Raw genomic sequence first — 57,671 nt, 5'->3', positions numbered from 1 at the left:
ATGCATTACAAGAAGCCAAGCTTGCTGCTGAATATCAAGACAATTTGGGTGATCCTCAACGATATGCTGAGGATCAGATGATTTTGCGTTCCAATAATACCGACTTACAACAACAACCGATTGTACCCTTCGATTTAAATGATGAAATTACTTCTAAATACCAACATCTAGTGCTGCAAGTTGAGCAGAAAAACATTCAATTCCAATTACGTGAAGCACTCTTTGAATTAAAGCAAATGATTGAGCAACTCAATGATGCCGCACAACAGCACATGCAGCTCGAACGAATTCAACGCTTATTAGATACGCAAGATTTAGAGGATTTTTTTTTCTTACTGGCACCTCATGCAATACCGGATACCCTTCAAAATTTAACCTCTCATCGCTGTACCCAATTGGGATGTGATGTGAATGCAACAACGCATTGCTTTAATCAGACTTTAGATGAACTGAGTCAAGCCCTGTGGAATCAAAAAATCGATGATGATGTTTATCATCAATTTCAATTGCTGCTCACTCAACGTGATCAGTTCAATATTAGTGAACAAATTACAATTAAAGATCAACTCCTTGCACCATTGGCTGAAATTGATGCTGAGATTGCTAATCCTCAGTTTCAACGTTTCCTAGCACTATGGGAATCCTGCTACCCAGAGGATCAACAAAATTATAGTGAAGATTATTATCCTCAGCGCTTACAAAGTAAACTTATTGAGTATCACCTCTATCAATCGATCTGGTCTACGTCCTTAGACGTGGATCCCAAGCATTTAGAATCATTTATAGATCCACAAGACTTTAGCCCTGTTAAAATGTTTGAGCTGCAACAACAACTTAGCCACTCTGCTGATCAAACTGCATTTGAACAGCACAATCCTTTGTCAGCTCAGCATTCTAGCCCTGACTCAAATGACTTATTTTTAACAGACTTGCATTTCTGGAAAAGTCTTCTATGGGTGAGTATGATCTTGCTAGTCAGTAGCTATTTTTTATATAAAAATTTTGAATTTCTTAATTAAATTATTTTCGATGCCATTTGGCATGACTATTCTTTTGGGTCACTTTCTATTTAGTATGATTCTAGTCGGATAATCTGCTTATTGGGTTGGTTTCTGCAGAAAATACAGTTTGTTTATTTACTTTCTAAGCTGATCAAATTTATAAAATTGGCCAACATAAAATCAATTGGAGCTAAAGTGATATATAAAGACACTCTATTGTACTTCGCACTTTAGCTTTCCGATAAAAATAATCAATGATTGAATTTGCAAATAAAAAAATGATGATGATTAATAATCATCAAAAACCTGTAGTTTTTCAATATCCTTTATAAAGTCTTCAAAATACTGCCTAACCTCAATAATATTACGCTCATTTTGCTGCTCAAGTATCTGATAGAAATGTTGGGTACGCTCCCCAATTTGTACACGGATATCTCCAGTATGTTCGCTATAAAGCCGTTCAGCACGCAGTAATAAACTTTTATTGATCAAATTATCCCGAGGATGTAATTTCAATTGTTGTAATTGCTCACGTGAAATTTGAATTTGCTCAGGTGTCATGGTGCTTTGATTATTCATTAGCACTTTTTGTAGTTTTTCCCCTGTTGCAGGAATCTCAACATCGACATCTAAAATACCATTCGGATTATATGAAAAACGAATATCAATACTTAAATACTCGTTATTTACAGGGAGTTTCACCTCCAAATCTCCAAGAAAGACATTTTCCTTGCACATACGGTGCTCGCCTTGAAAAACTTTGACACTAATCTGGCGCTGTCCTTTTTGGGTCGCACTATAGCGGCTCACTCGACTGGCTGGAATTACAATATTTCGCTCCAAAATTGGCGAAAATAGCTCTTCCTCTTCGACAGCAATGCCTAAGCTAAATGGGCAAACATCTGTCAGCACCACTTCCTTTAACGCCTGATCTTTGGCTTTAAGTCCCGCTTGCACACAGGCGCCACGGACAATCGCCTCATCTGGTTGGATACTGGTTGACGGAAAACGGCCAAATAACTTGGTCACCAACTTTCGTACAACGGGCATTCGCGTCGCACCACCAACCATAATCACTTGGTCGATCTGTTCTGGTCGAATACGCGCATCTCTGAGTGCTCGTTCTAAAGGACGACGTAGTCGCTGTAACAACGGTTCTGCCCACTGGATCAAATCAGCTTGTGTGAGACTAAAATGAGCTTCAACCCCTTCCCAGATAAATTTTAATTCTGTTGCTGGATTGCGACTCAACTGGTGCAACGCAATCTGGGCCTTTTCTCTGAGTGCAATTTCAATTTCATCTGGCCAAATATTTTCTTCATAGTGAAAAAGCTTTGCGTTTTGTTTCCAAAAATTTTTCATAATGAGTTGTACAAAATCATCACCACCGAGATAGTTATCCCCCGCACTGGCGCGCACCTCAATCACTCCATCAAAAATCTCAACAATCGAGACATCAAAGGTCCCACCGCCTAAATCAAAAATCAAAAAACAACTGTCTTCCGTTTGACCGAGGCCGTAAGCCAAAGCCGCAGCAGTCGGTTCATTAATTAAACGACTGACGTTTAAACCTGCCAATTCAGCTGCAGAAACCGTGGCCTGCCGCTGAATATCATTAAAATAGGCAGGCACTGTAATAATCGCCTGTTCAATATCTTGACCTAACGATTGTTCAGCATCTTGTTTTAATGACTTAATAATCAAAGAAGAAAGCTCAATGGCAGTCAGGTTTTTTTGCCCCAACCTGAGCGTTTTTGCTGTCCCCATCAAACGTTTAAAACTACTTAAAACAGGCTGTCCTAAATAGCGCAGTTCAAGTGCAGCTTGACCAATTAAAATATGACCCTTTTCATCGAGAGCAATTGCAGAGGGAGTCAGTAAGGTGCCATAAGCATTGTGGATGAGTCGAACTTGACCATTTTCAAATACACCTACAAGTGAGTTACTTGTTCCTAAGTCTATGGCAATTAAAGGTTTTAGTTCTTGCATTTTTATTCAATTCCACAATCAGTGTAGGTATGAAAAGTCTTATATTACTGGATTATTCATGTTTTTTCTATATATAATGAAGGCTTAGCAGCATCCGAATGAACACAAGTATAGCTGATTAAAATCGAGAAGATATAATAAGACCTTGCACAAGGTTTGACATCACCCACCAAAGAATTAAAATAGCCCTTTTGAAATTGTATATTGACCCACCTTATGTCGAACGATCTACTTGAAGCGCAGCCAGTCGAATTAGAGCATTTAGCTGAACAGCGCGAAATCGTCACTTTTATGCGTCGATCTGCCCCGTTGAACACCTCTCAACGGACTGCGCTTGAACAACATGCACATTTTATTTTGCAATACCCTGTTGCTGATCTAAGACAACATTTTCCACATCCAGAACGCCCACTGACCGTAGAAATTGGATTTGGAATGGGTCGCTCCTTTGTGCTCATGGCCAAAGCCAATCCTGAACGCAATTTTGTTGGCATCGAAGTCCATGTGCCTGGTATCGCTCAATGTGTTTATGAAGCGGGTATGGCTGAACTAGATAACTTACGCGTACTTGATGCTGATGCCATTCAAGTACTCAAAGAAATGCCAGACAATAGCATTGATACCGTACAACTTTATTTCCCAGATCCTTGGCAGAAAAAACGTCATTTCAAACGTCGCTTTGTCAGTCATGACCGCATGCCTTTGGTTGAGCAAAAGTTAAAACTCGGTGGCACTTTTCATGCCGCAACCGACTGGGTACCTTATGCGGAGTGGATGTTAGATGTATTAGACAACCGCCCCGCTCTTGAAAACATGGCAGGCAAAGGCAACAGTTATCCTCGTCCTGACTGGCGTCCACAGACCAAATTTGAACGCCGTGGTATCGAATCAGGCCATGAAATTAATGATTTTCTTTTTAAGAAAATTCACTAATCTATTACGATCTTTTCCCACTTTTTTGCTCAAGTTAAAGCGCCTCAGGATGATGGCGCTTTAAAATTTCTTCGCTCATTCGTTTATAGACCGCTTCTAAATCAGGACGCTGTGCCTGTTCAAGCATCTGTTGATGCATCGCCAAAATATGTTGATCCTGACGCACGGCTGGTCCAGTTTGCATTTGCTCAGGCGAGTTTTGCGTGGCTTTTTTGGCAGTTTCTAAAATCAGTGGATGTAATAAACTAAAATCAACCTGTTCAGCCGTGGTAATTTGTGCTGCCATGTCATAACAGTAATTACTAAAATTACATGCAAATACCGCGGCCAAGTGCAAACTTAAGCGTTGTGCTGAGTTGTATTGATAAATCCGTTGACTCAAGCCATCTGCAATACCTTTTAACATCGCGAGATCTTCAGGCCGTGCTGTCTCAATAAAAAGTGGCGTCTGCGCCCAATCAATTTCACAGTCTAAGCTAAAGGTCTGAAGTGGATAAAATACCCCTGCACGCGCATAGTGCTCGGTCAATATATCCAAATGGGTACTGCCCGAAGTGTGTACGATCAAAGTCTGATTAAACTGCTGCGCCAATTGTTGAATACAGGTTGAAATTGCTCGGTCACTCACCGCAATCATCAGCAAATCGACCGTGCAATCTAAATCTTCAATTCGTGCAACAGCACTAGCCTGAACTTGCTTGGCCAATTGCTGTGCATGTAGCAGCGTTGGGCTAAAAATCTGCACCATCTGATGTTGTGAGGATAAAATTTTAGCCAAATGTGTTGCCACACGCCCTGCTCCAACAATACTGATTCGCATAGCTTCTTCTACATTTTAAAGACCCGTCGATGATGCCAATAATTGATGAGATGTGCAATTTTCACTGCAATTAAAGTGATCCTCTATAGCCAATAAAAAACAGCCGATTGATGGCTCAATCGGCTGTTTTTTATTAGTACGACGTATCGTACAAATCGTATCGAGACTAAAGTGTTGTTAAATAAGCACTGCGCTCTTCGGTACGTTGATTAAAACATTTGTTATATTGCATCTGTTGATTCTGCGCACGCATCGCATCATCCCAATAACTATAATGCTTTTGATAGGTTTCTCTTTCACCATCCGCAAGGCTGTAGACGTCTTTTTGCGCAAGTACTTTACAGTCGATATCACGCTTTTCAAACCATTCCGCCTGCGCTTGTTTGAGCTCAGCACGCTGTTCTACACTGAGGTCATCCCAAGCTTGATTGAGTTGTTCAACCTGCTTGGTTTTTTCAGCCAGCAATTCTTTATGACGAATATTCATGGCTTTTTGGGCAAGCTGTTGTTGCTGTGCATTGGCTTGATCATTTTTGCGATAAGCTTCTTGGTTCTCTTTATTTTCCTTGGCATAAGAAGCATATTGCACGGCAGTTTCGACTACTGTCGCTAGCCCTTCAATCACGGCGTTATGATTTTGTACATTTACAATTACGCCATCTTTATCTGTTTTGCTAATCTCATAGTTAAATGAACCTGTGAGCTGATTATCGCTCAAACGTACATCACTCTCCGATTCAATATAGTCTCTGAGCGTACCATTTTCACATTCTTCACAGTCTTTACGCTGTTCAACAAATGCATTTTCAGCACGTTGCAATAAACCCTTCGGAAACACCACCAACAATTGGCTTTCACACTGTAATTGGGTTGCAGTGGCTGGATCTTGGGTCGTGGTTCGAATATTTTTAATTTCAAATTTCAAACTGTTGTTAATGGTCGTCAGCAAGGCTTGGTCGGCAACATAATAGCTATTTTCACGTAAACGACGATCCAGCAGTTTCACATAATCAGCCTTCACTATTTTTTGTAGTTGATCCAGATTGGCTTGATCACTACAGCTCCAGCTCGTTACTTCTTCAACGACGGGTTCTGGTTTTTTTTGTTTAAAAAAATCACAACCCGAAAGTAGCAGTGTTGATGAAATTAGCGCAACGCTGATCCATTGTTTTTCCATGTATTACAACCAACTTATCTTCATTTTGAGATATATTTAATCAAATTATTTTTTGAATTACGAGTCATATTGTTAAATAAGTAATAAAAAGTCAGTCCAAAAGTGCTTTTCAATATATCCAATAAATAAGGCTCAAGCAGATTCATCTGCTTGAGCCTTAGGCATCATCGACTAAAAGATACGTTAAATCGGCTTCATTGGAAACTTAGCCAATAAAAGTACGCAATACCTTACCTTGCATCTGCTGGTTAATCAGCGGAGTATTTTTACCATGCGACAAGATCGTATTTTTGTCTAACGACCAAGTTAACTCAGGATCAATTAATACCCAGCCAAGTTCATCTTCCCAACGCTGTTGGATCTGTGCCACGCGTGCAGGTGCAAGGGTAACTTTTTCGACCCATGCCAAAGGTTCTAATAAACCTTCACGAATCAATTGCATACCAAGTGGCACATAGCTATCAAACGCAGTAATGCCTGACTCTGTTTCCTCAAAAGGTGCCAGCTTTGCAGAAGCACTCAAGGGTTCATGATGGGTACAAATTGCATCAATCACCCCAGTTTTTACCGCCTCACGCAACACCTGTTTGTCTTGCGCTGAACGTAAGGGTGGACGAACATGTGCCAATGAATTAAAGCCATCAATTAAGCTGTCGGTCAAATGCAATTGGTGCATCGCCACATCACAGGTAACAGGAAGGCCTTTGTCTTTGGCTGCCTGAATGAGTGCAACCGATGCACCACAAGACAATAGACTAAAATGCGCACGCACCTGAGCCGCTTCAATCATGAGTAAATATTTAGCAATCGCGATGGTTTCGGCCAATACTGGAATGCTTGGTAAACCTTGGCGTGATGCAATAAAGCCTTCATGCACACAACCATCTTTGGCAATTTGTGCTTCTTCGGCATAAAACACCACGGTTAAGCCCAAACCAGCTGCATATTCCAGTGTGCGTAACACCACATCATCATTTTCAAACGGTGCATTGGCATTGGTGACTGCATTACAACCGCCCTTTCTCAAGCCAGCCATATTTGAGGGTTGTTTACCATTTAAGCCTTGGGTTTGCGCGCCAATCACTTGTAAATAAATACCACCGTCCAACATGGCTTTTTCAACCAAGCCCTGCACCAAAGCGCCATTGTCTTGCACAATTGGCTTGGAGTCTGGTGGGGTAAATACGTGTAAAATCCCATTTTCACGGGCAGCTCGACCTTCTGTTTTTAGTGTACCGTGTTGTTGCTGTCCCGGCTCACGCATTCTGGCGCATAGATCGACCATGGTTGGCATCAGCCATTTGCCTTGTCCATCAATGCTTTCCGTCACATCGTCACACGCTGCAATCCATTTGCCATTTTCAAGATAAACACTTTGAATTTGATCAATCTGTTGAATCGGATCTAATACACGCACATTTTCGATTTTTACAATAGTCATGACGATCCCTTATATGCTCACGGCTTCAATTAAACCCTGCTCTTGCAACTGCCCCTGCATCGACAGTGCCAACACCGCCATACGTACTGCAATCCCATTGGTCACTTGCTGTAAAATGACTGCACGATCGCCATCGGCAATACTAGAATCAATCTCGACCCCACGGTTCATCGGCCCCGGATGCATCACGATACAATCCGGTTTTGCCAATGCCAAGCGTTGTTGGTTTAAGCCATAAAGTTTATAAAACTCAGCTTGTGAAGACAGTGCTGGTGAATCGATCCGCTCATTTTGAATGCGTAACGTCATAATCACATCACAGTCTTGAATACCTTGTTCCATATTATTGAACAAGCGTACCCCAGCCCCATATTCCTCAAAGCCATACGGCAACAAAGTATTCGGTGCAATCACGCGAATGTCGGTACAACCTAAGGTTTGTAATGCGGCGACATCGGAACGTGCCACACGTGAATGCTTGATATCGCCAATAATCGCGACACTTAAAGCTTCAAATGGCTTTTTGGTTTCGCGGCGAATGGTCAGCATGTCGAGCATGGCTTGCGTTGGATGCGCATGACGGCCATCCCCAGCATTAATAATCGCCACATCTGGGCACACGGTTTGTGCAATAAAATGTGCTGCACCCGAAGATGAATGACGTACCACAAAAATATCAGCCGCCATCGCCTCAAGATTCCACAAAGTATCGCGTAAAGTTTCCCCTTTTGAGGTACTTGAACGCGCAATATCAATGTTAATCACGTTGGCAGATAAGCGTTTTGCCGCTGCTTCAAAGGTGGTACGGGTACGGGTTGAGTTTTCAAAAAACAAATTCATGACTGTCCGACCCTCTAATAAGGAGTTGGTTATCAGTTGATTTTGATCATTGAAAAAGGAATTGGCTGTATCTAGAATTTTGGTGAGGGTCTGTTTGGAAAGCCCTTCGATGGTCAAGAAGTGTTTAAGATGACCTTGTTGGTTGAGCTGAATCTGACTCGGAGTATGCAATGCCGCCAAGTGCATGAGAGATTCCTGATCTGTTAAGTTGAACTATTATACAGAAACCTAGGTCGTTGGTCAGCTTAAGTTTTCAACATTCGAGCAGCCAATCTACCACATTGAGTAAAATAGGTTTTTTTGATGTTAATCCTCTGCTTCAACTATGCTGCGGTGGAATGCCGCAGCTAAAATATTTCATTGCGGGCATACCATATGCAGCAGCGGATAAGGATTGCCTTGCCCATCTAATTCAGACCGACCCACCACCTCAAACCCAGATTTTTTATAAAAATTGACGGCTTGAGTGTTTTGCTCATTTACATCAACTTTATGAATGCCCAGTTGTTTAACCGCAAAATCAAGCAAACTTGAGCCAACGCCAGTGCGCCTAAAATCCGGATCGATAAACAACATTTCAATATTATCTTCACTGCTGCCAAGAAAACCTAAAATCTGATTATCCCGCACCACAACATGAAGGCATACCTGTGCAAAGTACTCATTTAAAATCAGCGGCTTTAATTGAGCGATTTCAGTTTCTGGCAGAAAATCATGGGTTGCACGTACCGACCTTTCCCAAAGATCAATCAAGGTTAAATAATCGGCTTGAGTGGCTTGAACAATCATAGAACAACCTTGTTTATACATCATTTATGAAGTTCATTAGCATACAAGAATTTTACTCAGCGGCAAGATTAACGGCACAACGCCTCAATCTGCGTTTCGAATGTTGGATAAGCTATTTGAGCAGCCTGAATCATTTCAAAAGCAGGACGATATGCAGAAGTCGCATGCTGTTCAGCAAAATCTAAAAATACGGCATTACTTGATCGATTTGAATGAGATTCTTCAACCGCTTCATAGGGACCAAAATTCTGAGCCAACAGCCACAAATAATCATTAAAGTTTTTTGCTACCACTCCGATTTCGCCTTCTGAACCGAAAAATACAATCGGTTGTTCTAAAATATCGAGCGACGCCTCAATTAACCAAAAAGCGGCATACCCCCCTGTCCCATCTTGACCAAATACCAAGAAAGGACTGTGGTCAATTTCAGAATTCCCTGTCCATAGCCTTAACCACTCAAGGGTATCTGTTGTCGATATAAAATTTTGAAATGGCTCAAAATCAATTCCCTCACCATCGGCATAATCAAATTCCAATTGGTGAAGCTGACTCAGTAAAGTAGGAAAGTTCGACATCATATTCTCGATAATTTAAATGCAGTAAATCATTAATTTTTATTCCCAGATTCTATCTAATTGAGTGAGATTAAAATTTTAAAGTATTTAATTGAGTAGCGACTGTTCCATCCACTCTTTGGTGGAAGGCCGCACGCACTGCCTGCATGATTTTCACTTCTAACGCTGCTGGGTACTGTTGTCTCACATCTATCGTGACTATTGGCATCTGCTTGCTCTTATTTATTTTAGACAAAGAATATAGCAACGGCTTTAACCCATAGGAAGATTTATTGAATGTAAAACCTGCGTTGTTAAATTTTGGCTTAGTCTTATTTCCAATATGAACGGTATCGACTATCTACAACCACCAAATTCATAGAAGATATAAGACGATGTTTTATGTATCCATTAACCCTGCAATAACACGTACCTCCGCAACAGCAGTTGGACCATGATATAGGGTCAAAACATCACCTAAACTCATACTCGTCGCCTGATCCCCCATTAAAAAATGCAACTGAGCCAGATCCATTTGATTTTGATCAACGTTAAGTACCACACTCCAATGCTGGCATTTGGGATGATCCACAAGGTGAGTAATAAAATACATCGGTCGATTGGCTTGAATCATTGGCATATATTGAGTGGCCGGTAAATGCCAATTCAGCACGGCTTTATAAACAGTCATCGTTCTACATACTCCTGCTTAGGCTAAATACAATCCATCAGACACATCAAATATTTAACCGAGCAATCGACTCATACCAATATCCACAGCAATCAACATTAAGGCAATACCCATGACTCGATTCATGATTTTCACCCGATGACTTTGCTTTAAAAACACCGCCATTTTTTCGCCTAAAATCGCCCAGCACAATAATGACAAATAGCAAACCACAAAATAAATCGCAATAAATAATATAAGATCTGAGTTTTTTTGACGTACTGAAAATGCCGCAGCCCCTGCAAATGCCGCAATCCATGCTTTAGGATTTAGCCATTGCATCAAGACCCCTTGCATAAAGTTTGGCGCTTTGGCGACCGCTTGGATGTTGACCTGTTCGGGTTGTGCCGCAAAGATTTTCCATCCCATCCAAAGCAATAGTAGTGAACCGGCTGCGGTAATCAGATCAAGAAGGATAGGATAGCTATTAAACAGTTGCGCCAAGCCAAAACATACCGCTGCGAGTAATAAACTGAATCCAATGGTGGCACCCGACACAAAAGCAAAGGTGTTTTTAAAGCCATAATTCATGGCACTGCTCAGTGTCGTAAAGTTCACTGGCCCCGGTGAAATCGACATCGATAATGCAAAACTAAACATGGAAATAATAAGGGTCATCATCCGACTGCATCCGTTGCTTTTTTATGATTTAGTTTTAATTGGGTAAACAATTTAATTTACAAGCCATGTTATTACCCTAAGATTGAGTTATTCCGCATAAAAAATACACTAGCCCGAATCAGCAGCAGTGAATGGCTAAGTTTTCTATGCAAAAATACGCTAAAATAGCCGATTGCGAAGCAGCTTTGGAACATTACATGAACTCAAAACCACGTTTATCGACCTATTGGGTCACTTGTGCAGACGGATTAGAAGCACTGCTTGTAGAAGAATTAAACGGTTTGGGTGTTGAAAATATTGAACGTTTCCCAGGCCGCTTGGTTTTTAAAGGCACATTAGAAAACGCCTATCGTATCTGTATGTGGTCGCGTTTGGCTTCACGTGTATTGATGCCAATCCATAGCCACCCAATCGAATTTACCCACGATGCACGTGATGTTGCAGAAGAACTGTATGAAGGCGCCAATGCCTTTGATTGGTCTTTAATTTTTGCACCACAAAGCACCTTTGCGATTCGCCTACATGTGGAACGTGATATCAAAGTAAATACCCAATTTGCCACACTTAGAGCAAAAGATGGTGTAGTGGATGCATTTATGGATGCGGTTGGTCGTCGTCCCAATATCGACACCAAACAACCAGAAATCACCATGTATATTTTGGCAGGTAAAACCGAACATACTTTCTGTCTCGATTTATCTGGTGATTCTCTGCATAAGCGCGGCTATCGCCGTTTTATGACCGATGCCCCTATTAAAGAAAACTTGGCTGCAGCAATTTTACAACGTGCAGAATTACTCAAACGTCAGCCTGAGCTTATCCTCGATCCAATGTGCGGTTCTGGAACATTCATTATTGAATCATTAATGATGCTGACCGATCGTGCACCAGGTTTAGTGCGTAATTTTGGTTTCAATGGTTGGAATGGTCACGACCATGAGTTGTGGATGTCGATTAAAGCTGAAGCGCTCGATCGTCATGAAAAAGCCTTAGAAAACCCACTTCCTGATTTTTATGCCTATGATGCTGACTGGGAAGCGGTTAAAGCCACCAAGCAAAACATTATTGCCGCTGGGTTTGAGTCGGTACTCGATCAAATTAAAATCGAAGAACGTACCCTTGCCGATTGGCCTGCGTTTGAAAATGAAAATAAATCTGCATTCATTGTCACCAACCCACCTTATGGTGAACGTCTAGGTGAAAAAGCCTCAAATCGTGCATTTTACTTAGGCTTGTCTGGGCAACTACAACAGCATTTCCCACAACAATTTGCAGCGATTATTGCATCACAAATTGAGCAAGCCGATGTATTGGCCATTCATGACCCGCAAACACTGCGTTTGATGAATGGTAAATTGCCAATCTATATTCGTTCGGGTGTAATCAAAACTCCTGCATCAACTGCACCATGGTTAGCCACTTGGCAACCGCAACAGTTTGAAGCAATTGAAGGCGCTGAAGATTTTACCAACCGTTTCCAAAAAAATATTCAAGCTTTGAAAAAGTGGGCGGTTAAAGACGGTGTACATTGCCTACGTTTATATGATGCGGACTTACCAGACTTTAATGTCGCGGTCGATTTATATGGCGAACGTTTGCATGTGCAAGAATATGCACCACCAAAAATTATTGATCCTGAAAAAGCCAAAAAACGCTTTAACTTAGCGCTTGCTGCGATTCGTGCTGTGACAGGTTTAGGTCGTGATGCGATCTTTATTAAAACTCGTGCACGTCAAGAAGGCAAAAGCCAGTACACCAAACAAAGTACCGTTTCTAAACGCTTTATTGTGCGTGAAGGCAAAGCGCGGATCTTGGTGAATCTGACCGATTATCTCGATACTGGTTTGTTCCTTGATCACCGTCAAATGCGTTTGCGTATTGCCAATGAAGCCAAAGGCAAGCACGTACTGAATTTATATAGCTACACCTCAACGGCAAGTTTACATGCCGCACTGGGTGGCGCAGCCAGTACCACCAGTGTCGATTTATCCAATACTTATTTGAATTGGTCTAAAGAGAACTTTGCATTGAATGGCTTAACTGTTGATCACCCAGATGAACAACATCAGTTCTTTGCTGCGGATTGTTTTGAGTGGCTTAAAGAAGGTCATGAGCAATATGACCTGATCTTTATTGATCCACCAACCTTCTCGAACTCGAAGAAATTCCACGGTACCTTCGATATTCAACGTGATCACTTGTCATTATTAAAACGTGCGATGAACCGTCTCACCTCTGAAGGAACGTTATATTTCTCAAATAACTTCCGTGGTTTTGAAATGGAACCAGAAATCGAAGCCATGTATGATACAGAAGAAATTAGTGCTGACACCATTGGCCCCGATTTTAAACGTAATACCAAGATTCACCGTGCATGGAAAATTAAACACTTCGCTGTTTAAGCATAATGGGTGCTAAAGCCCTTTTTCCGTATATTAAAAAGCCCAGTTCAATTTGACTGGGCTTTTTAATATGACTTGGCTTTTTAATATAAATTAGTATGCAAAAAAAAAACCACCTCACCCAAAACATATATAGCATCATATTTAATAAAATAAAATTGAGCAGCATCCTATATTTAAATCACAATATGAATTATTTAAATAAAATTAAAATATACAGCTAGCACCTTACATTAATATCCAAGATATCATTCAAGTTTCCCCACAATCAAAATAAATTAAGAACAAACACTGCATACAATAATATAAGTTACTGTATTTAAATAAATAACTCTTAGATAAGTCAATTCACAAGCTTGTATTTTTGATTAATGATCATTTTCTATAATACATCCTATTGATTTATACTCGCCCAAATTAGTATGATTACAAGGTGTTTTCTTGTCATATAAAACCCATGTAATTGAGTTGATCATATAATGAAAATCATAAAAACATCATTTATGGAGTATTTTGGAATATCAAATTTTAGTTTGGCAATCATAAGTTATCTTATAGATTATCCACTCATGATAGATACTGCTTTTTTTATATGTCTTGTGATCTCCAGCGTATTAACAATCTCTGTGCTCTATATTAAATATAAAGGTGAAATTAGACAGACAATTAAAATATTTAAAAAATAATACCAGTCAGCTCTCCTTTTTCAAAGCATCGTTATTCCTCATTGGTCTGAGACTTTTGTTCTAAGATGAGGGCGAGTGATCAAATACTTTGCTTTTCATTACAATACGCTGACTAAATACAATACTGATGACTGAGGCAACCGCCAAAAGCAGATAGAAATGACCATATCCCAGTGACTGCGCCAGAAAGCCTGAAACCGTGCCACCGATGAAATAAATCAACAATTCAAAGCAGACCAATAAGGTGAAATCTGTACCCGCTTGTTGTTTTGAGCAACACTGCATAAAAAAGGCATACAGCGAGGTCATTGCGATATAGCGAATGGCCAACATCGCCACCACATACATACCGAGCAACAGCTGCCCTTGATTGAACCAGCCCAGTACAATTGAAACGCCAATCAAAGCATAGAGCAGTGTTCGACACCAGCCGGTCCAAATCAGTAACTGGGTGGCCTGTATTTTCTTCAATAGCAATGTGGTGGTGACCGCAGCCAACAATCCAACGCCAGCTCCCACCACCGACATCAATACACCAATCTGCGCCAGTGACCATTGCTGATCAATCAACATAGGATTTAACATCGCCATCGCAGGTGCTTCGACCAAGCGATAACATAAAATAAGCGTCAATGCCGATAAAATTTCAGGCCGTTTAAAAGCTTGTCTCAGGCTGGGCGGCTGCGTGGCAATCGCTTTATCTGCAAATGGCTCATGAATAAAAAACACCGCCATCATCGTCAAAAAAGTCATTGCAGCTAAACCGATCAAGGCAAATTGCCAAGCATAATATTGATATAACCAGAGAATGGCAGCACCGCCCAGCATGCTGCCTAAAGCAATCCCAATGCTTTGTGCCATACTGCCTAGCCGATATTCAGACTCAGCAAAAGCTTCGACGGTATAACCATCAATCGCAATATCCTGCGTTGCGGCAAAGCTGGAAATCCATAGGCCAATCACCACAAAAACCACGATGCCATAAGAAAATTGAGTCAATGCCAATGCAAGTATGCCAATCACCAACGCAACTTGAGTGAACAACAGCCAAGTCTTACGTTTACCCAGCTTTTTGACATAGTAACGATCAATCAATGGTGCCCAAAAGAACTTAAACACCCACGGGATATAAAGCAAAGAGAGCATACCAATCCAGCGCAGATCGACACCTTGATGGCGTAAAATAGCTGGCAAGGCCACATTGTAAAAATACAGCGGTAAGGCATGCGCCAAATACAACGCAATCACCACACTCAAGCCCAGAGCGGTGATTTTTGGTTTGGTATTCGGGCTGGGTGTTCCTCCTACTGATCTGTTTATATTCGGCATATCCACCTCTGCACCGCCCATTGCAGTGCATTGGTATATGCTAAGGTGACGTACGCATGTAAAGCAGCAGCGATATTTAGACGATACCTTCCGAGCAAACTGTCATCGAAGAGTGGAATCAATAATTTTGCCTGAATGGCATCGAGTGAAATGGATAATAGCGTTAAGCCTTGGCTAAACCTGAGTTGAGATAAATTCTGTTGCTGTTTTTCCAGCAAAACACCGTTACTGGTTTCATGTGCATATGCATTGACAAGGTGCTGCATCGCTAGGCGATTAGCAAGCGCTTTCATCTGACCATATCCTCTGTTTTAAAGCGTATTTACACGCTTTAATCTGTTTATCTTTCTTTTTAAACGGGATTCATATTGAGTGCGTTGGCCAACGCAAAAAGCGTATTCATGATAAGAATTACTATTTATTATTACAATTGATTTACCGCATCTATCCGATGAAGTGATCATGGGCAGTATCTTTTAATACTAGAATGCATGCAGACAACATCTCAACCTCATATTGAATAACCAAATCGCTGAATCTGGTGCGACTCACTGAAGCAGAACGAACAGAAAGTCAGGACTGCTATAATCGCGGTTTAGATCTTTTCTGGCATTATAAAAAATTTAACTTGATTGGGCTGTTAACTCTAATCTCGAAATCAAAAACTTACTTTCCCTATAAAATATTCATAATAAAGCATTTAAAATTCAGACCACGCTATTGTTTATTATAAATTTCAGACCACCAGTCAGTATAATTATTAAAATACAGACCACCACCAAGATTATTATAAAAATCATTCCGCTATTATAAGCGAGTTGGACTTACCTCAAGATTCGAAACCTGATCCCACAATGATCCCAGTCCATTTTTGGCAACAAAAAAGCATGGACTTATTCCATGCTTTTTTGTTTTCAATAAACTTAAACGATTGAAATATAATACGTTTATAAAAGATATTGAATAACGAAATAACTTAATCCAGCGCCAATGATTGAATATAAAACGAGTATAAAAAAAACAAAACTCGCTTTATTTTTCTTTTTCATAGAATCCATCATGTCTGTATACCAAATTCGCTCTAAGTAATATGATCTTATATCATTTATTTAAAATAAATATCAGATATCTCGCTTATTTTAAGAACATTTAGCATTTTAAGTCATTTAACTACTTTATTAAGTACGCGAGTAAAAATGATGAGATTCAAACTGGTCTGCAAATTTGTAACATAAATAAAAACAGTTTCAGCACTTCATCTCATATTCCTGCGAAGGATCCATTAAGCACTTCTCTCTGCACTGCCCGAAGTAACGTTGCTGCTCTGACTTGGGTGAAGCATCCTTCTGTCTTTTACCGACAAAGACCTTTGCGGTGATGTACTTACATATAGAGTCCCTGCCTGCTTTTTCATCCTTTACCTATCAATTGCACAGAATGGATAAAGACACGGAATAAATGGATAGTGCACTTTCTTCATTCACGGTTAAATCAAATCATAACTCCCCCATTGCTTATAGGATGACCCAATGGCCTCACGTAGCATTACTGAATGGCAAAATTTCGTTGAAGGATGCACCGACTTTCGCCCGCAAGATGGTGTCTTTCGAATTGCACGAGACATGTTCACAGCACCAGAGCTGTTTGAACTTGAAATGGAACTTATTTTTGAAAAAACTTGGATTTATGCGTGTCACGAAAGTGAAGTCGCAAATAACAATGACTTTTTGACGGTACAAATTGGCCGTCAACCAATGATTATTAGCCGAGATGGCAAAGGCGAATTACACGCCATGGTCAATGCTTGCGAACATCGCGGTGCCACCTTGACCCGTGTTGCCAAAGGTAACCAGTCTACCTTCACCTGCCCGTTCCATGCGTGGTGCTATAAATCAGATGGTCGCTTGGTTAAAGTCAAAGCCCCAGATGAATATTGTGAAGATTTTGATAAATCAAGCCGTGGCCTAAAACAAGGCCGTATTGCCAGCTACCGTGGCTTTGTATTTGTTAGCTTAGACACGCAAGCGACCAACAGCCTTGAAGATTTCCTTGGCGATGCCAAAGTCTTTATCGACCTGATGGTTGAGCAATCACCAACGGGTGAGCTTGAAGTATTACAAGGTAAGTCTGCCTATACCTTTGCAGGCAACTGGAAGCTACAAAACGAAAATGGCTTAGATGGCTATCATGTCAGTACCGTGCATTATAACTATGTATCGACTGTGCAACATCGCCAACAAGTGAATGCATCAAAAGGTGAAGAGCAAGATACCCTCGATTACAGTAAATTAGGCGCGGGTGACTCGACCACAGATGATGGCTGGTTCAGCTTTAAAAATGGTCACAGTGTTTTATTCAGTGACATGCCAAACCCAACCGTACGTCCTGGCTATGAAACGGTTATGCCATATTTGGTTGAAAAATATGGCCCTAAACGCGCTGAATGGGCAATGCATCGTTTACGAAACTTAAACTTGTATCCAAGCTTGTTCTTTATGGATCAGATCAGTTCACAGCTGCGTATTATCCGCCCTGTGGCTTGGAACAAAACTGAAGTCATTAGCCAATGTATTGGTGTTAAAGGTGAATCTAAAGAAGCACGCCGTAATCGTATTCGTCAGTTCGAAGACTTCTTTAACGTTTCAGGACTCGGTACACCGGACGATTTGGTCGAATTCCGTGAGCAACAAAAAGGCTTCCAAGCACGCTTAGAACGCTGGAGTGATATTTCACGCGGACATCAAAACTGGTGCTATGAAGCGACTCAAAACTCAAAAGACTTGGGTATTGAACCGGTTATCACTGGTCGTGAACTCACGCACGAAGGACTCTATGTCAATCAACATGGACATTGGCAACGTTTACTGCTGGATGGCCTAAATAAAAAAGCTTTAAAAATGCATGATCTCAGTCAAGAACCTGCGACAGCAGCGGACTGCCCTGCCAACCAAACGGATGAGGTATAAACATGAGCGCAGAACTTCACTTTGCAGTTTCCCAGTTCCTCATTCAAAAGGCTGAACTTTGCGATGCCTTCGATTGGGATGCTTATATCAACTTATATGACGAAGACAGTGAATATCATATTCCGCAGTGGATTGATGATCATAACTATGTTCAAGATCCAAATCAGGGCTTGTCTTATGTTTATTATGAAGACCGCACTGGCTTAGAAGACCGTGTCTTCCGTATTCGTACAGGAAAAGCAGCCTCTGCAACCCCTTTGCCACGGACTTTACATTGTGTCAGCAACATCCGTGTCAAAACTTTGGAAGATGGCAACATCGAAGCCAAAGCGGCTTGGCAAACCCTCTATAACCGCCAAGGTTTGGAAGGTTGTTTCTATGGCCATGTAACCTATTTATTGCGTCAAACAGCAGATGGTTTCCGTATCCGTCGTCAGCACACCATTTTATTAAATGACAAAATTGATTCAGTCCTCGACTTTTATCATGTTTAAGGGGAGATAAAATGGGACATTCTGTTGCACTCAATTTTGCCGATGGTAAAACCTTTTTTATCTCGGTAAACAATGATGAATTGCTGCTGAATGCTGCAATTCGTCAAGGGATCACACTGCCACTCGACTGCCGTGAAGGGGTGTGTGGCACCTGCCAAGGGCAATGTGAAACCGGCATTTATGAACAAGAATATGTCGATGAAGATGCTTTAAGCGAACGTGATCTGGCTGAACGTAAAATGTTGGCTTGCCAAACACGGGTGAAATCGGATGCGGCATTCTATTTTGATCATCACTCTGATATTTGTAATGCAGGTGAATCACTCAAAATTGCAACCACAGTCACCAAAGTTGAATTGGTTTCTGAAACCACTGCCATTTTGCATGTTGATGCCAGTCAGCATCCTCAGCAGTTGCAATATTTACCTGGCCAATATGCGCGTTTGCATATTCCAGGTACCGATGAATGGCGTTCGTATTCTTTTGCCAATCGTCCCAATGCTGAAAATCAATTGCAGTTCCTAATTCGCTTATTGCCTGATGGCGTGATGAGCAATTATTTAAGAGATCGCTGTGACGTTGGCCAAACCATCATGATGGAAGCCCCACTTGGTAGTTTCTATTTACGTGAAGTCGAACGCCCACTGGTCTTTGTTGCAGGCGGTACGGGTTTATCTGCATTCTTGGGAATGCTAGACACCATTGCTGAGCAAGACAATGCCCCAGCGATTCATTTGTATTATGGCGTGAACACCGAAGCAGACTTATGTGAACAACAGCGTTTACAGGCTTATGCTGAACGCATTCCACAATTTAGCTACCATCCGATTGTTGGTCGTGGTACGGATACATGGACAGGTAAAACTGGATTTATTCAACAACATCTGGATAAAGACCAGCTTGCTGAAAATGCCTTTGATATGTATCTCTGTGGTCCACCCCCGATGATTGAAGCGGTTAAAACCTGGTTAGATGATCAAGCCCTTAGTAATTATCGTATTTATAGCGAGAAGTTCTTGCAGAGTAATACCGCTAAAGTTTAACAACAACCGCTATATTCGGATTGCGTTATTTAAATAACGCAATCCCATCGTTCGGATAAAACCTGTTTCGCAAAACGGCAAAACAGGTTTTTGCTATTTTAGCGATCTGGTTTTATAAAGTCTTCAAGCGCTCCAATCCACTGTTAGATTTATTCCCCCAATGTAACTAAAACCCAAATGCTCAGTTTAGATTTGATTGAGATGATTAAAAATCAGCATATGATAAAAAATCCATCATTTAATCAAACTATTTCTCTTGATCCAGTTCAAATAAATAATAATCTTATGCACCCAAGGTATCGCGTTATTTAAATAAATCAGAGTGCCGCTATAATCATATTTCATAAAAAATAGAGCCTCGTGAGGAAAACCAATAAAGCACAATAATTTTAACAACAGAAAATAGTAAAATTAAATAATTTATTAAATTTCATATGGTTATAAAATAAATACATTTAAAAATAAAATTGACCAATCTACTCGGATTTGTTATAAATCAATGTAAATCTTAAGGAATAAGATGAATAGAGTGATCACAATCGTATTTTAAAGCGCGTATATTTTTTACACCACGCTGGTTTTTATACTCAATTGAACGGATTATGAATGAACGTCACGTCAGCTATTTTTTAATACAAATCGTCACGATCTAAATCATTTTTTAGTCACTCTATTTTTAATCAATAATACCAACAACTGGGAACTGCATTCAAATACTCAATACTCGTATTACAATACGTATTATGCGAATACTGAACTGAATACAGGTGTAGTGAGCCAAAAGGGACGATTATGAACCGAGCCAACTCCCCTGAACTAAGTGGTCGACATTTTCATAATGAATCGATCTTTAGCCCAAACAACTTAGTATTTGACTATCATGATTTAAATGAGACCTGCAAAGGTGTCGGTCAGATTTTAAAACCCCATCGCCTGACGATTCTAAAACAGAAAGCTGATTTTTCGGCCAATATGCATTGTGTCAAAACACAGGGCAATCTCTCAATCTGTCGTCTAGAATATAGTGAGGAAGTTCAAATTGAACCCGACTTTCTAGAGCAGTTTTATTTAATCCAAATTCCAACGCAAGGCTACGCAGAAATTGAATTTGCCAATCAGAAATTTATTTCCTATGCTCAAGTCGCTTCAATAATCTCACCGGAGCAAGCGCTTAAAATGCGCTGGCATGCAGCCTCACCACAACTGATTTTAAAAATTGCCAAACAAGACTTACAGCAACATTGTCGGCAGCATATTCCCGACTACAATTTAAAAGCCCCCCACTTTGACCCTAAACTGGATTTCTCTACGACCAATGGTGGTTATTTTCTACAATTATTTCGCAGCTTAGTTGATGCACTCAGCAGTGAACAACATCCTTTACACCACCCTTTGGCACTAAAACAGTTTGAGTCGAATTTATTTAATGCGCTTATTTATGGCCAACCCAACACTGCGCTTACTCAAATGGAAAAAATAAAAACCCATGCACTGGCACCGTTTTTTATTAAACGCACCGAAGCCTATATTCGTGAAAATTTACATGAGCCGCTCAATGTTGAAAAAATGGCGGAACATGCCGATGTAAGTGTTCGTACTTTATTTAATGGCTTCAAAAGCTTTTTAAATACCACCCCGATGGCCTACTTAAAAAATCTGCGTTTTGAACAAGCACATTTAGAACTACAGCAAAATGAAAACTTATCGATTACCGATGTGGCATTTAAATGGGGCTTTACCCATCTCGGACGCTTTTCGCAGGAATATAAACAACGCTATGGCGAATTACCCTCATCTACACGACGCTTTAGCCAAAGTTCAGGGCTGGTTTAAATTCAAAGCACCGTATAAGGCTCATCTTTGAAAAGACGGGGTTAGGAGTAATGCCAGTCAGTTAAGACAAATCCTGTCATTTTTGATTGATGAAACTATGTCTGAAAGCACCTTCGCCCGTTGGAATGAGGGCATTCGGGTTGGGAGGGATTGCTTGCCTAAATGCTTACGAGCTCACATTCTGAAACTTTCGTAGTTTATGATCGAGTGTGAGTAGCAATCCAGCATTTATCCCACCGTTTCAAAACAAACAATCTGTTTAGCGCTTTTATTGGCTTAATATCTCAGTTTTTTAACTACTTTCCTCAATACTGGTTATTTACTTGAAAATGAGTTGAATATATAGCATCCTCCAATTTTCAAAATACTTGAAGTGACTTAAAATGGCTCAATACCTTGTAGTTAGAAATACACTTACTGAAAATGTAGCGTTCGACAAAGACCATAAGTGCCATAAAGTTAGAAAATCTTCAGGCAAAATTTCATATAAAATCACAAATGATTCAAACGGTTTACGTTTAAGCATTACCGATATTTCTCCAACTCAAGCTTTGAGCGCGAATAAAGAAGCAGCTGACTCTTTGGAAAATAGCTTCGATTTAGATAGCATCTTAAAAGCATTAAATGTGAATAGCGTTGCTGGTTCTGCGAGTAAATTACTTCCACTGATTACTGGCAATGTTAATGCTAAACATATTACTGCAGTACTGCTTGATTTAGGTCTTGTGAGAATAAAATAATTAAAGACCCTGTAGCAGACTCATCTAGCATTCCAGTCGCTTCGCTGCTCGAGCGAAGCTCTGGAATGCGGCCCAATAATAAGCACAAGCTGATCAACTAAAATATCAAAACAAAAAAAACCACGCGCATGGCTGAACGTGGTCAAACTTGACACTAAAACGGTGTTAATCCACGCCTGCAATAAAATTAACTTCAGTACTCAATCTAACTTTGCTTAGGCTATTTTATTGCGACGTATGATTCTTTAAGCGGTCTGCAATACATCTGGATGTTCCGAAGCAATACGGTATTTACCCGCATGGAACACCAAAGGCTCACCAGCACGTTGCTGATATTGCTCAATTTGACCAATAAAGATCAAATGATCACCGCCTTCATATTGATTAACATTACGGCATAACAAGGTCGCTAGTGCACCCTCTAACAATGGTGTCCCTGCTGCACATTGTTGATGGGCAATGCCTGCAAACTTATCTTCAGCGGGTCGTGCAAAGTGACCCGATAACTGATGATGCTCTTGCGCCAACATGTGAATGGCAAAGTATTCTGCTGAAGTGAAATCACTTAAGCTCGGTGCAGTTTTGGCCAAACTCCATAAAATCAGCGGTGGATCCAAAGACAGCGACGAAAACGAATTTGCCGTCATACCGACTTTACGACCATCTTTGCCACGCGTGGTAATGACGGTCACACCTGTTGCGAATTGTCCGAGTAGGTTACGAATTTCTCTTGGGTTTTCAATATCAATTGCGGTTAGACCCAAATCATTGCTCAATTGCTGCATGGCATCTCTCCCTGTATTAAGCGACGTTCGGCATATTTTTGCTGCTGATATAATCTGCTGCCTGTTCTGCCTCAAACCACCACGGTGCAAACTGACGTGGATCATCAAAGTTATTCGCGATATCCGATGCAATCTGTTGATTTTGACTGGCAGCCGCTAAGATATCGACCATATGTGCCGTCGGTGGTGCCAATAGGCTATTGGTCCATGCCACCACAGTTTCAGCGTAATCCCAATAACGTTCAAAGGTTTGCTGCATCCATGCTGCAGAAAATTCTTGATTGTCATTGGCTAAAATCGCATCGAAATACACCTTGCTACATTTAGCTGCATTGTTCGAACCTTGACCGGTAATTGGATCGTTGACCACTAACGCATCAGCCATACCAAAAACACGATGACCCGATGGTAAAGTCAAAATTGGTTTACGCACAGTCGGTGGGAATCGACCCGCCAAATAACCACCCGCATCGGTTAATTCAACATTTTGGCAACGCGCTGCTTCCCAAGGAAGTAAGGTGTTGAGCAGTTCTAAGCTTTTTTCCAAATGTTGCTCAGGGGTTTTCACATCCTGCCAGCAATCCATTGGTCCACCCGGAATACCTTCAAATACCATGATGTCACAAGGACCGGTCACGGTAAGTGCCGGGAAGCAGAAGTACTCACCTACCCCTGGCATAATATTGAAGTTTACCCGTGAGTACGGAGAAATCGGCTGCATACCCGTGACATAGGTCAGCGCTAAAGCACGTTGTGGTTTATCAAATACGCTACGCGCTTCATCGCGTTCAAACTGCTTAACCACTTCGCCTTTACCCGCTGCCAGCAGTACCAACTCATAATCCACTGCCAATTGCTCTAATTCAGCAATACCAACATCTTGAATAATCAATTTACCGCCACGGCGCTCAAACTCTTCGATCCAAAATGGCATTTTCACACGTTGGTCGACCGATTGTGCATAACGCTCTAAACGTGCGCTCCAGCCAAAGGCTTTTTCGCCAGTTTCAGGATCCACCAAGTTGAGGCCAATGCCTTCAACTGCTGGACATTGTTCTTCCCAAAAATTTAAACCAAGATCACGTTCAGTTTGCAATGCCGTATGAAACATACATTGGCTCGACATGACTTTGCCATAACGAATTTCATCTGCGGTACGATTGGTCAACACGGTGACATCATAACCTTTATCTAATAAGCCCAATGCCAGTTGTAAACCTGACTGCCCTGCTCCAACGATTGCGATACGACGCATAAAATTCTCCTTAATTTTAAATTGATTGTGACGCTCAATCTTTGCAAGCAGCTTGGCTATAAACGCAAGCCACTTGCAGGTCGTGTATTTATCCGGCTAAACGAGGAATAGCAGGCTTGTTTTGCTCTGGACCCATTGCTGAATAACCACCATCTACGGCATAGTCTGCACCTGTCACAAAACTGGCAGCAGCGGATAATAAGAAGGTCACCACATTGGCCACTTCATCTGGATTACCTAAGCGGCCCAATAAGTGATAATCAGCAGCGACTTGATCGGCTTTGGCTCGGTTATCACCACTCACTTCAGCAATCACACGAGACCAGGTCCAACCTGGCGAAACTGAGTTGACACGAATGCCATCTACTGCAAAATCCATTGCCATACTTTGGGTCAATTGACGCATCGCCGCTTTTGACACGGGATAGAGCCAACGTCCTGTTTGCGCACATTTTGAAGAAATAGAGGTAAAGTTAACGATTGCACCTTTGTTTTCTTTTAAATCTTCATAGAGTCCACGAGTCAATTCCACCGCAGACAATAAGTTGATATCTAAAGCTTTCATCCAATCTTGACGCGATGAAGCAAAACCATCATCCAAATAGCTACAGGCCAAATTCACCACACTATGTACTGTGCCAAGATGTTGATGAATATGTGCAATCGCCTGTGTAATCGCAGCATCATTGCTTAAATCGGTTTGAATAAAGGTCACTTCGCTAGCATAGCTTGCTGCAATTGCAGCGCCCGCAGCATCGATATCTAAAATCACCACTTGCATGCCTTCTTCAACCAAGGCTTTGACCACACCTTGTCCGATTAAAGTTGCACCACCGCTGACCACCGCCAATTTTCCACTGAGTTCAAGTTTCATGGTCGTCCCCTTACCCGATGGCTTTTTCAGCGCTGCTTGGCCAAGATGGCATCAGCGTATTTGAAGGCATATCTTCATCTAATAATTTCAGTGCGGTTTCAACACCTGCAACTGGCAGTCCTGCTGGATTGAGCAAACCGATCTGCACCAAGACTGAAGCTTGATCCCAATAAATATGCTCATGGCAAAGCTTGTCACCACGGAATTGGATCACGCCTAGCATCGGAATTTGTACGTATTTACCGGTTGGTTTCACCCCAGGCAACAACCAATCAATTTCGGTGTCGTGGGTAAAACTCATAATAAATTCGTCCACAACCTGCGTTGAACCTGCAGTACGAGAGATTGAAGTGATCTTCATATCTTGTGGGTTTTGATGAACAAAGTGATGGCTATAAAAACGTGCCAGTTGACTGTAGCCGACGCCCCCAGTCATGGTTGGAATGTGATTTACATAGGGTTGCGCGACCATGGTCGCCATGGTTGCAGGCACATCACGGGTGTCAAATTCGTGTCGAATATGCTCTTCCCATAACGCCACCAAATCAAAATGTGGACCAATCGTGCTATGCAATGCTGTCACGCTACGCTCATGGGCAAAACGCGCAGAGGGTTTGTGATAATGTTCACTGGCTGGACGCGCAAAGGCATGGTCTACGCCATCATAGACATAGCACTGTACATTGGCTTGCTGTGCGCAGGCTTGCATAATCTGTTGTCTGGCTTCTGGCGGAGTGAAGGCATCAAGTTCGGCAAGATGGAGTACCAAACGGCCTTTTACATTCGGCAGTTCATCTAAGGCTTTTTCGATCCCTACGCCATAATAGCCAACAGCACATGCCACTTCTGGGAGACGGCACGCCGCTAAATAGGCCAACTTCCCACCAAGGCAGTAACCCACAACACCGAGTCCGCTACTGTCATCACATTCAGGCAAAGTTTTTAAAAAGCTTAGGCTATTTTGAATATCTTCAACACCGATGTCTTCATCAAATTCTTGATATAACGCAAAGGCTTTTTGAAAGTCGTCTGGGGTGTATTCTAATTCAGTGTTTGGGGCAATACGCCAATATAAATCGGGTACCAATACGGTATAACCTTCTTCCGCTAAAAAATCAGCCTTAGCGCGCATTGCGGTATTAATACCAAAAATTTCTTGGCAAAGTACGATGCCTGGACCTTTGCCTTGTGAAGGTGTTGCAAGATAAGCACTAAAGCGTTGTCCTTGTGCCGTATTTACTTCGATCATTTGACCCGTCATTGTTGTTACTCCTGATTTCCCTATCCGCTTATCTTTACCCTGAACAGCTCGCTTGACTGTCCAAAATCTGCAAGCACTATCCAATCTGTGCCGAATTGTGAAATTCCTGTATTTAGCCTTATAGGTCGATTAGTTAGCGCATTTATTGCCATGTATTATGTGAGAAACTCCAATCATTGCTGTCAAATTACCGCGGAACACTCGCCTTAAATCTGAAGCTGATGAAAGATAAAAAGCCATGCTTAGCCTGACCGTGCTGAAACGTCAAAAGCAATGTAAGTTTTTATGGAAAATTCGGATAATCTCGACCACAAAATGGATAGCGATAAGCTGCAAATTAAGCTTCAATAAAGGGCTGATTGGACCACACGGGATACTGGTTCAAAATAAACACTTTAAAATGAAAGGAATCTAGATGAAAACAATAGATGCAAATACGATTATTGACCGCGAGAAACTATCCCCTTTACAGTGGCTGGTTTTTATTCTCGGTTTTTTAGTCTTCTTCAGTGATGGTCTTGACACCGGTATTATTGGCTTTATCGCACCAGCATTATTGGATGATTGGGGAATCACCAAACCACAGCTGGCACCGGTACTCAGTGCAGCCCTCGTTGGCATGTCAATTGGTGCAATTTTATCTGGACCAATGGCGGATCGCTTTGGACGTAAAGGGGTCATTGTGATGACCACTTTATTGTTTGCCAGTTTCACCATCCTCTGTGGTTATGCAACCTCTACGCAAGAACTGATTATTTATCGCTTTATTACCGGTCTTGGACTCGGTGCTGCGATGCCCAATATCAGTACCATTGTCTCTGAATATATGCCGCTCAAACGCAAAGCATTTCTCACTGGCCTCGCTGGTTGTGGTTTTATGCTGGGAATTTCATGTGGCGGCTTACTCTCTGCAAGCCTGCTCGACAGTCTTGGTTGGGCCAATGTTGTGATTATTGGCGGTCTCATTCCACTGGTTTTAGTTTTGATTTTACTGCTTAAACTGCCTGAGTCGACCCAGTATTTAATCAAACGCGAACAATATGCCAAAGCCCAAATTATTTTAGAAAAAATACACGGCTCATCCTTAGGACTCGATGTTAAATTTCAGCAAGCGAAGGGCGCTGCACAACCAGAAAACCCAGTAAAAATGGTACTCGGTCGCTATCGCTTTGGTTCAGTCATGCTATGGATGTGCTGTTTCACCAGTTTGTTGGTATTTTATTTATTGACCAGCTGGATGCCAACGATTCTAAAAACCGCAGGCTTTAGCACACAACAATTTAGTTTAATTGCTGCAATCTTCCCTTTTGGTGGCGTTGTTGGTGCTATTGTGATGGGTTGGTATATGGATAAAGTTAATCCAACTGCCGTGGTTAAATATGCTTATTTCTTTGCCATTATCTTATTTATCATTGCGGGTATGCTGTATTCAAATGTGATCCTGCTGGGTGTTACCATTTTCTTGATTGGTGCATTATTGGTCGGTGCACAATCATCATTACTCCCATTAGCTGCACTATATTATCCATCCGAATGCCGTGCTGTTGGTGTTTCATGGATGCACGGAATCGGTCGTATTGGTGCAATTTTAGGCGCATTCTTTGGTGCATTAATCTTCACCTTCGATCTATCGCTCAGCAGTATTTTCTATATTCTCGCTATCCCAACATTTATTTCATTCGTGGCACTGACGCTTAAATTGATGCAGGAAAAATCGAAAGCTGCAACAACCTTAAAAGCCAAGACCGCAAACTGAGTACTTGGGGGCGATATGAACTAGCCACTCATTCTCCCCCAGCGCACTTTAGAATCGTCCACTTTCATCATAGTTTTAACCGTTTACTTCTCCCCTTACAGGAGAAATTTAAAGGGTGGATTAAAGTGGTCTAATACGTAAAAGCAAAAAAACGGATTAAGCTCAGCTCAATCCGTTTTTTTGTTGGGTTAATCATTTGTTGTTAAATAGGTGGGTTTAGATTAAAAGTCTTGCCTTGGTTTCGCTTGGGCTCTCACCAAACTCTTCACGATAGGCTTGAGAAAAGCGACTTAAATGATTAAAGCCCCAGTCATAGGCCAGTTTAGAAATAGAAACATTCGGTTGCTGGCCTGCACTTAAAACTTTATAAACCTGTTGTAAACGATACTGGCGTAAATACAGCATTGGACTGGTGCCATAATACTGCTGAAACTCTTGATACAGTTTAGATTTAGAAACCCCTGCAATGGCTTGAAAATCTTCAGCACAAATATCAGTATGTGCACGCTCAATAATGTAGTTTTTTACTTTGCGAATATAAGCAGGTTCTTTCGACTCTGTCATGCCACTTAAAGCCGCTGAATAATTATTTTCTTGAGACAACAACAAGGCTTTGATTAAGAAGTTTTCATAATCTGCAGACATCATTTGTAGCCCAACAAAACTTGCATATTGAGACTTTAAGGCTAAAAAATTTTGAATATTTTTCCACCAGCCTGCAATTAACTGCATCGAGTTAATCTGCATTTCTGGATTAAAAATAACGGGTGCATTAACAGGTTGCTGTAATAAATCTGCTAAAACCAACTGTAAACTTTGTTCAGGGATCACCACTTGAAGTTTGTGACAATCTCGATCAATGATTAAGTCTTGCGAAGCATTATTTGAAACGATCAAACCGCAGTTTTCATCTGATCGATATTTTGCCCCATGAATATTTAGGCTTTGTTTGCCTTGAGTGGGCAAACTAATACTATAAGCTTTTAAATTTGAAATATTAATTGAGACATTTGCGCCATAGCGAATACTCCCAATGGTCATATTTTTGTTGGGTAAGCGAAGTCCGTCATAATGGAAATCTAAACTATCTCTAGCGCCCGTATCTAAATGATGCTCGCCACAAATCGACGACATCAATTTTTGCGCAAAATCAGCTTGACTAGAGTAATGATTCAAATCCATTTGTTGGCTGAGTGAAGTCATATCCATGTCACCTAGCTAGAAATACATCTGTTGAAAATAGGTCTATTGAATAGATTCAAAGACCGAACTTGATTGTCCTTTTCTTCAAAATACACTGATGGAATATTAATAATCGAATTTGTATTAAATGAGATAATCTTCACAATGTTAAATACTTTCAAAGTATATTTTTATGTGTTTATTAGACCAATAATTAAAACCCTACTAAAACAATCAGATATAAGAAAATTCAGTTTCGACCAAGTCAGCCTAGATGTCAATTGGCAACATTTAAAAGCATGGCTTGCAAGCAATGTGGTCTGTCTTGCATAGCAGTACTACTTGCATCTCAAGCTCTCCTTGCCGATTAACCAATCAACCTCTCCCAACCTCTCCTTCCAAGGAGAGGAGAATACCGTATCACCTCGTCCCAGTGCTTCGCGGTGGAACGCCAAAGTTTTCAGTATTTTATAAATCTCCCCTCTTACGCCATATATGGCTCATCTTGTCCAAAGAGGCCGATTTTTTTGCGATTCAAAGCTTAGTGTATGCGACTCAACGCTCCTCCCTTTAACAAAGGGAGGTCGGGAGGGATTTCTTGGGATCGTAAAACAGCATATCAAAAGATGTGTAGATACCTCTGCTTGCAAGGAGAGGTGAATATCGTATCACCTCGTCCCAGTGCTTCGCGGTGGAACACCAAAGTTTTCAGTATTTTATAAATCTCCCCCTTGCGCCATATATGGCTCATCTTTGAAAAAGAGGCCGATTTTTTTGCGATTCAAAGCTTAGTGTATGCGACTCAACGCTCCTCCCTTTAACAAAGGGAGGTCGGGAGTAATGCCAGTCAGTTAAGGGATTTTGTAGTTTAAAAGCACCCTCTTCCCAGCCTTCTCCCAAAGGGAGAAGGGGCTTTCAGATACAACTGATCAATCAAAAACAGTTGTATTTGTCTTAACTGACTAGCATTAAGGTCGGGAGGGATTTCTTGGGATCGTAAAACAGCATATCAAAAGATGTGTAGATACCTCTGCTTGCAAGGAGAGGTGAATCCCCCACCGCCAAGCATAAAGTGGGCAGTCTAGAGTATTGCTAAAATCGCAACGCAAAATAGAGCCAATTATAAAAAATTAATAGAGCCATTTATTTTTCATACCGAAATCGCTGTTTTAATTTTTTAATTCAGTTTGAAAAATGCATTATTAAAAATTTAATTAACCAAATTTAAACCATACAATATCAACTAGTTAAAACAAATAACCTCATATTTAAACTTAAAATCCGACTAAACGAGACTTAAATAATTTGACAGTCTTTTTAAAACATAATACATATAGGTTTATATTTTAAACCCAAAGTTAAGGAATACATTATGGGCACCACTCAACTCAAACACTTTATTAATGGCGAATATGTCAGCGCAAAACAACAAGATTATTTTGACTTGGTCAGCCCTGTCACAGGTCAAGTCTATGCGCAGTCACCGAATGCAACCGATGCCGAAGTCGATGCTGCCTATGCTGCTGCCAAAGCGGCTTTTAAAATCTGGGGTCGTAGCACACCGTCTGTACGCCAAAAAGCACTCTTAAATTTAGCCGATGCAATTGAAGCCAATGCCGATCGCTTAATTGAAGCGCAAAGCCGCAATACTGGGCAGCTCAAACATTTAATTGCCTCTGAAGAAATTACTGGCTCTGCCGATCAAATTCGTTTCTTTGCTGGTGCTGCAAGAATGCTAGAAGGCACGGCAACCAGTGAATATATGGAAGGTTTAACTTCAAGTATTCGTCGTGAACCGATTGGCGTGGTGGGACAAGTGACCCCTTGGAACTATCCACTGATGATGGCGGTCTGGAAAATTGCACCGGCATTGGCCGCAGGCAATACTTTGGTGCTTAAACCAAGTGATACCACCCCAGAAAGCACCCTGTTATTGGCCGAAATTGCAGCACCATTTTTTCCTAAAGGCGCATTTAACGTGGTTCTTGGCACGGCGGCTGTCGGCTCTAAAGTCGTTTCTCATAAAACCCCAGCATTGGTTTCCATTACGGGTTCAGTTCGCGCAGGCCTACAAGTTGCAGCCTCTGCGGCAGCCAATCTAGCCAAAGCACATCTTGAGCTCGGTGGTAAGGCACCGGTGCTTATTTTTGAAGATGCTGACATTGATAAAGCAGTTGAACATATCGCCATGACCGGTTATTTCAATGCGGGTCAAGACTGTACCGCAGCGACCCGCGTGATCGTTGCTGAACAAGTTTATGATGAATTTTTGGCGAAATTAATTGTGGCTGCTCAAAACACCCGTTTTGGTGATCCAGATGATCTCGATGCACTTTATGGCCCATTAAATAACGCCAACCAATTGAAAAATGTAAAAGCCTTTATTCAAAACCTTCCTGCGCATGCCAAAGTTGAAACTGGCGGTAAACAAGCGGATCGCCCTGGTTTTTATTTTGAACCAACTGTCATCAGTGGCTTAAAGCAGCATGATGATGCCATTCAAAATGAAATTTTTGGCCCGGTGATTACGGTGCAGAAATTTACAGATGAAGCCGATGCCATCGACAAAGCCAACGATGTTGAATATGGCCTCGCCTCAAGTGCATGGACCAAAGATCATGCCCGTGCAACTCGACTTTCACGTGAGTTGGATTTTGGGACGGTTTGGCTGAATACCCATATCCCACTTACCGCAGAAATGCCGCACGGCGGTTTCAAAAAATCGGGTTATGGCAAAGATTTATCTGCCTATGGCTTTGATGAATATACCCGCATCAAACATGTGATGAGCAATAACGAATAAGCGCTGCAACGCATCATCGATAACGAGGTCATTGATCAATAAGACATAGACCAATAAGACATCGTTAAACAGGACATGGATAAATTAGTCATGAACAAACAAGACATGAAAGCACTGGTCAGCAAGGCCCACCACCAACTGTTCACCTTGCGAGACAGCAGTGCATTGGATCTGTATTTTTCCACAGACTTTATCGAGCATTCCCCATTGGTGGCCGATGGTCTTGCAGGCTTAAAGCAATTGGTCGCAGACTGCCCAAATCTCAAACATGAAGCAGTACGGGTGTTGGCAGAGGGTGATCTGGTTGCAATTCACGGGCGTTTTGAAGGCTTAGACAGCGTTCCACTGGTGGGTTTTGATATCTATCGCGTGCGTGATGGCAAAATTGTGGAACATTGGGATGGTTTGGTGCCCGAAGCTGCGCCAAATGTCAGCGGACGGACTCAGCTGGATGGCCCAACGGAAGTCATCAGTACTGGTCAAGAATTACAAAATCGTCAATTAGTGACAGGCTTTTTTGAAAAAGCCTTGATCGAGGGCAATTATGAAGCCTTCCGTACCTATTCGGATGGCATCCATTTCTTGCAACATAGTCCCGATATTGGCGATGGCATTACCGCTGTGATCGACTTTCTGAACAAAATCCGTCAAGAAGGTCAGGGTTTGCTATACTCGCAAACGCATCGTAGCATCGCAGACGGTCAATTTGTTCTCACCCATTCTGAAGGCAGTATTGCTGGAACACGACATGCCTATTTTGAGTTATGGCGTGTTGAAAATGGTCAAATTGCTGAACTTTGGGATGCGATTGCCGCAGTACCCACCGATGAGCAAGCCGTACATGCGCATGGGGTATTTTAAGCATTGCTGTTTTTGCAATAGCTTATGATTCACCACCTTAATCAAAATTGTGTTTTAAAGCTCGGGCTTGTCCCGCGCTTTTTTGAGAGTTCATTATGTCAGCCAGCACCATTATATTTGCACCTATTGGTCAAGCCACACGTTCAGAACAAGTGATTGAGCGCTTGGAGAATGCAATTATTTCGGGCTTACTCAAAAGTAATGAACAGCTTCCGAACGAAATGGACTTGGCACGTTTAATGGGTGTGTCTCCGATTACCGTTCGTGAAGCCCTCAACACCTTAAGAGTTAAAGGTTTAATTGATACGCGCCGTGGTCGTAATGGCGGCAGTTTTATTTGTGAACTTCCTGCAGATTTACTGCTCAATCAACATCCATTGCGCCAAGCCTCAAATGAGTATTTGGCCGACCTGGGTGAGTTTCACAGTGCAATTTTAGGCCACAGTGCCTATTTAGCAGCACAACGAACGACACGTGCTGAACTGAATAAAATGCAAGAATTAATCGACCAATTCAAACAGCAAGCCGAGCCTGATCTGCGTGCGCAATTGGATTTACGCTGTTTATTAACCCTAACCACTTTTGCACAATCTTCACGCCTAGCCACCCAAGAGTTGACCGTTCAAGCCGAATGGGCACCTTTAATTGCAGTCCTGTACCAAGATCATGCGTTTCATCAAAGTATCGTCACGCAATATCAAAAACTGTTGTCTGCATTTCATGATGGGAATGAAGATGATGCAATGCTTCAAGCCAAAAAAATCATCTCGATGCTCACGGACCAAATGCTGCGCTATAAACTCGCTTTAGAATAAAAATAAAATAGGCAGCTTTGATTTAAGTCAAGTAAATGAGATATACAAGGAGTTAAAGGAATGACCCAGTCTCAATCGATCGTGCAGTTACAAACGCTGTTGCAACAAGTACAGTCTGAAACAGCACTCACCGCTGAAAAGCTGGCTGAAAAGACCAGCATCATAATGACGCAACACAGCCTCGCTGTAGAAAATGGCATTAAACTGAGTCAGGATCAACGTCAGGCCTTACAACTTGAAATTAAATCTGCATTAAACCAAAGCACCTACAGCCAAGGCATGGGCTTTGCCAGTTATCGCCCTGAAACACAAGAGGAACAAGATTATTGGACGCTTGAGTGGTGGTATAAAAAGGCCAATCAACTCCAACAAGCCCAACTGGAAAATTATCAAAATGCGCAACGCTTCCTCGACTTTCGTTCCTTCGAATGGTTCCATCAACCCGCCTTAAATCAAAAGCCCTGCCTGCATGGCCCCTATGTCGACTATATTTGTAATGGTGCCTATACCATTACTTCAGCACACCCCGTCCTATTACATGGTCAATTTATTGGGGTAATTGCGATTGACCTGTTGGTCTCTGCATTAGAAAAACTATTGATGCCCGCATTAAAAGGCATTCAGCAACGCGCAGTCATCATCAATGACAGTTCTCGTGTGATTACCTCAAATGATGTGAGTATTCGCACAGGAACATTATTAAAAATGGCGGGAGAAAAATTCCCACAGCAGCATGCCGATCAAAGCCCAAGCTTGCAATTGGTGATTTTACCCAATGCCAGTTAGCTATTCGGTTTTGCAGCATCACGCTTAACACGCCTAAAAAGCAATCGACCAACCTTTAATCGACCTTTGCATCACGATCTGCTTAGGTACGCTACAGTTGTACCTAAAAAATGTGAAATAGCGGTTAAATCGAGCTAAAACAACAAAAATCAGGATCTATCTATGGAAAACAGATCTGTTGTACTGAAAAAACTGTCCTTGTGGCAAGTCACCATTATCGGCATTGCTTATATGACGCCCATGACCGTATTCGATACCTTTGGCATTGTCTCTGGTATTACCGAAGGTCGTGTGCCATTGGCCTATTTATTGGCGCTGTGTGCCATGCTCCTGACGGCATGGAGTTATGCCCGATTCAGCCGTGAATCGGAACACTCTGGTTCCGCCTATAGCTATACCGCTGAAAGCTGTGGTGCCAAAAGTGGTTTCTTTGTCGGTTGGTGTTCCTTACTGGACTACTTACTGCTGCCTTTAATCAATGTGCTGCTGGCGGCCATTTATTTAACTGCATTGATTCCAAGTCTGCCTTATTGGTTTTGGGTCATTCTCTCAACCAGTGTAGTGACCTTGGTCAATTGCTTCCGAATTCGCATCTTGGCCAATCTCAGTTTGGTGTTTGTATTTGCCCCAGTCCTGTTGATGTTTGTGTTTATCTATTTGGTGGTGAATGGCATTTCAAGCAGTGAGGGGGCGACCCATGTACTGACACTCAAACCATTGTGGCATGGCTCGCAAGAACTTTTGCCGCTGATTGCCGGTGCCTCCGTACTGTGTTTTTCTTTTTTAGGCTTTGATGCGGTGACCACCTTGTCCAGTGAAACCAAAAATCCAAAGCAGAATATTCCACGTGCGGTCATCCTCACCACGCTTACTGGTGGATTTATCTTTTTTAGCGCAGCTTGGTTTATCCAACTGTATTATCCAAGCAATATTCGTTTTCAACATCCCCAAGAAGCCCTACCCGAAATCGTACTCTATGTCGGGGGGGCCTTATTTCAATCGATCTTTTTGGTCGGTCAAATTATGAATACGGCAGCTTCGGGTTTGGCATCACATGCCAGTGCTTCACGCTTGTTGTATATCATGGGCAAGGACAATATTTTCCCACAGAAATACTTCGGGACTTTTCATCGCACCCTCGGCACTCCGATCTTTTCTGTGCTGTTTGTCGGCATCATCTCGATGAGCGCTATTTTTCTGAATTTAGCACAAGTGGTGAGCCTGATTAGTTTTGGTGCCTTGGTGGCCTTTACTGCAGTGAATTTTTCAGTGTTCGTTAAGTTTTATTTAAAAGAAAATCACAGAAAAGGTTTTAAAAATAAATGCCTCAATCTATTTCTACCTTTCATTTCTGTGACCTGCATTGTCTTTCTTTGGCTCAACCTCGACACCACTGCCTTGACTTTCGGCTGTGCCTGGCTCTTTGTTGGCATCTTATTATTTGCCTACAAACGGATTAAAAAACAAAGCATTGCTATTACAAGCAGCTATTAACACGATTAAAAAACGAATAGGAATCTCAACATGACTGCAATACAAAAACCCATTTTCTTAGATGATGTCGAATTTAAAGCCAGTCACGCAGCTGCCATCGGCAAAGAGTGGAACTGGTGTAACCCAAATCAATTTCAAGCTGAGCATCCTGCCAATTACTATGAAAGTTCCTTGGCGGCTTGGCAGCAATTTGACGCTTTAAATGCCGATACTGAATGTGATGTGGTCGTCATAGGCGGTGGTTTATTGGGTTCATCTGCTGCCTTACATCTGGCCGAGCAAGGGGTGGAAACCATTTTGCTGGAAAAAAATCGGATTGGCAGTGCTGCATCAGGTCGTAATGGTGGTCAACTCACGCCAGGACTGGCACGCTGGGAAGCAGAGGAAATGGCGGAGCGACTCAGCCATGAAGATGCAAAAAAACTTTGGCACTTCACCTCCACCGAAGCCATGCAATTGATTGATCAAATTGCAGCACAGTATCAACTCGACTTTAGGCGTCAGCATGGCCATATTACCGCTGCGGTGCATCCTGGTCATTTGGTTGGGTTAACCCAAGCGGCAGATGCCCGTAAATTTCTAGGGGAAGATCATACCCGTATTATGGGTAAACATGAACTAATGCAGTACATTCAATCCGATGCCTATCAAGGAGGATTAATCGATGAGCTTGGTGGGCATATTCACCCCTTGGCGCTGAATCGTGGCTTGATTTATGCCTTCTGCCAAAATGGCGGCAAAGTGCATGAACAGACAGAAGTAATCCGTATTGAAGAAACCCCACAAGGGATTTATGTGCATACTGCCAATGGCATCATTAAAGCGAAAAAATCCGTGGTGCTGGGTGTACATCACGCCTCTTTTAAATTACTCGCTGAAAATAAACAGACCACCCTGCCTTTTTATACTTATGTCAGTACTACCGCCCCTTTAGAGGTAGACATACACAGCCTTTTGCCCTACGGACATCCGGTCTATGACACTCAATTTCAAATTGATTATTATCGTCCCGTTGCAGACAATCGTTTATTGTTTGGTGGTCAAGGTACAGGCAGCTGCTGGTCACCACAAAAAACCCATGACTATTTAAAGACCCGTATTCAAACGGTTTTCCCACAACTGAAACAGGTTGCACTCGATTTTGTATGGAGTGGTACTACAGACTTAACCGTGAATGGTGCGGTGGATAGCCGTAAATATGGCACTAAATTTCCCATCTATGCCGTACATGGTTGGAGTGGTCATGGCGTGGCACAAACTGTACGCATCGGTAAAGCCATTGCTGCAGATTTTATGGGTCAATCGAGTGACTTTAATATGCTGTGTCAGATCGACCATCAAAATATTGCCTTTGGCCGTAACATTGCCCCGATGATTATTCCGCTGGCCAAAAGTGCCTATGGCATTGGTGCCATGTTAAATCCTGGGAAGATGGTTTCGTTTTAGGGGGTGGGTTATAAAGATCAAGGCTGCCTGTTGAGGTGGCCTTTTTTAGGCACAGCAGATGATATTTATAGATGCGCTTGTTTATTAAACTGGTTTACTTAACTCATTTTATAAGCCCTTTCAACTTTTCCTTTGAGGAGAAAAAAAGCAGCTGGTTAAAGCAACTTTAAGCGTGATTACCTATTTTTAAATCTATTGGTTGAAAAATCAACGCACAGCTCATTGCTATGCGTTGATTTATTGAAGTATATAGCCTTAGGGCTCTGGCTTAGAATTTATCTAGACATCCTACTTCAAAATGCATGATCTATTTTAAAAAATTAAAGTTTGCTGCCGCATTAGCCCCACTACAATCATTTTGCTGCTGTGTGCAAACTTCCCAACCACCACCTAATGCTTTGTAAATACTAACGACTGCAAGTTGTTGATTGGTTCGTGCAATCGTCAGTGCACGCCGACTGGCAAAGTCACTACGTTCTGCTTCAAGCACATCTAAATAAACACCTTCGCCCGCTGTAAAGCGCATTCGGGCCAAGTCTGCGGCTGCGGTATTTGCAGTAGCTTCCAATAACCGTAGTCCTAGGGTCTCACCCGCAGTGATATATGCTTTAAAAGCGTTGTCAGTTTCTTGCAGTGCACGTAATATGGTTTGATCATAAATGAATAAAGCCGCTTTACTCTGTGCTTCACTGGCCGCGATCCGAGCACGTACACGCCCAATATCTAGAAACGACCAACGAATGCTTGGTCCAAAAATACCAGACAATGTACTTGCACCAGTTAAGCTATCCAATCCCCCTGCTACGAATCCAATTGAACCCTGTACCTGAATCTCAGGATAAAGCCCAGCTGTTTCCACTCCAATGCGAGCAGTCGCTGCTGCAAGATTGCGCTCTGCTGCTGCAATATCAGCACGACGTGACAAGAGCCCAGTTGGATCACCCACTGCAATTGTTCGGATAGCCAATGTTTTAGCCACAGGTTTTATGGTCGGGACTGTGAATGTTTGTGGCGCTTCACCCACAAGTAATGCCAATGCATTAATGGCGACTGAACGACGCTGTTCCAATTCAGGTACAGCGACTTCGACATTACGCAGTAATGCTTCAGCACGTAGTCGATCGAATTCACTCGCAGAACCGGCCATCACCATCCTTTCAACTAAGCGCAAACTTTGTTGTTGGTTATGACGAATATCAGCCACTAATACTAACTCGGTTTCAATACCACGTAGCTCGAACCAGGTCGCAGCGACTGTTGCTGCAACACCTGCCTGCACTTGCCGCAGCAATGCTTCACGCGAACCAGCATGTGCTCGAGCAGCTTCCACCGAACGCTGTACACGACCGAAAAGATCAATCTCCCAAGCAGCATCTACCGCAGTGCGATAACTTTCTATCCGCCGTGGTTGATCAAATGGTGTTTCAGTCTGACTACGTCTGTTGTTTTCATAACGCAGTATGCTACCGCCACTTGGCAAATAACCTTGACGATTTTCACGGAGTAACGCTTTGGCTTCTTCTAAGCGCATGGCTGCAATTGCAATATCGTGATTGGCAGACAATGCCTGTTGTACCAAACCTGTTAGCATCGGATCTGCAAAAGTCTGCCACCACTGCACCTCAACGGCCTCTGGACTTAAGCCTGTAGATGCCTGATCAAAACTGGCAGGGAACTGTAACAGCGGCAAAGCCGGTGCTGAATAATCAGGCCCTACGACCGCACAGCCAGCCAAAAAAGTCAATGCACTCAGCGGAAGTAAGCGCTTTATATAAGAATTCCTCATAAGTGACTTTCCTCTTCTAGAGATTGATCAATCTTCTTAGATCGCTCAAAACGAGCCGATATTTTACGTATCACGACATAAAAAATGGGGGTCAGAAACAATCCAAACAAAGTCACGCCTAACATCCCTGCAAAAACAGCAATGCCCATCGCCTGACGCATTTCAGCACCTGCCCCGGTCGCAAACACTAACGGAACCACACCTGCAATAAAGGCCAATGACGTCATCACAATCGGCCGTAACCGCAAGCGACAGGCCTCAATTACTGCGTCAAGTGCCGTTGATCCTGCGGCTTCAAGACTCCGCGCAAACTCAACAATCAAAATCGCATTCTTGGCAGCTAAGCCAACAAGAACAATCAGCCCAATCTGTACGAAAATGTTGTTATCGCCACCTACCCACCAAATCCCAAGCACTGCACTTAACAAACACATTGGTACAATCAGCAGAACTGCAAAAGGTAGTAACCAACTGTTATATTGTGCAGCCAAAATCAGATAGGCTAACAGTACACACAGTGGGAAAATAAACAGCGCTGTATTGCCTGCTAACTTTTGTTGATAGGTAAGATCTGTCCACTCAAAACTTATGCCATCTGCTAAGAATTCTTTCGCCAAACGTTCCATTTCGGCTACGGCCTGCCCTGAACTTACACCCAGCATAGCAGCCCCTGAAATATCGGCTGATGGATAGCCATTGTAATGAATGATTCGATCAGGACCTGCACTTGGAGTAACACTTAAAAATGATGACAATGGCAGCATATCTCCAGCTGCATTACGTACCTGTAAGCGACCAATAGCTTCAGCTTGCATCCGATGTTCTGCATCTGCTTGAGCCATAACTTTATATGTTCTTCCGAAGCGATTGAAATCATTAACATAAAGTGAGCCAAGATAAACTTGTAATGACTCGAATATATCTGACAATAACACTCCTTGGCTTTTTGCCTGAGTACGATCAATCGCAACATCGAGTTGTGGTGCATTGACATCAAAACTGGTCATCACCCCTGCAACTTGTCCTGATTCGGTCGCTTTTGTCATTAATATCTGCGTTTGTTCTACCAAGGCATTCAACCCTGCACCACTTCGGTCTTCGATCTGCATTTTAAAACCACCTGTTGCACCAAGACCTGGTACTGGCGGTGGTGGAAATACGCCGAGGAAACCATCAGGAATACTTGAGAATTTTGCTTGTAAACGCCCCATAATTGCATTAGCGCTCAGATCAGGTGTAATACGATCCTTAAAGGGATCAAGCATCACGAACATCACGGCTGCATTTGGTACATTCACAAAACCATTGATTGAAAGTCCTGGAAAGGCAACCACACTTTCAACCCCAGGTTCAGCCAATGCAATTTTAGTCATCTGCTTCACCACAGCCTCAGTGCGGTCTAGTGATGCAGCATTTGGAAGTTGTGCAATCCCCACAAGATAGTATTTATCCTGCATTGGTACGAAGCCAGGTGGTACGGCCTTAAAACCGACATAGGTCAAGAACAACATGCCTCCATAAACGATCAGTACCACTCCACTCAAGCGCACGAGTTTACGTACCATGTTGCCATAAGCGTTAGGTGCACGTTGAAATGGTCGACCCAACCACTGAAACGTGCGATTAGCCCGACCGCGAATGCTCTGCGGATCATGTACCACCGCAGCTTTACGTGGACGTAATAACAATGCAGCAAGCGCTGGACTGAGAGTAAGCGAGTTGACAGCAGACAGAATAGTTGAAATCGCAATCGTCAGCGCGAACTGGCGATAGAACTCTCCCTGCAAACCACTGAGAAAAGCGGTCGGAATGAATACAGCGGCAAGCACTGACGTAATCGCGATAATCGGACCTGTCACCTCCTGCATCGCTCTCCTTGCCGCCTCAATCGGTTTCTCCCCATTTTCAATATGCCTTTCAACATTCTCGACCACGACAATAGCGTCATCCACGACGATCCCTATTGAAAGTACTAAACCAAACAATGACAAAGTATTAAGTGAGAAGCCCATCAGATACATCACTGCGAAAGTACCGATCAGCGAGACTGGCACAGCCATCAGTGGAATAATAGAAGCACGCCAATTTCGTAGGAATAGCACCACGACAATCACGACCAAAAGGATGGCTTCTAATAACGTGGTTGCTACTGTTTCCAGTGATGCACGGACAAATACGGTAGGATCATAGGCAATACGAGAGCTGAGTCCTTCTGGGAATTTACCCTCAAGTCGCTGCATCGTTGTTCGTACAGCTTGAGAAACGTCAAGTGCATTCGCTCCTGGACTCTGAATAATTTGCAATGCAACCGCAGGTTCGCCGTCAAGCAGACTACGTAGCGCATAAGCATCAGCGCCCATTTCAATCCGCGCAACATCACGTAAACGCGTCATTTGGCCATCACTACCAGTACGAATGATAATGTCACCAAACTGTTCTTCATCGGTTAATCGACCAAGCGTATTTACCGTGACTTGAAATTCTGCACTGGAATTCGGTGCCTGCCCAACGGAGCCTGCGGCCACCTGTACATTTTGTTCACGTACTGCAGCAATCACATCCCCAGCAGTCAGTCCTCGCGAAGCGATCAAATCAGGGTCGAGCCAAAGGCGCATACTATACTCCCCTGCACCCCATACCAACACATCACTAATTCCGGGAATACGAGACAACTCATCACGCACATTCATGTGAGCATAGTTCGACATATACAATGGGTCATAACGTTTATCGGGTGATAATAGATGTACGACCATTAAGATATCTGGCGAAGTTTTCTGTGTGACAACACCCTGACGCTGTACTTCTTCAGGCAAGCGTGGCAGTGCACGCGCAACCCTATTTTGTACCTGAATCTGAGCCATATCCGCATTGGTGCCTTGCGCAAATGTGACGGTAAGCACCATGCGGCCATCCGTTGCCGATTGCGAAGACATATATAACATGTCCTCAACGCCAGTAATCGCCTGCTCCAGAGGCGCTGCCACCGTTTCAGCAATTACAGCAGGATTGGCACCGGGATAGGAAGCGGTAACTTGTACCGTAGGTGGGGTTACTGCGGGGTATTCACTTAATGGTAATTGGAAAAAGGCTACAATGCCCGCAATCATCATGACAATCGAGAGGACAACAGCAAAGATTGGTCGATCAATAAAAAACCGAGGGATATTCATTGACTAGCCCCCACTGCTTTCTGCGGTGTAATCGTCTTCCCATCAATTGTCGTTACTTGCGGTGAGACCTGCATTCCAGGACGTACTAAGCCTTTAACGACGATACGTTCATTTGGCTTTAAACCTTTCTCGATCACACGTAAACCATCGATGACTGGCCCAAGCTCCACTGGCCTATACTCCGTCACATCCCCTTTACCAACCACCAATACATAACGACTCCCTTGATCAGTACCTATCGATTGATCAGAAATGAGCACTCGATCCACTGGTTTGCCTGTCTCTAATTTGACCTTGGCAAAAAGTCCAGGTATCAATAATCCATCGGTATTATCGACAACGGCACGGGCACGTATCGTTCCTGTACCACGATCAACAGTGTTCGAGAGAAAATCAACATGACCGAGTCTTGAATGCATCTGATCAGTAAGTAGGGCCACTTTGACCTTTACTGCCTCTCCTACATTTGAACCTGCTTTGGCGCGACCTGCTGCAAGCGATTGTAAATAAGTACGTTCGTCAACATCAAAATAAACGTGCAACGGATTAGTTGAGACGATGCTCATTAATGGCGTGATACCACTCGTGACATAGTTTCCTTCGGTCACAAGGATTTGCCCAACACGCCCACTCATTGATGCTGTCACTCGAGTAAAACTTAAATCTAATTGAGCTGCATCACGTACGGCTTTAGCTGCATCGACTTGTGCTTTACTGACCCCCAAAGCAGCCATTGTGGTATCGAGTCGATCACGTGCAATGATTTTTTGTTCAAATAATTGTTTGGCCCGAATATATTCTGTTTGAGCCAACACTGATGCTACTTCTGCTTCACGTAACTGTGCTATTGCTGCGTTGAGTTTGGCTTGAAAAACCCGTGGATCAATTCTAAAAAGCTCTTGCCCCTTTTCAACAAAGCGCCCTTCAGGAACGCTCACACTTTGAATATAACCAGCGACCCTTGGTCGCAACTCAACATGTTTGACCGCAGCCAATGCCCCAGTGAATTCAACAGATGGCGTTACGGGCTTCGCCATGACTTTGGCAACAGGAACACTTGGCGGCTTGGCAGAAGCAGCTTCAGGGACTGTTTCTTGACAGCCTACAAGCGCCAAAGCTAGGCAAGCCGTGACTGCAGGTAAGCTTATTCGTTTAAGTTTCATCATCTTTACGTCCATATCTGGAATCGACATTTCGTTTTAGTTCTACTGAGCTAAAGTCGCTCTCGGTGCTTTTATCCAGCTTCCCATAATTGTAAGGTCAAGCTTTTTTAGGAATAAAATGATCTATCAACAAAAAATGTAGATATCGAAGATGAATTATGTTTGGAAATATTGAGTAATAGAGCAAATATTACTAACCTCAATTCGATGGTTTTTTTATGAGAAAAAACCAGTTCAAACGAATTAATAATATTAACCAATACATCTTTCTATTTGATTTTATGTAAGAAATAATTCAAAGTTTATAAGCACGACAATAGAATTTGATAACAAAATTATAGCCAAGAAGTATTTGAGCTGAGGCGAAGAGTAAAACTAGATATATGCTAGACCACAGGTAAGATAGCCCAACCGACGATTCAATAAATGGACCGCATTTTTTACCGCAAAGTCCAACATCCTAAAGATAGCAGGCATTAAAAAACCTCATAAACCAATGGTTTATGAGGTTGAATTTGGTGGGCCCACCGTGACTTGAACACGGGACCAACGGATTATGAGCGGAGACAGAATTTTATAAATTTTTATTTAAAAACAATGATCTAGGTTAGTGTTGGATGATAGGAATGAATAGTTATAACAAGACCGCAATCAATTTTCTAAGTAAAAGAAAACTAAAGGATTTTATATCATTCTCCTTGGAATAGACAAAAGAGTACTTTTATAAGCATAAGAAAAATAAGCTATTTATTGTATGGGAAATTGACAAAAACCGCAAAAAGACCGCTGACCGCTGCGGTCTCGCAAAGATAGACCTCACAAATGTAAGCTTTTTTTTATAGACCGCAAAGACCATGCTTTCTTTTTACACAAAGACACGACCGCAAAAGCTGCTTTGAGGGATTAGGGATTCTTAGCGCTGCCATGTCAGGAGCAACTTTAGTGCATTTATATCGGCTCCAACCGAGTGCAAAATATTTCAAAATAACTAAAACTCCCCCCAGCATATGCCCACAACATGATGTGACCGAACACAAGCCCAAAGTTTTATCACAAAATAAATTTATCCCCCTCACATTTCTGCATCGAGCAGAATCCCAATGATTTCGGTTCGAAACTCACCTGAACCTGTGAGAACTGAAAACATCGGGATTGTGGACTTGATAGTGGCCATTTAAAGAACTAGTTTATCCTCCTCACATTTCTGTATCGCGCAGAATCCTGATTTACTCAGCTTGGGTCTTAACGTCGACTATGAGAAAGCTGAGTAAATCGGGAAAAAGGGAGAAGTTTACTTGAGAAATGAAAAAATAGTTGTTTAGTAACTGGAACTAACCCAATAAAAAATATTACTTTATAGCGATTCTAATCGATTACTCAATTAAGCCCAAACAGCGTCTTACATAATACTTCCCATTTTCTTTTAGTCTTATTTCGGCTTGAAATTCCAAATTCTCTTTAATGTGTTCAGAAAAGTTATTTGGGAATGCTGTCTTATGAAAGAAAGCATCATTTGACGTAATACCTATATTAGCAAAGCCGAATCCTCGCTCCATGTTGTAAAATGTTATGAGACACTTTTCAATCTGAAATTCATTTTTATCTTCGACAAATCCATCTATAGTATTTATAGAGATTCCTTTTTCCCCGCGCTTTAATGTACAGTACACAACATCTCCATCATAGACTGCACCTATTTCATTTCTTATAAGTCTGGAAATTTTGAAGTAAACTTCATCACTTATTTCAGAAAAGGCCATAAATCCATAGTCTTTTTCTTGATCATATTTATTCACTTTACCGACTAATTTCTCTCCTAGAAGACTAGAATAATTGTCTTGAATAAGTGAATTTAGTCCATTACCACTCCTATCAAGACTAAAAGCATTTATATCTTTAATCAAATCTCTTTGGCATTCGAACTGCTCTTTATCCTGAATTTGAGTTATATACTTTTTGTCTTCATGAAGTAGATATTCTGAAAACTTCCTTCTGATGTATAAAGTTTTATCTCCAAAAGGGCGTTTTGATTGATAATAACTTCGAATTTCATAAACTACTTCTGGATCACTTAATCCCGTAGTAATTGCCATTTGGTAAAAATATACATTATTCTTTGTGGCTAAATCATAATGAACCAAACCTTTATACGTTATGGCTAACCGTTGTCCTTCATTTAATACACTTGTTGAAGGGTCATAAGGTTCCAGTAGTTTTAAAAAAACTAGCTCTTTTAAGCAAAACTCAATACTAATAGAATCTACATCTAATACTTCAAAATAGTTAATAACTGACCGTACAGTTAAATGTTTTTCTTCAACATCTCTCCCATTGTGTTTTGCTACTCTTAACAAAGCAAGTACTCGCAAAGTTAGTAGTGGAGAATGGATTTTCGTTGAATTTACGTTGAAAGTCGAAATAACACCAAAATCATCCCCAGTACTTACCTTATAAGCCTCATAATCTCCACGAAGCAGGGCATCAATAAACTTGGCAAAACTGATAGGTTCTTCAGTTACATAACTGACAATAAGGTCTTCAATTCTCATTACTGGGGATGTGATGATTCTTCTTGAAAGATTCATAATTGAACGGATATTGTAGTTAGTTAATTCACCTAAAGTTTTCGCTGTAAAATTATTCTCAACGAAGATATCCTCTAAAACCTGTGCAAACTTTGTAATATCTTTGAGTTCTATGCGAATTCCTTTACTAGATAAATATTCTTTTCTATCTTTTATATCAGCTGTAATAAGTTTTTTATTGAGAAATTCTAGTCGCTTTCTAAAAACCTCTCTTGGTGAAGGTGTTGGCAAAAAGAAAGATTTTGACTGATGTATTGTAAATAAGAGGTGGTCCCACATGTTTGAACAACTAAAAGCTTATTTATAAGTGATACTCTGCTCTAGTTAAGCTACCTTATTTTGTTGTGGTAGCTGGTCATAGTAAAACTCATCTGGAGTCATTTTGTCCAGACTCGAATGAGGTCGTTTCAAATTATAAAATTCAAAATATGCGTTTAATTGCTTCTTCGCATCCAAAACATTGCTGTAGGCTTTGAGATACACCTCTTCATATTTAACGCTCCGCCATAATCGTTCAACCATCACATTATCAACCCATCGACCTTTACCATCCATGCTGATTTGGATGTCATTTGATTTCAATACATCAATAAATGCATCACTGGTAAACTGACTGCCTTGGTCTGTATTAAATATTTCAGGTCGACCATATTTTTCAATAGCTTCATTTAATGTTTCTATGCAAAATGTAACCTCCATACTAATCGATACTCTATGCGCAAGTACCTTGCGGCTATGCCAATCAATCACAGCACATAAATAAACAAAGCCTTTTGCCATAGGGATATACGTTATATCCGTAGACCACACTTGATTACTGCGCTGAATAGCCAATCCTTTGAGCAGATATGGATATTTGCGGTGAGCTTGATTAGCCTGGCTTAAATTTGGTTTGCAATATAACGCATTAATGCCCATTTTCTTCATTAAAGTACGTGTATGACGTCGTCCTATATGATGTCCTTGACGATTCAACAAATCACGCATCATACGGCTACCTGCAAAAGGGTATTGCATATGTAACTCATCCATACAGCGCATCAGCTTCAGATCTGATGCACTCACAGGTTTTGGGCGATAGTAATAACAACCACGGGAGACTTTCAGCAGCTGAGCTTGCTTAGATACTGAAATCTGAAGTGAGTCATCGATTAACTTTTGTGGTTGAAGCGGCCCAGTTTCTTCAACACACCTTCTAAAAAATCAATTTCTAATGCCTGCTCACCGATTTTTGCATGTAGTTTTTTTAGATCGATGGGTGGTTCTGTTGGAGCTTTTGATTGATCGAAAGCTTGCGAGGAAGCTGAAATCAGTTGATTTTTCCAGTCGATAATTTGGTTTTGATGAACATCAAATTCAGCACTCAATTCAGCAAGTGTTTTTTCTGCTTTAATCGCAGCAAGTGCTACCTTAGCTTTAAAATCATTTGAATGATTTCTTCTTGGTCTACGTGCCATAAAATACTCCATATATTGATGTTTATAACATCATTTGGGGAGCAAAATATCACTTATAAGTGTTGTTCAAATTTCCTGATCCACCTCTATATATCGGTCTTAGAAAAGCTCCATGCAGACTTATCTGTAACGGGGAACATTAACATACACGTTTTTACTTTTCTTCTATAAGAATTACAAAACTGGAAAATTTGGATCTTAAAATCAATTGTAAATTCATCCGTATTATCCACAATAATGATGGGTAGTTTTTTACGGTTATGTATTGTGAAGTGAAGCAGACTCTCTAGATAACCTTCACGATTTTCATGAACCTCTTTATCTAGAAAGTCTGCAAATTTTTCATCGAATATTTTTTTATCATTTTCATAAACTTTCTTTAAATAACCTGAAGCCATTCGTTGATATTGACTAAAATACATACCTTTTAAGTCGTTATAAGTAGGGAATCCCTCCGAAAACAACTTTTTTTCTAAAAAACTTATAATTGTTGCAGTTAGCCAACTTGTTATTCTGCTTATATCCCCAGTAGCATCTAAGCAATTAATATTTATAGTTAAGCAATCCTCTCTTATATTCCTATCCAGTATTTTTGAGAAGAATCTATCAATATAAGTGGTTTTACCAGAACCAGTTGGACCGACAATAAAGACAGATAGGTCTGAATCTGGCGGGATGCCTGCCTGTACATTTCCCTCAATTAGATTACTTAATTCATGTCCTACTTGACTTTTATAATGAGGTAAATTATTCAAAACACTATTGGTGATCTTCTCTAAGGAATAATCTGCAATCTGACTTTCATTAGATTCAACAAAACACTCTTTCATGATTTCGGAATTAGCATCCCCTGTAATTTGTGTGAAAAAATTGTTAAAGATCTTTTCAAGATCAAATGCAATGGGGGACTTTTGAAGTATATTTATATCACTAGATTCCAGTGCAGCGGTCAAAGGGAGAGTGAGCTGTTGACGATTATTATGTACTTGGTCAAAAAGAATACTATATGTTTTATTAGTAAAGCTTTCATATGAAAGTAGCTCATAAAAAGTACTAAAAGAATTTTCAACAGCCTCAAGAGATGGAAAAACAAATGCCTCCTTTTCTCTGTATCCACCTTTAACCCAATTTTTAAAAACTATCCATGTAATCCCATCTGTTACTACTGAAATAGGAATCCCAGCATCACTGGCGTATGAATGAGCCTGCTTTATACCCTCGATTGATGGTTTCAAAACAGTACCAGAAATCTTAAGAGTTCGACACTTGTCAATAATAGCTGACTCTACACCTAATATGCCTATACGCTTAGCTTCTACGACAAGCGACTCTTCATCACCTATTTTTAATATATAGTCAGAAAAACCATTTTCATGGCTATTTTCACAAAAAAAAGTGGTGAATGACCAGCCTAAACACTCATTAAAGATTCTATTTATAATTTTAATTTTTGCATCTTCTTCACTTATTATTGTTGGTAAGTTTTGCCTTACTTCATCCAGTAAACATTTTAATTTTCCTTCCGCGATGTCAATATTAGCCATTTAGTACCCTAAAACTATTATATAATATGTAGTTAGTATATAAAGCATCAGTATGCTCTCTATGTCAATTCTAGATTTATAAACATTTTAAGTAATAGATATAGAATATAATTTAAATGATTTTATATCGATCATACTTGTTAGATAAATATTAAAAGCATCTTTTTATAAGTATAATGTATCTGTAACTTACTAAATAACCAAAACTCCCCCCAGCACCGAGCCCACAACATGATGTGACCGAACACAAGCCCAGAGTTTTACCACAAAATAAATTTATCCCCCTCACATTTCTGCATCGTGCAGAATCCCAATGATTTCGGTTCGAACCTCACCTGAACCTGTGAGAACTGAAAACATTGGGATTGTGGACTTGATAGTGGTCTTTTAAAGTTCGTTATAAAGATCTTCCATGCTTAGTGTACGAGTCAGCTTAGTCAGACATTGACCAGAATAGGCATCATAGGTCTTCTCATTGAGTATAAATTTTTCTTTTGCAATGAGATGCGGAGCTTGTAAATCTTTAAGACTCAGGTATTCAAAGCCGCCAACAGCAATACCCTGAAATTCAAGGTAGCGTCTTTCAGGTTTATTCTTATTTTTGTCTTTGACCTCAAAATAAGCAGCAAGAAAGTTTAAGGCTTTGCTTTCAGTAATGTCAAAGGCATCGGTTTTATAGTCATAACGCATTCCTTTGATCAGGTTCTCTTTAATGATCGTTCGCATCGGTAGGTGTGTCTGATCCTGTACGGCTTTGATTGTCTTACTCAATAATTTACTGGCCTGTACGCCATTAAGGGTATAGTGACCATGCAAATATTTATTAGGATTACTGCCATAGAGTTGTTTAACGATATGACGGATAAATTCATTATTCGCATAAGCCTCAGTGACTTTCAATATTTCCCTAAATTTCTTCTGGGTAAGTATTTCACGTATATCATGTAAATTAGTTATATGCTGCGACAGATAGATCGTTTCATTTAGAACTTGGCTAACCTCTTCATAGTGTCGAACCTGATAGTCTTTATGCCAAACAAGGTCCTCAATATAAGCCTCATCTTGCTGTTTATTCTTGATGAACTTACTTGAAATATCTTTTAATGATTCAGGTTTAAAATTTATAGTCTGAAAATGCTTAAGAAAAATTTCAATTCCTGTATCAATACTCTCAGCATAGGCTTGTTCAGCATTACTTTTTTGCTCATTAAAAAAATCCTTGATATCTTGAGGTGTTTCAAGCGTTTTGTTCTCAGCATAGCTAATCTTACAATTAGGAAGAAATTTTTGGATACGCCACTTGAGGTATTCGAAGCTACTATAGAATTGGCCAGCATCTATTTGATACAGCGTTGAAACAAGGCTCGCAATATTCTCTAGGGATTTTCCTTTATAGACAGCAAAAAGCTTGCAACCGAACCATTCTTTAAAACTCTCATTCATTCGATTAACTTTGTCATAAATATTTGGCTTCTCGATATCTTGCAGATCGAACTCATAATCTTCAGCAAGACTTGCTAGAGCTTCTGCAATTTTATTTACACGTGATATAAAGTCATTCAGCTTTTTAATATGCTTTTCATGAATCTTTGATGGGTCATCATGGGTACGACAAATTTCGGTATGCAATAGCAGATAACAAGGTACATTGGCCAAACGTAAACGACCAATGAATTGAACCAATTCTTCTACGTGCGCTTGTTTTCCAAGTACAAAAATAGAATCAACCTCAATCTGTTCGTTTTTAAGATTTACAGCTTCATCCATGATTGAGGTTGTAAATACAATATCGACACCTTTCGGGATCTTCTGTGTCTCAAAAATCTCACGAACATCAACATTGTTCTTAGACTTACTATGTACCACAAGACATTTTAGCTTGAATTTATCCTCAAAATATCGCTGTAGATTGTCACATTTCTCTCGTGAATTGACCCGTACAATAATGGTCTTACAGCGTTGATCTTTAGGCAAGCTGATATATTCTTTTTTGAGCTGCTTGATTCTATTCTCAATCATAGCAACACAGGTATATTGATCCCCCTTAAGCAATGAAACAACTTCAATACTACGGATAATCGGATTCTTATGTTCAATGATATATTCTTGATCAATCTTGATTTTTAACTGCTCAAATAACGTATTGGTTTTAGTTGCAGTCAAAAATAATATTGAGGGAATCGAGCGCTGTTGTAGATGCCAAATGACAGGTGTTAAAGCGCTATCTCGAAATGATCCTGCTGAATAAAGTTTATGAGATTCATCAATGACCAGTAGAGCTTTCTTTTTTTGCAAAGGCGTCATTAACTCTATGACTTTGTCGAATTTATCATATGTAGCGACTACAACACCTTTAAAACTACGAATACTTTCATCAGGACTTTTATTTCCACAAAAAAATAAATATTTTGAGCATTTAACTTTAGGATATTCACTTTCCAGTTCCATTACTTTGGCCTGAGTCGGAACTAGGATCAGGACAAACTCAAATTGAGTATTTAAGTCCTCCATTGTAAAAGAGGTTTTGCCTGATCCTGTTGGTGCAATCAAAAAGAAGCTTTGATTAGGTGGTATTTTTAGCCCTAAATGGGTTAGAAATTGACTTTTATCAAGCATAAATGTTTTTTTAGACATGAGAAATCCTTAGGGTATATCGTTTTGCGATATACCCAGATAATGATTAAAATTAAGGGTTAGAGAGTTGGGCGAGCGCTGTTGATACGTCCAGCTAGCATTTCAGATGCGTTACGCAAAGTATCTTGGCGTAGATGCGCATACCGCTGCGTGGTGGTCGGTGAAGCATGGCCCAACAAGTGCTGTACCACATAGATATCACAACCATTATTCACAGCCATACTTGCGAAGTTATGACGTAGATCATGAATACGGAAATTCTCAATCTGAGCAGCTTCCAAGATGTTTTGAAAGGTTTTACGTATATCATTGTAAGGTAGGGCTGTTGCAGGGTTTGCAAATACATAAGGATATTTACGAGACATTCTGCGTATGATTAGTTGGGCCTCACTATTCAGCTGAATAATGCGTGGTTTTCCCGACTTATTTTCATTGAGTTTCCATAGATGATTATTTTCATCTAAATCACTCCATTTAAGGTTGAGTACTTCGCCTTTACGTGCTCCTGTTAATAGCAACATTTCAACGATGCCAACAATAATTTGATTTTCGATGCCGTGAACTTTGTGATTTGTAAGAATCTGCATAAGTCGCTGAAGCTCATCATCACTGAGGTATCTCTCAATATGATTCTGCTCTACGAATTTTTTGACACGGCTCATTGGGCTAAGATCAATTACTTCTCGTTCGAAGGCTAGATTGAACATACTGCTTAATAATGCTCTCGATCTATTGACCGTTGCATTTGATCGATTTTCCCCTTTGATTTCCAACATTAAGTCACTGAGCATCGCTGCTGTAATTATATTGATTTGAATAGCCCCCAAAGTCGCTTCAATATGATTCTTGAATCTTGAAATATCATCCTTCCAAGACTTTTTATTCAATTTAGCCAAAGGTAAATACGTTTTGTAGAAAAAGTCTTTTAGGGTGGGTAGATTCTTGACACGTTTTTTCTCCTCCAAAGGGTTAATACCTTTGTTCAGTGAGTGCTGATACTGAATAACGATATTTATAGCTTGTTCTAGGGAAATATCAGGATATTTCCCTATCATGCAGCTGATTTTTTTTTGAGCAAAAACAGCTCGAAACATGAAGCTCTTACTGGCATTTGAAACAACAACTTTCAGGCCTTTAACATGAGGAATTGAGATTTCAACTTTGGATTTACCCTCTGGTAGTGTGAGTTTTTCAATATTGAAAAACTGTGACGTTCCTAAATTAGTTGATGCGTTGATTGCAAAAGGGCTGTTCATGAGGTCTCCTTGTAAAAAAAGGCGCACTAATCCCTGATCATGAGACCATGTTTTAAGAATCAGGGATTAGTACATTTAGAGAGGTTTAAAAATTAGTATGAAGCATAAAACTCGCTTACAGACTTTGGTACACGAAGTTTTTTACACCCTTTAGGTGCATTTTTTTCATCCATAAACTGTATGATGAACTTGCTAATAAAATTATTTTCTTCGTCTAATAAATAAACTCCCAAAATGTAGCACTCAGAAAAACCGTTATACCTTTGAGGTTGAAGGAAAATAATTTTAGCTGGTTGGTAATCATTTAGTATCTCAGTAAAATCATAATTTGATTGATAAGACATACAGTTAATCTTTAATGCTTTCAGATTGAATTCATTTTTAATTACCAATAAAGGAACATCTCTACACATTGCATAATCTAATAATTCCACACAAACTTTGTGATCAATATAATCAAGATATGCCCTAGTTATTGAACAGCTAAAATCACCTGTGATTTTTAATGGTTTTTCTTTCTTGCCTAACTTTTTTAAGGTGAGGTTTAAATTTTCTTTTTCATTCAAAGTGTTGATATCATTGAATTCTTTAAAAATATCAGTGTTGTAGTAAAAACCAACACAATCGCTAAACAGGTTGTTTGTGGCAACGTGTATTTCATTTTTAAGAGTATTTTGACCTCTCAACATTAATTTGTCTTTTAAATCAGAAAACTTAGATTTTTTAGAAACTTTTGACATGAGATATCATCCATTCAGTTGAGCAAGTTAAGTGCTGCCTTTAGCAACGGAAAAGATAATCTCACATTATCATAAGTTGGTAAAATTGATATAAAATATACATAACATGTTGTATTTTATAAATAAAATTTATCAAAAACGATACTGGGGTTTTCCTTTTCGAAAGCATTCTCCTATGCGAGCTGGATAAAACTGGTGAATATGTCATACTTTTAAAAATCAAATGACTGACTGTTTTTTAATCAACTGAAATGGCACATATTCCTCCTGAGATATTTAGCGAATTAGTAAACAATCCTGAAATGAATGCAAATCAAATAGCGTATAAGTTTAATACGCCTAAAAGTTCAGCTTATCGTTATATTCAAATCTTCAAAACTATTGATCTTGAAGAGGAATTTTATGTAAAACGTGTGACTAATTTTCATAAAAAAGGAGTGGAAGATGAGACGTTTGATCAATTTTTATTTAATATATTAAGAAAAGGTGGATTTAAAAGTACCAAAGAGCTGTACGAAAAATCACAATTAGAGTTTAAATGCTCTAGACACACGTTTAACAAACTATTTTTGAGCTTTAGGGAAAGAAATAGAAATAAACTCAAAAAGTTATCTTTAAGAATTTGCAGAAGTAAGCATAAAAAAGATCGAGGATTTTATACTCAAAAGCGTATACGTAAAGTTCCTGACTATGAAGAATGAAGCCTTCGGACTACTAGAACGTCCGTCACCTCATCTAAAAATTGCATCAACACTTAGCAAGTCTTGATCAATAACAACAAACCCCAAAGCAGGTTACGCTTTGGGGTCTATTTTGCGGTTTCACTAGTAATCACTTGGCAATAGGATCGTTGTTAGGGATCGATCAGCTTCGGTAATGATCCAAATCTTGTCTTGGTCAAAATTATAGCTAGACAAAATTCTCGAATCAGTGATCAAAGCATCCTCATTGGATTCACGATCTTCCTCACACAACTCCCCCCAATCACCGATTTGATGACGATGTAACAAGATCAAAATATTGATGTGATGCTTTACAACAAACTCTAAGGCATTAGGCGTAGATACGACTTTCCCCAAAGCGAATAATAGTTGCCTTGTCATAAATGGACTCTTTATTAAAATTCATAGGGATGTTGCTAGGTCAGTGCTGTAGCAAACAGGCTAGATTCAAGCGATTTTATGCCGTTCTAATATCTCAATCGGGACATAGATTAAGATGCCCTCGTTATCATTTAATAGAATATAGACTTCATACCAATCTTGCTTTTTCTCCACGTATTCGACTTCGCCTAATTGCAGCTTTTCAGCAAGGCTAAATGATAGTCCGTGAAAAGGTTCAACAATATCTTTATCATCCTCACAAACAACAAACCACCCATGCAGGATGGCTTGATACGGTTCAGCATACTGTTGTTCTAAAGTCTGCATGTGCAATTTAATGCTAGCTCTCACAAAATGATTAGCAACTTGGTATAGCTCAGTGGGCGTCTTGATGTATTTCATCGTCTATCTCCTCAGTCTGTGCGGTATCCATATTAACGGACGCTTGTTGCTGAGCCTTTGTTTTAGTTCGCTTGGAGGAATTCTTAGCGCCACTATCAGTATTTTCTAATAACTCACCATCTTGAATACAGTCATCAAAAGATAATGGCCACAACTCATATTCATCACTTACTTCTAACAATCGTGTGGTTTGAGGGTGAAGTCGAATAACACCTTGATCGACTAAGATTGCTCCCAAGAAACTAGCATTGTTAACTGATTTCCCAATGAATAGGCCTTTCAGGGCTATTGCATGAAATGGCTTAGCTGTTTGGTAGAGCTGCTCTAAAGTTGCAATGATCTGCTCAACTTTGATGAGTTCAGCACTAAATCCCCCAGAGGAGTCATTACCACTGAGTGCAATCCCAAAAGATTGATCATCATTGTCCTGCCAGAGCTGATAGTGCAGTTGACCTTTAGAGCGTTCAGATAGCTTATTGCAGTTCAACGTTTTAACGAGAGTTTGATTGGCTTTATCAAAAATACGAGGTTGCATATTGGAATTCCTTTAAGCATAAAAAATCCCGATGAGCTTTGATAGCGCATCGGGATATAGAAAGTTTATTGAATGATTAGAACATTGGTCGACATAGGCCAATGTCTTTGGCAGTAGATTTAATGCTTTGTGATGTTGGTATGAAAGTCGTCACCTTTTTATTGTTGACGAATACTTCAATTTTCTTTGCCTTAGCAATACCATGTGAGAAGTCATACCAAGCATTAGCGCCATTACGCCATTTTGTTGAAGCTGTAGGAGCAACTTTGGTTTTACCATCTAATAAGAACGTAAGTGGATATTTTGAATCCGTATTTTGAATCCGTTTATTTTTCATTTGAAGCCATGCTGAATGATCATAATCACCTCCAGCCTCATCATTACAAGCAATCAATAACGTATTGCCATTGGCATCTCGAATAGAATATTCAGAGAATCCTTGAGAATATACTTCATTCCATACATTCGGTGCTGCCTGTGCAATACCAGTGAAAGCAAACAAAGACATTAACATTAATTTTTTCATACAAACGACCTAGCAAAATTTAAGTAAAGTGAAATGAGTCTGACAACTCGTTTTGTGATTTGAACAATCAACGTCTTTGATCGGCCTTATTGATTTCACGCTTAATGCAAGCATCCCAAGACGGTGTATAGTCAGGATAGTTTGTACAGCTCCATGCAGCTTGTTCCAAAGTAATGACCATGTTTCCATAGGCATTAATCTGCGAAGAGGCGGAACTAGCCTTTTGTTTTTTCTCAGCAGCGTAACGTCTTTCAGCTTCTTGTTGCTCAACTTTCATTTGTTGCTGCTTCAATTGTTGAGCGTAGAGTTCCTGTTGCTTGAGTAGGAGATATTCTTCTTTCGTACTGAAATCAGCAAAACCTACAATTTCTCCATTTTCGTTGTATTGCAAAGCTCGCCATACGGTTTGACCCTTTTCTGTAAAGGGGGCAATACCATCAGGTGAACTTAGGATACGCTTAGCCATCTCTTGCTGTTGTTGAGTCTGGTAAGAGATTACAAGCTCATTGGCTGAATCAGCCGCTCGTTGTAGGTCTGGATTACCTGAAAGCGTTGCTACTGCGGTGAGTGCAGAGCTGAGTAGATTAGAAAACCCCATAAATTTATCCTAGTTGTTTAAGTTCACACTTAGTTTTATTCAAGCAATCAATATCTTAAATGCAATGTACCTGTTTTGGGTACAAAATGCATTGTACTGATAATAGGTACATGACGACAAGTATCAATACCCAAGAAATGCAGACTTTAACTAAATGGTTGAAGCAAGTACGGGAATCCCAACAACTATCAATGCGAGCATTAGCTGAGCGCATGGACAAGCCGCATTCGTATGTTCAAAAAGTTGAACAGGGCGAACGCCGTTTAGATGTTGTTGAGTATGTTTGGTATTGCCGTACACTTGGAATTAATCCCAAAGACGGTTTAGATCTGATTCAACAGGCAATATTAGATTCGAAAGAATGAATCTTACTGCTTTGTAAAGTGGTGCGGAATTAGTCAGTTTGTGCTTGGATTTCCTTCTCAAGCAATGCTATTCCAATATTAGGATCAATACCTAAAGT

General features: G+C 40.8%; 50 protein-coding genes (2 of these 50 only partly in view). 17 read left to right on the top strand and 33 right to left on the bottom strand.

Going from position 1 to position 57,671, the window contains the following annotated elements; genetic code table 11:
• On the top strand, window positions 1-1,019 hold the 3' portion of the coding sequence (locus tag FD716_RS07635; protein ID WP_139851741.1) for a hypothetical protein. The gene continues 127 nt to the left of window position 1, outside the view; only the last 1,019 of its 1,146 coding nucleotides appear in the window; its start codon lies beyond the left edge, outside the window; its stop codon occupies window positions 1,017-1,019.
• A 270-nt stretch (window positions 1,020-1,289) separates the two neighbouring features.
• Here FD716_RS07635 and FD716_RS07630 read toward each other — a convergent pair whose 3' ends face one another.
• Window positions 1,290-2,990 (bottom strand): Hsp70 family protein, encoded by a 1,701-nt coding sequence (locus FD716_RS07630; protein WP_139851740.1) that lies wholly within the window; start codon window positions 2,988-2,990, stop codon window positions 1,290-1,292.
• Between the two features lie 216 nt (window positions 2,991-3,206).
• Between FD716_RS07630 and trmB the strand changes: the two genes are divergently transcribed.
• Entirely contained in the window at window positions 3,207-3,923 is a 717-nt protein-coding gene (trmB, locus tag FD716_RS07625; RefSeq protein ID WP_139851739.1) for a tRNA (guanosine(46)-N7)-methyltransferase TrmB, read from the top strand.
• Window positions 3,924-3,957: 34 nt separating this feature from the next.
• On the opposite strand, the gene FD716_RS07620 is transcribed toward trmB, so the two are convergent.
• The 9 genes from FD716_RS07620 to FD716_RS07585 form a co-directional block, all read right to left on the bottom strand.
• Window positions 3,958-4,743, bottom strand: a complete 786-nt coding sequence (locus FD716_RS07620) for a Rossmann-like and DUF2520 domain-containing protein (protein WP_139851738.1) — start codon at window positions 4,741-4,743, stop codon at window positions 3,958-3,960.
• A gap of 166 nt (window positions 4,744-4,909) precedes the next feature.
• Window positions 4,910-5,920 carry a lysozyme inhibitor LprI family protein gene (locus tag FD716_RS07615; protein WP_139851737.1) on the bottom strand — a complete coding sequence of 337 codons (1,011 nt, stop codon included), beginning with the start codon at window positions 5,918-5,920 and terminating at the stop codon, window positions 4,910-4,912.
• A gap of 205 nt (window positions 5,921-6,125) precedes the next feature.
• Entirely contained in the window at window positions 6,126-7,361 is a 1,236-nt protein-coding gene (locus tag FD716_RS07610; protein WP_139851736.1) for a dihydroorotase, read from the bottom strand.
• A gap of 9 nt (window positions 7,362-7,370) precedes the next feature.
• Window positions 7,371-8,387 carry an aspartate carbamoyltransferase catalytic subunit gene (locus FD716_RS07605; RefSeq protein WP_139851735.1) on the bottom strand — a complete coding sequence of 339 codons (1,017 nt, stop codon included), beginning with the start codon at window positions 8,385-8,387 and terminating at the stop codon, window positions 7,371-7,373.
• 171 nt (window positions 8,388-8,558) lie between these two features.
• On the bottom strand, window positions 8,559-8,990 hold the full coding sequence (locus FD716_RS07600; RefSeq protein WP_139853637.1) for a GNAT family N-acetyltransferase: 432 nt from the start codon (window positions 8,988-8,990) through the stop codon (window positions 8,559-8,561).
• A gap of 68 nt (window positions 8,991-9,058) precedes the next feature.
• Complete coding sequence (locus FD716_RS07595; protein ID WP_139851734.1) at window positions 9,059-9,565, bottom strand: SMI1/KNR4 family protein; 507 nt, start codon at window positions 9,563-9,565, stop codon at window positions 9,059-9,061.
• 70 nt (window positions 9,566-9,635) lie between these two features.
• A complete protein-coding gene (locus FD716_RS18860; RefSeq protein ID WP_171477004.1) occupies window positions 9,636-9,773 on the bottom strand; it encodes a hypothetical protein in 138 nt (45 codons plus the stop codon).
• A 171-nt stretch (window positions 9,774-9,944) separates the two neighbouring features.
• Window positions 9,945-10,235, bottom strand: coding sequence for a hypothetical protein (locus FD716_RS07590; RefSeq protein WP_139851733.1), 291 nt, complete (start codon window positions 10,233-10,235; stop codon window positions 9,945-9,947).
• 54 nt (window positions 10,236-10,289) lie between these two features.
• Window positions 10,290-10,895: a LysE family translocator gene (locus FD716_RS07585; protein WP_139851732.1), complete on the bottom strand. Its 606-nt coding sequence runs from the start codon at window positions 10,893-10,895 to the stop codon at window positions 10,290-10,292.
• 197 nt (window positions 10,896-11,092) lie between these two features.
• Between FD716_RS07585 and rlmKL the strand changes: the two genes are divergently transcribed.
• Entirely contained in the window at window positions 11,093-13,297 is a 2,205-nt protein-coding gene (rlmKL, locus tag FD716_RS07580; protein WP_139851731.1) for a bifunctional 23S rRNA (guanine(2069)-N(7))-methyltransferase RlmK/23S rRNA (guanine(2445)-N(2))-methyltransferase RlmL, read from the top strand.
• A 746-nt stretch (window positions 13,298-14,043) separates the two neighbouring features.
• On the opposite strand, the gene FD716_RS07575 is transcribed toward rlmKL, so the two are convergent.
• From FD716_RS07575 to FD716_RS19050, 3 genes are all read right to left on the bottom strand, one after another.
• On the bottom strand, window positions 14,044-15,312 hold the full coding sequence (locus FD716_RS07575) for an MFS transporter (RefSeq protein WP_139851730.1): 1,269 nt from the start codon (window positions 15,310-15,312) through the stop codon (window positions 14,044-14,046).
• Window positions 15,300-15,605: a hypothetical protein gene (locus tag FD716_RS07570; protein WP_139851729.1), complete on the bottom strand. Its 306-nt coding sequence runs from the start codon at window positions 15,603-15,605 to the stop codon at window positions 15,300-15,302. The genes FD716_RS07575 and FD716_RS07570 overlap by 13 nt, the downstream gene beginning before the upstream one ends.
• Window positions 15,606-16,259: 654 nt before the next feature.
• Window positions 16,260-16,370 carry a hypothetical protein gene (locus FD716_RS19050; RefSeq protein WP_228714988.1) on the bottom strand — a complete coding sequence of 37 codons (111 nt, stop codon included), beginning with the start codon at window positions 16,368-16,370 and terminating at the stop codon, window positions 16,260-16,262.
• A 471-nt stretch (window positions 16,371-16,841) separates the two neighbouring features.
• On the opposite strand from FD716_RS19050, the gene antA reads away from it, so the two are divergent.
• The 5 genes from antA to FD716_RS07545 all read left to right on the top strand — a co-directional run bounded on the left by antA (window position 16,842) and on the right by FD716_RS07545 (window position 22,388).
• Window positions 16,842-18,278, top strand: a complete 1,437-nt coding sequence (gene antA / locus FD716_RS07565; protein WP_139851728.1) for an anthranilate 1,2-dioxygenase large subunit — start codon at window positions 16,842-16,844, stop codon at window positions 18,276-18,278.
• Window positions 18,279-18,280: 2 nt separating this feature from the next.
• Entirely contained in the window at window positions 18,281-18,772 is a 492-nt protein-coding gene (gene antB / locus FD716_RS07560) for an anthranilate 1,2-dioxygenase small subunit (RefSeq protein ID WP_139851727.1), read from the top strand.
• An 11-nt stretch (window positions 18,773-18,783) separates the two neighbouring features.
• Window positions 18,784-19,815: an anthranilate 1,2-dioxygenase electron transfer component AntC gene (antC, locus tag FD716_RS07555; RefSeq protein ID WP_139851726.1), complete on the top strand. Its 1,032-nt coding sequence runs from the start codon at window positions 18,784-18,786 to the stop codon at window positions 19,813-19,815.
• A 792-nt stretch (window positions 19,816-20,607) separates the two neighbouring features.
• Complete coding sequence (locus FD716_RS07550; RefSeq protein ID WP_139851725.1) at window positions 20,608-21,648, top strand: AraC family transcriptional regulator; 1,041 nt, start codon at window positions 20,608-20,610, stop codon at window positions 21,646-21,648.
• A gap of 383 nt (window positions 21,649-22,031) precedes the next feature.
• Complete coding sequence (locus FD716_RS07545) at window positions 22,032-22,388, top strand: hypothetical protein (RefSeq protein WP_139851724.1); 357 nt, start codon at window positions 22,032-22,034, stop codon at window positions 22,386-22,388.
• A gap of 245 nt (window positions 22,389-22,633) precedes the next feature.
• On the opposite strand, the gene FD716_RS07540 is transcribed toward FD716_RS07545, so the two are convergent.
• The 4 genes from FD716_RS07540 to FD716_RS07525 all read right to left on the bottom strand — a co-directional run bounded on the left by FD716_RS07540 (window position 22,634) and on the right by FD716_RS07525 (window position 26,563).
• A complete protein-coding gene (locus FD716_RS07540) occupies window positions 22,634-23,173 on the bottom strand; it encodes a flavin reductase family protein (RefSeq protein ID WP_139851723.1) in 540 nt (179 codons plus the stop codon).
• Between the two features lie 16 nt (window positions 23,174-23,189).
• Window positions 23,190-24,428, bottom strand: a complete 1,239-nt coding sequence (locus tag FD716_RS07535) for a styrene monooxygenase/indole monooxygenase family protein (protein WP_139851722.1) — start codon at window positions 24,426-24,428, stop codon at window positions 23,190-23,192.
• An 88-nt stretch (window positions 24,429-24,516) separates the two neighbouring features.
• A complete protein-coding gene (locus tag FD716_RS07530; protein ID WP_139851721.1) occupies window positions 24,517-25,302 on the bottom strand; it encodes an SDR family oxidoreductase in 786 nt (261 codons plus the stop codon).
• Between the two features lie 10 nt (window positions 25,303-25,312).
• Window positions 25,313-26,563: a dienelactone hydrolase family protein gene (locus tag FD716_RS07525; protein WP_139851720.1), complete on the bottom strand. Its 1,251-nt coding sequence runs from the start codon at window positions 26,561-26,563 to the stop codon at window positions 25,313-25,315.
• Between the two features lie 415 nt (window positions 26,564-26,978).
• On the opposite strand from FD716_RS07525, the gene FD716_RS07520 reads away from it, so the two are divergent.
• Window positions 26,979-28,319 (top strand): MFS transporter, encoded by a 1,341-nt coding sequence (locus FD716_RS07520; protein WP_139851719.1) that lies wholly within the window; start codon window positions 26,979-26,981, stop codon window positions 28,317-28,319.
• Window positions 28,320-28,535: 216 nt separating this feature from the next.
• On the opposite strand, the gene FD716_RS07515 is transcribed toward FD716_RS07520, so the two are convergent.
• A complete protein-coding gene (locus tag FD716_RS07515) occupies window positions 28,536-29,522 on the bottom strand; it encodes an AraC family transcriptional regulator (RefSeq protein ID WP_139851718.1) in 987 nt (328 codons plus the stop codon).
• A gap of 1,351 nt (window positions 29,523-30,873) precedes the next feature.
• On the opposite strand from FD716_RS07515, the gene FD716_RS07510 reads away from it, so the two are divergent.
• The 6 genes from FD716_RS07510 (at window position 30,874) to FD716_RS07485 (ending at window position 37,706) form a co-directional block, all read left to right on the top strand.
• Window positions 30,874-32,304: a gamma-aminobutyraldehyde dehydrogenase gene (locus FD716_RS07510; protein ID WP_139851717.1), complete on the top strand. Its 1,431-nt coding sequence runs from the start codon at window positions 30,874-30,876 to the stop codon at window positions 32,302-32,304.
• 90 nt (window positions 32,305-32,394) lie between these two features.
• Window positions 32,395-33,165 (top strand): nuclear transport factor 2 family protein, encoded by a 771-nt coding sequence (locus tag FD716_RS07505; RefSeq protein ID WP_139851716.1) that lies wholly within the window; start codon window positions 32,395-32,397, stop codon window positions 33,163-33,165.
• A 95-nt stretch (window positions 33,166-33,260) separates the two neighbouring features.
• Entirely contained in the window at window positions 33,261-33,980 is a 720-nt protein-coding gene (locus FD716_RS07500; RefSeq protein ID WP_139851715.1) for a FadR/GntR family transcriptional regulator, read from the top strand.
• A 60-nt stretch (window positions 33,981-34,040) separates the two neighbouring features.
• Window positions 34,041-34,766: a cache domain-containing protein gene (locus FD716_RS07495; protein ID WP_139851714.1), complete on the top strand. Its 726-nt coding sequence runs from the start codon at window positions 34,041-34,043 to the stop codon at window positions 34,764-34,766.
• Window positions 34,767-34,928: 162 nt separating this feature from the next.
• Window positions 34,929-36,260, top strand: coding sequence for an APC family permease (locus FD716_RS07490; protein ID WP_139851713.1), 1,332 nt, complete (start codon window positions 34,929-34,931; stop codon window positions 36,258-36,260).
• Between the two features lie 30 nt (window positions 36,261-36,290).
• Window positions 36,291-37,706 carry an NAD(P)/FAD-dependent oxidoreductase gene (locus tag FD716_RS07485; RefSeq protein ID WP_139851712.1) on the top strand — a complete coding sequence of 472 codons (1,416 nt, stop codon included), beginning with the start codon at window positions 36,291-36,293 and terminating at the stop codon, window positions 37,704-37,706.
• Between the two features lie 307 nt (window positions 37,707-38,013).
• Here FD716_RS07485 and FD716_RS07480 read toward each other — a convergent pair whose 3' ends face one another.
• From FD716_RS07480 to FD716_RS07440, 9 genes are all read right to left on the bottom strand, one after another.
• Entirely contained in the window at window positions 38,014-39,492 is a 1,479-nt protein-coding gene (locus FD716_RS07480) for an efflux transporter outer membrane subunit (RefSeq protein ID WP_139851711.1), read from the bottom strand.
• Window positions 39,489-42,665: an efflux RND transporter permease subunit gene (locus tag FD716_RS07475; protein WP_139851710.1), complete on the bottom strand. Its 3,177-nt coding sequence runs from the start codon at window positions 42,663-42,665 to the stop codon at window positions 39,489-39,491. Before FD716_RS07475 ends, FD716_RS07480 begins: the two co-directional genes overlap by 4 nt.
• Window positions 42,662-43,831 carry an efflux RND transporter periplasmic adaptor subunit gene (locus FD716_RS07470; RefSeq protein WP_323808188.1) on the bottom strand — a complete coding sequence of 390 codons (1,170 nt, stop codon included), beginning with the start codon at window positions 43,829-43,831 and terminating at the stop codon, window positions 42,662-42,664. Before FD716_RS07470 ends, FD716_RS07475 begins: the two co-directional genes overlap by 4 nt.
• A 1,370-nt stretch (window positions 43,832-45,201) precedes the next feature.
• Window positions 45,202-46,644: a cold-shock protein gene (locus tag FD716_RS07465; protein ID WP_215895456.1), complete on the bottom strand. Its 1,443-nt coding sequence runs from the start codon at window positions 46,642-46,644 to the stop codon at window positions 45,202-45,204.
• Window positions 46,645-46,737: 93 nt separating this feature from the next.
• Window positions 46,738-47,882 (bottom strand): IS3 family transposase gene (locus FD716_RS07460; RefSeq protein ID WP_085944219.1). Its coding sequence is split into 2 segments (ribosomal slippage): window positions 46,738-47,618 and window positions 47,618-47,882, totalling 1,146 coding nucleotides; the frame shifts between segments, so codons are not numbered across the junction.
• Between the two features lie 74 nt (window positions 47,883-47,956).
• Entirely contained in the window at window positions 47,957-49,414 is a 1,458-nt protein-coding gene (locus FD716_RS07455) for a hypothetical protein (RefSeq protein WP_228714925.1), read from the bottom strand.
• 387 nt (window positions 49,415-49,801) lie between these two features.
• Window positions 49,802-52,048, bottom strand: a complete 2,247-nt coding sequence (locus tag FD716_RS07450; protein ID WP_139851709.1) for a DEAD/DEAH box helicase — start codon at window positions 52,046-52,048, stop codon at window positions 49,802-49,804.
• 59 nt (window positions 52,049-52,107) lie between these two features.
• Window positions 52,108-53,304 carry a site-specific integrase gene (locus FD716_RS07445; protein WP_139851708.1) on the bottom strand — a complete coding sequence of 399 codons (1,197 nt, stop codon included), beginning with the start codon at window positions 53,302-53,304 and terminating at the stop codon, window positions 52,108-52,110.
• A 92-nt stretch (window positions 53,305-53,396) separates the two neighbouring features.
• Window positions 53,397-54,044: a hypothetical protein gene (locus FD716_RS07440; protein ID WP_139851707.1), complete on the bottom strand. Its 648-nt coding sequence runs from the start codon at window positions 54,042-54,044 to the stop codon at window positions 53,397-53,399.
• A gap of 251 nt (window positions 54,045-54,295) precedes the next feature.
• On the opposite strand from FD716_RS07440, the gene FD716_RS07435 reads away from it, so the two are divergent.
• Window positions 54,296-54,745: a hypothetical protein gene (locus FD716_RS07435; protein WP_139851706.1), complete on the top strand. Its 450-nt coding sequence runs from the start codon at window positions 54,296-54,298 to the stop codon at window positions 54,743-54,745.
• Between the two features lie 123 nt (window positions 54,746-54,868).
• Here FD716_RS07435 and FD716_RS07430 read toward each other — a convergent pair whose 3' ends face one another.
• The 5 genes from FD716_RS07430 to FD716_RS07410 all read right to left on the bottom strand — a co-directional run bounded on the left by FD716_RS07430 (window position 54,869) and on the right by FD716_RS07410 (window position 57,208).
• Complete coding sequence (locus tag FD716_RS07430; RefSeq protein WP_139851705.1) at window positions 54,869-55,147, bottom strand: hypothetical protein; 279 nt, start codon at window positions 55,145-55,147, stop codon at window positions 54,869-54,871.
• 66 nt (window positions 55,148-55,213) lie between these two features.
• Window positions 55,214-55,549 carry a hypothetical protein gene (locus tag FD716_RS07425; protein WP_139851704.1) on the bottom strand — a complete coding sequence of 112 codons (336 nt, stop codon included), beginning with the start codon at window positions 55,547-55,549 and terminating at the stop codon, window positions 55,214-55,216.
• Window positions 55,524-56,084, bottom strand: a complete 561-nt coding sequence (locus FD716_RS07420) for a hypothetical protein (protein ID WP_139851703.1) — start codon at window positions 56,082-56,084, stop codon at window positions 55,524-55,526. Before FD716_RS07420 ends, FD716_RS07425 begins: the two co-directional genes overlap by 26 nt.
• A 76-nt stretch (window positions 56,085-56,160) precedes the next feature.
• The gene (locus tag FD716_RS07415) at window positions 56,161-56,610 is read right to left on the bottom strand and encodes a hypothetical protein (RefSeq protein ID WP_139851702.1); all 450 of its coding nucleotides are present in this window, start codon (window positions 56,608-56,610) and stop codon (window positions 56,161-56,163) included.
• Window positions 56,611-56,677: 67 nt separating this feature from the next.
• Window positions 56,678-57,208: a hypothetical protein gene (locus FD716_RS07410; RefSeq protein WP_139851701.1), complete on the bottom strand. Its 531-nt coding sequence runs from the start codon at window positions 57,206-57,208 to the stop codon at window positions 56,678-56,680.
• Window positions 57,209-57,318: 110 nt separating this feature from the next.
• On the opposite strand from FD716_RS07410, the gene FD716_RS07405 reads away from it, so the two are divergent.
• Complete coding sequence (locus tag FD716_RS07405; RefSeq protein ID WP_139851700.1) at window positions 57,319-57,573, top strand: helix-turn-helix domain-containing protein; 255 nt, start codon at window positions 57,319-57,321, stop codon at window positions 57,571-57,573.
• Between the two features lie 29 nt (window positions 57,574-57,602).
• On the opposite strand, the gene FD716_RS07400 is transcribed toward FD716_RS07405, so the two are convergent.
• Window positions 57,603-57,671, bottom strand: the final stretch of a protein-coding gene (locus tag FD716_RS07400) for a helix-turn-helix domain-containing protein (protein WP_139851699.1). Its footprint extends 159 nt past the window's final position; the window shows 69 of its 228 coding nt (coding positions 160-228); the start codon falls outside the window, past its right edge — the gene reads right to left on this strand; it ends in the stop codon at window positions 57,603-57,605.

It is taken from the genome of Acinetobacter pullicarnis (assembly GCF_006352475.1).
In the GTDB taxonomy this organism is placed as follows: domain Bacteria; phylum Pseudomonadota; class Gammaproteobacteria; order Pseudomonadales; family Moraxellaceae; genus Acinetobacter; species Acinetobacter pullicarnis.
This window is presented reverse-complemented; position numbering and strand designations above follow the sequence as displayed.

Bases quoted from the DNA above. Each gene is read 5' to 3' on its own strand.
- FD716_RS07630 (WP_139851740.1), bottom strand. From the start codon at position 2,990: ATGCAAGAACTAAAACCTTTAATTGCCATAGACTTAGGAACAAGTAAC.
- trmB (WP_139851739.1), top strand. From the start codon at position 3,207: ATGTCGAACGATCTACTTGAAGCGCAGCCAGTCGAATTAGAGCATTTA.
- FD716_RS07620 (WP_139851738.1), bottom strand. From the start codon at position 4,743: ATGCGAATCAGTATTGTTGGAGCAGGGCGTGTGGCAACACATTTGGCT.
- FD716_RS07615 (WP_139851737.1), bottom strand. From the start codon at position 5,920: ATGGAAAAACAATGGATCAGCGTTGCGCTAATTTCATCAACACTGCTA.
- FD716_RS07610 (WP_139851736.1), bottom strand. From the start codon at position 7,361: ATGACTATTGTAAAAATCGAAAATGTGCGTGTATTAGATCCGATTCAA.
- FD716_RS07605 (WP_139851735.1), bottom strand. From the start codon at position 8,387: ATGCACTTGGCGGCATTGCATACTCCGAGTCAGATTCAGCTCAACCAA.
- FD716_RS07600 (WP_139853637.1), bottom strand. From the start codon at position 8,990: ATGATTGTTCAAGCCACTCAAGCCGATTATTTAACCTTGATTGATCTT.
- FD716_RS07595 (WP_139851734.1), bottom strand. From the start codon at position 9,565: ATGTCGAACTTTCCTACTTTACTGAGTCAGCTTCACCAATTGGAATTT.
- FD716_RS18860 (WP_171477004.1), bottom strand. From the start codon at position 9,773: ATGCCAATAGTCACGATAGATGTGAGACAACAGTACCCAGCAGCGTTA.
- FD716_RS07590 (WP_139851733.1), bottom strand. From the start codon at position 10,235: ATGACTGTTTATAAAGCCGTGCTGAATTGGCATTTACCGGCCACTCAA.
- FD716_RS07585 (WP_139851732.1), bottom strand. From the start codon at position 10,895: ATGATGACCCTTATTATTTCCATGTTTAGTTTTGCATTATCGATGTCG.
- rlmKL (WP_139851731.1), top strand. From the start codon at position 11,093: ATGAACTCAAAACCACGTTTATCGACCTATTGGGTCACTTGTGCAGAC.
- FD716_RS07575 (WP_139851730.1), bottom strand. From the start codon at position 15,312: ATGCCGAATATAAACAGATCAGTAGGAGGAACACCCAGCCCGAATACC.
- FD716_RS07570 (WP_139851729.1), bottom strand. From the start codon at position 15,605: ATGAAAGCGCTTGCTAATCGCCTAGCGATGCAGCACCTTGTCAATGCA.
- FD716_RS19050 (WP_228714988.1), bottom strand. From the start codon at position 16,370: ATGGATTCTATGAAAAAGAAAAATAAAGCGAGTTTTGTTTTTTTTATA.
- antA (WP_139851728.1), top strand. From the start codon at position 16,842: ATGGCCTCACGTAGCATTACTGAATGGCAAAATTTCGTTGAAGGATGC.
- antB (WP_139851727.1), top strand. From the start codon at position 18,281: ATGAGCGCAGAACTTCACTTTGCAGTTTCCCAGTTCCTCATTCAAAAG.
- antC (WP_139851726.1), top strand. From the start codon at position 18,784: ATGGGACATTCTGTTGCACTCAATTTTGCCGATGGTAAAACCTTTTTT.
- FD716_RS07550 (WP_139851725.1), top strand. From the start codon at position 20,608: ATGAACCGAGCCAACTCCCCTGAACTAAGTGGTCGACATTTTCATAAT.
- FD716_RS07545 (WP_139851724.1), top strand. From the start codon at position 22,032: ATGGCTCAATACCTTGTAGTTAGAAATACACTTACTGAAAATGTAGCG.
- FD716_RS07540 (WP_139851723.1), bottom strand. From the start codon at position 23,173: ATGCAGCAATTGAGCAATGATTTGGGTCTAACCGCAATTGATATTGAA.
- FD716_RS07535 (WP_139851722.1), bottom strand. From the start codon at position 24,428: ATGCGTCGTATCGCAATCGTTGGAGCAGGGCAGTCAGGTTTACAACTG.
- FD716_RS07530 (WP_139851721.1), bottom strand. From the start codon at position 25,302: ATGAAACTTGAACTCAGTGGAAAATTGGCGGTGGTCAGCGGTGGTGCA.
- FD716_RS07525 (WP_139851720.1), bottom strand. From the start codon at position 26,563: ATGACGGGTCAAATGATCGAAGTAAATACGGCACAAGGACAACGCTTT.
- FD716_RS07520 (WP_139851719.1), top strand. From the start codon at position 26,979: ATGAAAACAATAGATGCAAATACGATTATTGACCGCGAGAAACTATCC.
- FD716_RS07515 (WP_139851718.1), bottom strand. From the start codon at position 29,522: ATGACTTCACTCAGCCAACAAATGGATTTGAATCATTACTCTAGTCAA.
- FD716_RS07510 (WP_139851717.1), top strand. From the start codon at position 30,874: ATGGGCACCACTCAACTCAAACACTTTATTAATGGCGAATATGTCAGC.
- FD716_RS07505 (WP_139851716.1), top strand. From the start codon at position 32,395: ATGAACAAACAAGACATGAAAGCACTGGTCAGCAAGGCCCACCACCAA.
- FD716_RS07500 (WP_139851715.1), top strand. From the start codon at position 33,261: ATGTCAGCCAGCACCATTATATTTGCACCTATTGGTCAAGCCACACGT.
- FD716_RS07495 (WP_139851714.1), top strand. From the start codon at position 34,041: ATGACCCAGTCTCAATCGATCGTGCAGTTACAAACGCTGTTGCAACAA.
- FD716_RS07490 (WP_139851713.1), top strand. From the start codon at position 34,929: ATGGAAAACAGATCTGTTGTACTGAAAAAACTGTCCTTGTGGCAAGTC.
- FD716_RS07485 (WP_139851712.1), top strand. From the start codon at position 36,291: ATGACTGCAATACAAAAACCCATTTTCTTAGATGATGTCGAATTTAAA.
- FD716_RS07480 (WP_139851711.1), bottom strand. From the start codon at position 39,492: ATGAGGAATTCTTATATAAAGCGCTTACTTCCGCTGAGTGCATTGACT.
- FD716_RS07475 (WP_139851710.1), bottom strand. From the start codon at position 42,665: ATGAATATCCCTCGGTTTTTTATTGATCGACCAATCTTTGCTGTTGTC.
- FD716_RS07470 (WP_323808188.1), bottom strand. From the start codon at position 43,831: ATGATGAAACTTAAACGAATAAGCTTACCTGCAGTCACGGCTTGCCTA.
- FD716_RS07455 (WP_228714925.1), bottom strand. From the start codon at position 49,414: ATGGCTAATATTGACATCGCGGAAGGAAAATTAAAATGTTTACTGGAT.
- FD716_RS07450 (WP_139851709.1), bottom strand. From the start codon at position 52,048: ATGTCTAAAAAAACATTTATGCTTGATAAAAGTCAATTTCTAACCCAT.
- FD716_RS07445 (WP_139851708.1), bottom strand. From the start codon at position 53,304: ATGAACAGCCCTTTTGCAATCAACGCATCAACTAATTTAGGAACGTCA.
- FD716_RS07440 (WP_139851707.1), bottom strand. From the start codon at position 54,044: ATGTCAAAAGTTTCTAAAAAATCTAAGTTTTCTGATTTAAAAGACAAA.
- FD716_RS07435 (WP_139851706.1), top strand. From the start codon at position 54,296: ATGGCACATATTCCTCCTGAGATATTTAGCGAATTAGTAAACAATCCT.
- FD716_RS07430 (WP_139851705.1), bottom strand. From the start codon at position 55,147: ATGACAAGGCAACTATTATTCGCTTTGGGGAAAGTCGTATCTACGCCT.
- FD716_RS07425 (WP_139851704.1), bottom strand. From the start codon at position 55,549: ATGAAATACATCAAGACGCCCACTGAGCTATACCAAGTTGCTAATCAT.
- FD716_RS07420 (WP_139851703.1), bottom strand. From the start codon at position 56,084: ATGCAACCTCGTATTTTTGATAAAGCCAATCAAACTCTCGTTAAAACG.
- FD716_RS07415 (WP_139851702.1), bottom strand. From the start codon at position 56,610: ATGAAAAAATTAATGTTAATGTCTTTGTTTGCTTTCACTGGTATTGCA.
- FD716_RS07410 (WP_139851701.1), bottom strand. From the start codon at position 57,208: ATGGGGTTTTCTAATCTACTCAGCTCTGCACTCACCGCAGTAGCAACG.
- FD716_RS07405 (WP_139851700.1), top strand. From the start codon at position 57,319: ATGACGACAAGTATCAATACCCAAGAAATGCAGACTTTAACTAAATGG.